Origin of the sequence: Paenibacillus xylanexedens, from assembly GCF_007676705.1 — a bacterium.
Lineage (GTDB): Bacteria > Bacillota > Bacilli > Paenibacillales > Paenibacillaceae > Paenibacillus > Paenibacillus xylanexedens_C.
The window spans coordinates 1-56,523 of sequence record NZ_VEBF01000013.1; the positions used below are offsets into that span (position 1 = coordinate 1).

General features: G+C 45.8%; 72 protein-coding genes and 1 other annotated feature (1 of these 73 only partly in view). Of the genes, 3 read left to right on the plus strand and 69 right to left on the minus strand.

Annotation, left to right across the window (positions count from 1 at the left end; translation table 11 throughout):
- Positions 1–476: 476 nt before the first annotated feature.
- Together FS628_RS29300 and FS628_RS29305 are read right to left on the minus strand one after the other, a co-directional pair.
- A complete protein-coding gene (locus FS628_RS29300) occupies positions 477–707 on the minus strand; it encodes a hypothetical protein (RefSeq protein ID WP_017692114.1) in 231 nt (76 codons plus the stop codon).
- Between the two features lie 155 nt (positions 708–862).
- Complete coding sequence (locus tag FS628_RS29305; protein WP_145326558.1) at positions 863–1,480, minus strand: stage II sporulation protein M; 618 nt, start codon at positions 1,478–1,480, stop codon at positions 863–865.
- A gap of 122 nt (positions 1,481–1,602) precedes the next feature.
- On the opposite strand from FS628_RS29305, the gene pdaB reads away from it, so the two are divergent.
- A complete protein-coding gene (gene pdaB / locus FS628_RS29310) occupies positions 1,603–2,379 on the plus strand; it encodes a polysaccharide deacetylase family sporulation protein PdaB (protein WP_145326559.1) in 777 nt (258 codons plus the stop codon).
- Positions 2,380–2,477: 98 nt separating this feature from the next.
- Here pdaB and FS628_RS29315 read toward each other — a convergent pair whose 3' ends face one another.
- Entirely contained in the window at positions 2,478–3,116 is a 639-nt protein-coding gene (locus FS628_RS29315) for a KinB-signaling pathway activation protein (protein ID WP_145326560.1), read from the minus strand.
- Positions 3,117–3,241: 125 nt separating this feature from the next.
- Between FS628_RS29315 and gerD the strand changes: the two genes are divergently transcribed.
- Complete coding sequence (gerD, locus tag FS628_RS29320; protein WP_145326561.1) at positions 3,242–3,997, plus strand: spore germination lipoprotein GerD; 756 nt, start codon at positions 3,242–3,244, stop codon at positions 3,995–3,997.
- An 86-nt stretch (positions 3,998–4,083) separates the two neighbouring features.
- Here gerD and FS628_RS29325 read toward each other — a convergent pair whose 3' ends face one another.
- From FS628_RS29325 to FS628_RS29635, 63 genes are all read right to left on the minus strand, one after another.
- Complete coding sequence (locus tag FS628_RS29325; protein ID WP_145326562.1) at positions 4,084–5,184, minus strand: Mrp/NBP35 family ATP-binding protein; 1,101 nt, start codon at positions 5,182–5,184, stop codon at positions 4,084–4,086.
- Between the two features lie 80 nt (positions 5,185–5,264).
- Complete coding sequence (gene cwlD / locus FS628_RS29330; protein WP_145326563.1) at positions 5,265–6,020, minus strand: N-acetylmuramoyl-L-alanine amidase CwlD; 756 nt, start codon at positions 6,018–6,020, stop codon at positions 5,265–5,267.
- Positions 6,021–6,088: 68 nt separating this feature from the next.
- Positions 6,089–7,258, minus strand: coding sequence for a sulfate adenylyltransferase (gene sat / locus FS628_RS29335; protein ID WP_145326564.1), 1,170 nt, complete (start codon positions 7,256–7,258; stop codon positions 6,089–6,091).
- Positions 7,259–7,281: 23 nt separating this feature from the next.
- Entirely contained in the window at positions 7,282–7,974 is a 693-nt protein-coding gene (locus FS628_RS29340; RefSeq protein WP_145326565.1) for a phosphoadenylyl-sulfate reductase, read from the minus strand.
- Positions 7,975–8,760: 786 nt separating this feature from the next.
- Complete coding sequence (gene rpsI, locus FS628_RS29345) at positions 8,761–9,153, minus strand: 30S ribosomal protein S9 (RefSeq protein ID WP_017692105.1); 393 nt, start codon at positions 9,151–9,153, stop codon at positions 8,761–8,763.
- 19 nt (positions 9,154–9,172) lie between these two features.
- Complete coding sequence (rplM, locus tag FS628_RS29350) at positions 9,173–9,610, minus strand: 50S ribosomal protein L13 (protein WP_024633564.1); 438 nt, start codon at positions 9,608–9,610, stop codon at positions 9,173–9,175.
- A 205-nt stretch (positions 9,611–9,815) separates the two neighbouring features.
- Positions 9,816–10,589 (minus strand): tRNA pseudouridine(38-40) synthase TruA, encoded by a 774-nt coding sequence (gene truA, locus FS628_RS29355; RefSeq protein WP_145326566.1) that lies wholly within the window; start codon positions 10,587–10,589, stop codon positions 9,816–9,818.
- Positions 10,590–10,749: 160 nt separating this feature from the next.
- Complete coding sequence (gene rplQ / locus FS628_RS29360) at positions 10,750–11,115, minus strand: 50S ribosomal protein L17 (RefSeq protein WP_017692102.1); 366 nt, start codon at positions 11,113–11,115, stop codon at positions 10,750–10,752.
- A 34-nt stretch (positions 11,116–11,149) separates the two neighbouring features.
- A complete protein-coding gene (locus tag FS628_RS29365; RefSeq protein ID WP_017692101.1) occupies positions 11,150–12,094 on the minus strand; it encodes a DNA-directed RNA polymerase subunit alpha in 945 nt (314 codons plus the stop codon).
- A 136-nt stretch (positions 12,095–12,230) separates the two neighbouring features.
- Positions 12,231–12,626, minus strand: a complete 396-nt coding sequence (rpsK, locus tag FS628_RS29370) for a 30S ribosomal protein S11 (RefSeq protein WP_017692100.1) — start codon at positions 12,624–12,626, stop codon at positions 12,231–12,233.
- Between the two features lie 19 nt (positions 12,627–12,645).
- The gene (gene rpsM / locus FS628_RS29375; RefSeq protein WP_062329455.1) at positions 12,646–13,014 is read right to left on the minus strand and encodes a 30S ribosomal protein S13; all 369 of its coding nucleotides are present in this window, start codon (positions 13,012–13,014) and stop codon (positions 12,646–12,648) included.
- 20 nt (positions 13,015–13,034) lie between these two features.
- Positions 13,035–13,148, minus strand: a complete 114-nt coding sequence (gene rpmJ / locus FS628_RS29380) for a 50S ribosomal protein L36 (RefSeq protein ID WP_003333770.1) — start codon at positions 13,146–13,148, stop codon at positions 13,035–13,037.
- 152 nt (positions 13,149–13,300) lie between these two features.
- A complete protein-coding gene (infA, locus tag FS628_RS29385; protein WP_017692098.1) occupies positions 13,301–13,516 on the minus strand; it encodes a translation initiation factor IF-1 in 216 nt (71 codons plus the stop codon).
- A 3-nt stretch (positions 13,517–13,519) separates the two neighbouring features.
- Positions 13,520–13,828, minus strand: coding sequence for a KOW domain-containing RNA-binding protein (locus tag FS628_RS29390; RefSeq protein ID WP_145326567.1), 309 nt, complete (start codon positions 13,826–13,828; stop codon positions 13,520–13,522).
- A 10-nt stretch (positions 13,829–13,838) separates the two neighbouring features.
- On the minus strand, positions 13,839–14,591 hold the full coding sequence (gene map, locus FS628_RS29395) for a type I methionyl aminopeptidase (RefSeq protein WP_062836189.1): 753 nt from the start codon (positions 14,589–14,591) through the stop codon (positions 13,839–13,841).
- 3 nt (positions 14,592–14,594) lie between these two features.
- Positions 14,595–15,239 carry an adenylate kinase gene (locus FS628_RS29400; protein ID WP_145326568.1) on the minus strand — a complete coding sequence of 215 codons (645 nt, stop codon included), beginning with the start codon at positions 15,237–15,239 and terminating at the stop codon, positions 14,595–14,597.
- 90 nt (positions 15,240–15,329) lie between these two features.
- Positions 15,330–16,628, minus strand: a complete 1,299-nt coding sequence (secY, locus tag FS628_RS29405) for a preprotein translocase subunit SecY (protein WP_047841120.1) — start codon at positions 16,626–16,628, stop codon at positions 15,330–15,332.
- Positions 16,628–17,068 carry a 50S ribosomal protein L15 gene (rplO, locus tag FS628_RS29410; RefSeq protein WP_062836188.1) on the minus strand — a complete coding sequence of 147 codons (441 nt, stop codon included), beginning with the start codon at positions 17,066–17,068 and terminating at the stop codon, positions 16,628–16,630. Before rplO ends, secY begins: the two co-directional genes overlap by 1 nt.
- A gap of 43 nt (positions 17,069–17,111) precedes the next feature.
- Positions 17,112–17,297: a 50S ribosomal protein L30 gene (rpmD, locus tag FS628_RS29415; protein WP_017692092.1), complete on the minus strand. Its 186-nt coding sequence runs from the start codon at positions 17,295–17,297 to the stop codon at positions 17,112–17,114.
- 13 nt (positions 17,298–17,310) lie between these two features.
- Positions 17,311–17,808 (minus strand): 30S ribosomal protein S5, encoded by a 498-nt coding sequence (rpsE, locus tag FS628_RS29420; protein ID WP_017692091.1) that lies wholly within the window; start codon positions 17,806–17,808, stop codon positions 17,311–17,313.
- A gap of 27 nt (positions 17,809–17,835) precedes the next feature.
- Positions 17,836–18,204, minus strand: a complete 369-nt coding sequence (rplR, locus tag FS628_RS29425; protein WP_017692090.1) for a 50S ribosomal protein L18 — start codon at positions 18,202–18,204, stop codon at positions 17,836–17,838.
- 117 nt (positions 18,205–18,321) lie between these two features.
- Positions 18,322–18,864 carry a 50S ribosomal protein L6 gene (gene rplF, locus FS628_RS29430; protein ID WP_017692089.1) on the minus strand — a complete coding sequence of 181 codons (543 nt, stop codon included), beginning with the start codon at positions 18,862–18,864 and terminating at the stop codon, positions 18,322–18,324.
- Between the two features lie 30 nt (positions 18,865–18,894).
- Positions 18,895–19,293 carry a 30S ribosomal protein S8 gene (gene rpsH / locus FS628_RS29435; protein WP_017692088.1) on the minus strand — a complete coding sequence of 133 codons (399 nt, stop codon included), beginning with the start codon at positions 19,291–19,293 and terminating at the stop codon, positions 18,895–18,897.
- A gap of 32 nt (positions 19,294–19,325) precedes the next feature.
- The gene (locus FS628_RS29440) at positions 19,326–19,511 is read right to left on the minus strand and encodes a type Z 30S ribosomal protein S14 (protein ID WP_013312154.1); all 186 of its coding nucleotides are present in this window, start codon (positions 19,509–19,511) and stop codon (positions 19,326–19,328) included.
- Positions 19,512–19,584: 73 nt separating this feature from the next.
- On the minus strand, positions 19,585–20,127 hold the full coding sequence (rplE, locus tag FS628_RS29445; protein WP_062836185.1) for a 50S ribosomal protein L5: 543 nt from the start codon (positions 20,125–20,127) through the stop codon (positions 19,585–19,587).
- Positions 20,128–20,159: 32 nt separating this feature from the next.
- Positions 20,160–20,513, minus strand: a complete 354-nt coding sequence (gene rplX, locus FS628_RS29450) for a 50S ribosomal protein L24 (protein ID WP_017692086.1) — start codon at positions 20,511–20,513, stop codon at positions 20,160–20,162.
- 39 nt (positions 20,514–20,552) lie between these two features.
- Entirely contained in the window at positions 20,553–20,921 is a 369-nt protein-coding gene (gene rplN / locus FS628_RS29455; RefSeq protein WP_017692085.1) for a 50S ribosomal protein L14, read from the minus strand.
- A 34-nt stretch (positions 20,922–20,955) separates the two neighbouring features.
- Positions 20,956–21,222: a 30S ribosomal protein S17 gene (gene rpsQ / locus FS628_RS29460; RefSeq protein WP_017692084.1), complete on the minus strand. Its 267-nt coding sequence runs from the start codon at positions 21,220–21,222 to the stop codon at positions 20,956–20,958.
- Positions 21,223–21,270: 48 nt separating this feature from the next.
- Positions 21,271–21,468, minus strand: a complete 198-nt coding sequence (gene rpmC, locus FS628_RS29465) for a 50S ribosomal protein L29 (protein WP_017692083.1) — start codon at positions 21,466–21,468, stop codon at positions 21,271–21,273.
- On the minus strand, positions 21,458–21,892 hold the full coding sequence (gene rplP / locus FS628_RS29470; protein ID WP_017692082.1) for a 50S ribosomal protein L16: 435 nt from the start codon (positions 21,890–21,892) through the stop codon (positions 21,458–21,460). Before rplP ends, rpmC begins: the two co-directional genes overlap by 11 nt.
- A 2-nt stretch (positions 21,893–21,894) precedes the next feature.
- Positions 21,895–22,560 carry a 30S ribosomal protein S3 gene (rpsC, locus tag FS628_RS29475; RefSeq protein ID WP_145326569.1) on the minus strand — a complete coding sequence of 222 codons (666 nt, stop codon included), beginning with the start codon at positions 22,558–22,560 and terminating at the stop codon, positions 21,895–21,897.
- 15 nt (positions 22,561–22,575) lie between these two features.
- Positions 22,576–22,908: a 50S ribosomal protein L22 gene (rplV, locus tag FS628_RS29480; protein WP_024633583.1), complete on the minus strand. Its 333-nt coding sequence runs from the start codon at positions 22,906–22,908 to the stop codon at positions 22,576–22,578.
- A 36-nt stretch (positions 22,909–22,944) separates the two neighbouring features.
- The gene (gene rpsS, locus FS628_RS29485) at positions 22,945–23,223 is read right to left on the minus strand and encodes a 30S ribosomal protein S19 (RefSeq protein ID WP_062836183.1); all 279 of its coding nucleotides are present in this window, start codon (positions 23,221–23,223) and stop codon (positions 22,945–22,947) included.
- Positions 23,224–23,294: 71 nt separating this feature from the next.
- On the minus strand, positions 23,295–24,125 hold the full coding sequence (gene rplB, locus FS628_RS29490) for a 50S ribosomal protein L2 (protein WP_017692078.1): 831 nt from the start codon (positions 24,123–24,125) through the stop codon (positions 23,295–23,297).
- Positions 24,126–24,155: 30 nt separating this feature from the next.
- Positions 24,156–24,446 carry a 50S ribosomal protein L23 gene (rplW, locus tag FS628_RS29495; protein ID WP_017692077.1) on the minus strand — a complete coding sequence of 97 codons (291 nt, stop codon included), beginning with the start codon at positions 24,444–24,446 and terminating at the stop codon, positions 24,156–24,158.
- Positions 24,446–25,069, minus strand: a complete 624-nt coding sequence (gene rplD / locus FS628_RS29500) for a 50S ribosomal protein L4 (RefSeq protein WP_017692076.1) — start codon at positions 25,067–25,069, stop codon at positions 24,446–24,448. The genes rplW and rplD overlap by 1 nt, the downstream gene beginning before the upstream one ends.
- Before the next feature lie 25 nt (positions 25,070–25,094).
- On the minus strand, positions 25,095–25,718 hold the full coding sequence (rplC, locus tag FS628_RS29505) for a 50S ribosomal protein L3 (RefSeq protein ID WP_024633587.1): 624 nt from the start codon (positions 25,716–25,718) through the stop codon (positions 25,095–25,097).
- A gap of 46 nt (positions 25,719–25,764) precedes the next feature.
- On the minus strand, positions 25,765–26,073 hold the full coding sequence (rpsJ, locus tag FS628_RS29510; RefSeq protein WP_017692074.1) for a 30S ribosomal protein S10: 309 nt from the start codon (positions 26,071–26,073) through the stop codon (positions 25,765–25,767).
- Between the two features lie 437 nt (positions 26,074–26,510).
- Positions 26,511–27,701 carry an elongation factor Tu gene (gene tuf / locus FS628_RS29515; protein WP_062836181.1) on the minus strand — a complete coding sequence of 397 codons (1,191 nt, stop codon included), beginning with the start codon at positions 27,699–27,701 and terminating at the stop codon, positions 26,511–26,513.
- A 95-nt stretch (positions 27,702–27,796) separates the two neighbouring features.
- Entirely contained in the window at positions 27,797–29,875 is a 2,079-nt protein-coding gene (gene fusA / locus FS628_RS29520; RefSeq protein ID WP_145326570.1) for an elongation factor G, read from the minus strand.
- Between the two features lie 48 nt (positions 29,876–29,923).
- Entirely contained in the window at positions 29,924–30,394 is a 471-nt protein-coding gene (gene rpsG, locus FS628_RS29525) for a 30S ribosomal protein S7 (protein ID WP_018753997.1), read from the minus strand.
- An 87-nt stretch (positions 30,395–30,481) separates the two neighbouring features.
- Positions 30,482–30,904: a 30S ribosomal protein S12 gene (rpsL, locus tag FS628_RS29530; protein ID WP_017692070.1), complete on the minus strand. Its 423-nt coding sequence runs from the start codon at positions 30,902–30,904 to the stop codon at positions 30,482–30,484.
- 153 nt (positions 30,905–31,057) lie between these two features.
- Complete coding sequence (locus FS628_RS29535; RefSeq protein ID WP_047841123.1) at positions 31,058–31,306, minus strand: ribosomal L7Ae/L30e/S12e/Gadd45 family protein; 249 nt, start codon at positions 31,304–31,306, stop codon at positions 31,058–31,060.
- Between the two features lie 207 nt (positions 31,307–31,513).
- Positions 31,514–35,128, minus strand: coding sequence for a DNA-directed RNA polymerase subunit beta' (gene rpoC, locus FS628_RS29540; RefSeq protein ID WP_145326571.1), 3,615 nt, complete (start codon positions 35,126–35,128; stop codon positions 31,514–31,516).
- A 112-nt stretch (positions 35,129–35,240) separates the two neighbouring features.
- Positions 35,241–38,786 (minus strand): DNA-directed RNA polymerase subunit beta, encoded by a 3,546-nt coding sequence (gene rpoB, locus FS628_RS29545; RefSeq protein WP_145326572.1) that lies wholly within the window; start codon positions 38,784–38,786, stop codon positions 35,241–35,243.
- 394 nt (positions 38,787–39,180) lie between these two features.
- The gene (locus tag FS628_RS29550; protein ID WP_145326573.1) at positions 39,181–39,801 is read right to left on the minus strand and encodes a class I SAM-dependent methyltransferase; all 621 of its coding nucleotides are present in this window, start codon (positions 39,799–39,801) and stop codon (positions 39,181–39,183) included.
- Between the two features lie 96 nt (positions 39,802–39,897).
- Complete coding sequence (gene rplL, locus FS628_RS29555; RefSeq protein ID WP_145326574.1) at positions 39,898–40,257, minus strand: 50S ribosomal protein L7/L12; 360 nt, start codon at positions 40,255–40,257, stop codon at positions 39,898–39,900.
- A 73-nt stretch (positions 40,258–40,330) separates the two neighbouring features.
- The gene (gene rplJ / locus FS628_RS29560; RefSeq protein WP_017692064.1) at positions 40,331–40,834 is read right to left on the minus strand and encodes a 50S ribosomal protein L10; all 504 of its coding nucleotides are present in this window, start codon (positions 40,832–40,834) and stop codon (positions 40,331–40,333) included.
- Positions 40,835–40,857: 23 nt separating this feature from the next.
- Positions 40,858–41,005, minus strand: a sequence feature (ribosomal protein L10 leader region).
- Between the two features lie 67 nt (positions 41,006–41,072).
- Positions 41,073–41,765 carry a 50S ribosomal protein L1 gene (gene rplA / locus FS628_RS29565; RefSeq protein ID WP_017692063.1) on the minus strand — a complete coding sequence of 231 codons (693 nt, stop codon included), beginning with the start codon at positions 41,763–41,765 and terminating at the stop codon, positions 41,073–41,075.
- Between the two features lie 94 nt (positions 41,766–41,859).
- Positions 41,860–42,285, minus strand: a complete 426-nt coding sequence (rplK, locus tag FS628_RS29570) for a 50S ribosomal protein L11 (protein WP_056697655.1) — start codon at positions 42,283–42,285, stop codon at positions 41,860–41,862.
- A gap of 68 nt (positions 42,286–42,353) precedes the next feature.
- Positions 42,354–42,887 carry a transcription termination/antitermination protein NusG gene (gene nusG, locus FS628_RS29575; protein WP_024633599.1) on the minus strand — a complete coding sequence of 178 codons (534 nt, stop codon included), beginning with the start codon at positions 42,885–42,887 and terminating at the stop codon, positions 42,354–42,356.
- Positions 42,888–42,908: 21 nt separating this feature from the next.
- Positions 42,909–43,100 carry a preprotein translocase subunit SecE gene (gene secE, locus FS628_RS29580; protein ID WP_105406954.1) on the minus strand — a complete coding sequence of 64 codons (192 nt, stop codon included), beginning with the start codon at positions 43,098–43,100 and terminating at the stop codon, positions 42,909–42,911.
- A 17-nt stretch (positions 43,101–43,117) separates the two neighbouring features.
- The gene (gene rpmG / locus FS628_RS29585; protein ID WP_072735843.1) at positions 43,118–43,267 is read right to left on the minus strand and encodes a 50S ribosomal protein L33; all 150 of its coding nucleotides are present in this window, start codon (positions 43,265–43,267) and stop codon (positions 43,118–43,120) included.
- A 304-nt stretch (positions 43,268–43,571) separates the two neighbouring features.
- A complete protein-coding gene (sigH, locus tag FS628_RS29590; protein ID WP_017692059.1) occupies positions 43,572–44,216 on the minus strand; it encodes an RNA polymerase sporulation sigma factor SigH in 645 nt (214 codons plus the stop codon).
- 172 nt (positions 44,217–44,388) lie between these two features.
- Positions 44,389–44,910, minus strand: coding sequence for an NYN domain-containing protein (locus FS628_RS29595; protein ID WP_062836174.1), 522 nt, complete (start codon positions 44,908–44,910; stop codon positions 44,389–44,391).
- Between the two features lie 5 nt (positions 44,911–44,915).
- Positions 44,916–45,662 carry a 23S rRNA (guanosine(2251)-2'-O)-methyltransferase RlmB gene (gene rlmB / locus FS628_RS29600; protein ID WP_017692057.1) on the minus strand — a complete coding sequence of 249 codons (747 nt, stop codon included), beginning with the start codon at positions 45,660–45,662 and terminating at the stop codon, positions 44,916–44,918.
- Between the two features lie 43 nt (positions 45,663–45,705).
- Entirely contained in the window at positions 45,706–46,185 is a 480-nt protein-coding gene (locus tag FS628_RS29605; RefSeq protein ID WP_145326585.1) for a Mini-ribonuclease 3, read from the minus strand.
- Entirely contained in the window at positions 46,182–47,582 is a 1,401-nt protein-coding gene (gene cysS / locus FS628_RS29610) for a cysteine--tRNA ligase (protein WP_145326575.1), read from the minus strand. The genes FS628_RS29605 and cysS overlap by 4 nt, the downstream gene beginning before the upstream one ends.
- A 14-nt stretch (positions 47,583–47,596) precedes the next feature.
- A complete protein-coding gene (gene cysE / locus FS628_RS29615; protein ID WP_145326576.1) occupies positions 47,597–48,277 on the minus strand; it encodes a serine O-acetyltransferase in 681 nt (226 codons plus the stop codon).
- 538 nt (positions 48,278–48,815) lie between these two features.
- Positions 48,816–50,270, minus strand: coding sequence for a glutamate--tRNA ligase (gltX, locus tag FS628_RS29620; RefSeq protein ID WP_145326577.1), 1,455 nt, complete (start codon positions 50,268–50,270; stop codon positions 48,816–48,818).
- A gap of 33 nt (positions 50,271–50,303) precedes the next feature.
- Positions 50,304–50,780 carry a 2-C-methyl-D-erythritol 2,4-cyclodiphosphate synthase gene (gene ispF / locus FS628_RS29625; protein WP_076254730.1) on the minus strand — a complete coding sequence of 159 codons (477 nt, stop codon included), beginning with the start codon at positions 50,778–50,780 and terminating at the stop codon, positions 50,304–50,306.
- Complete coding sequence (gene ispD / locus FS628_RS29630; protein WP_145326578.1) at positions 50,777–51,469, minus strand: 2-C-methyl-D-erythritol 4-phosphate cytidylyltransferase; 693 nt, start codon at positions 51,467–51,469, stop codon at positions 50,777–50,779. Before ispD ends, ispF begins: the two co-directional genes overlap by 4 nt.
- Positions 51,470–51,551: 82 nt before the next feature.
- Positions 51,552–52,637 carry a PIN/TRAM domain-containing protein gene (locus FS628_RS29635; RefSeq protein ID WP_145326579.1) on the minus strand — a complete coding sequence of 362 codons (1,086 nt, stop codon included), beginning with the start codon at positions 52,635–52,637 and terminating at the stop codon, positions 51,552–51,554.
- 173 nt (positions 52,638–52,810) lie between these two features.
- On the opposite strand from FS628_RS29635, the gene FS628_RS29640 reads away from it, so the two are divergent.
- Positions 52,811–53,206: a hypothetical protein gene (locus tag FS628_RS29640; RefSeq protein WP_017692049.1), complete on the plus strand. Its 396-nt coding sequence runs from the start codon at positions 52,811–52,813 to the stop codon at positions 53,204–53,206.
- Positions 53,207–53,329: 123 nt separating this feature from the next.
- On the opposite strand, the gene pssA is transcribed toward FS628_RS29640, so the two are convergent.
- The 3 genes in view from pssA to radA are tightly spaced (at most 44 nt apart) and all read right to left on the minus strand, a layout consistent with a single transcriptional unit that may run on beyond the window.
- Positions 53,330–54,061, minus strand: coding sequence for a CDP-diacylglycerol--serine O-phosphatidyltransferase (pssA, locus tag FS628_RS29645; protein WP_145326580.1), 732 nt, complete (start codon positions 54,059–54,061; stop codon positions 53,330–53,332).
- 44 nt (positions 54,062–54,105) lie between these two features.
- Positions 54,106–55,182, minus strand: coding sequence for a DNA integrity scanning diadenylate cyclase DisA (gene disA / locus FS628_RS29650; protein ID WP_062836168.1), 1,077 nt, complete (start codon positions 55,180–55,182; stop codon positions 54,106–54,108).
- 13 nt (positions 55,183–55,195) lie between these two features.
- On the minus strand, positions 55,196–56,523 hold the 3' portion of the coding sequence (gene radA, locus FS628_RS29655; protein ID WP_036671578.1) for a DNA repair protein RadA. Its footprint extends 40 nt past the window's final position; the window shows 1,328 of its 1,368 coding nt (coding positions 41–1,368); its start codon lies beyond the right edge, outside the window — the gene reads right to left on this strand; its stop codon occupies positions 55,196–55,198.

Below are 56,523 nucleotides of genomic sequence, written 5' to 3' on the forward strand. Positions count from 1 at the left end.
TTGAAAAGAGCGATAAGCTCATTTTGAATCTGACGAGATTAAAAATCTCATTTGTGCTCCAGTTGATCCAAGCCAAGGCTTGTTTCCAACTTTCGCGTTCATCCTGCAAGCAGAATGTTTACTCACTCGTTGTTCAGTTTTCAAAGATCAAACATTCAATTTGTTACTGTTTTGCATGTTGTCGTCGTTTCAGCGGCGACTTTTATAATATATCATGTTGAAGTTCTCTTTGCAAGCATTATTTTTTCAATTGTTTCAAATTGCTTTATTTTCATGCTTGTTTCGGTGAACCGCTCCTAAAAAAGGAACGAAAATTAATTTACCATATGAATTTAGAAAGGTCAACCCTTTTTCGACAAAAAGTATAACCCTTATAATAAATTCGCTATGATCATGGTTCAGAGGTACAGCACCCATCTTTAAGAGCCGCACCTCACTTCCACTACTATACAGCGAATATATGACCAGCTTCAGCATTACGGCTTCGACTTTTTCAGCTTCCCACCTCTTGCATACTTGGACAACTCTTTTGGCGGAGCAAAGCGTGCATACATGCGGAACACAGTCTTATATCGGCTCGCGATAGCATATTTGATCTCTTGGTCAAGACGATTATCACTTAGATCGAACAGCATCTCATCTAACTCTTTACGCAGCACATAGTCTAGTTCCTTGCATTCCTTCTCGTTAAACAACATACCCAGCATTAGAGTTCTCCTTTTTGTGCATAGCCTCTTTATCACACTTACACAAGTTTCATGCAACACCCCTTGCATTCGCTTTTTTGTGGGTGTTGCTGGAACCCGTTTTATTGTTATGGTCAACTTTCTGAAAATTTATGAATGCCAACCATCACAAAATTTTATCCTCTCACCAGAGCATATGTAAGTGTGCTTTCAATGATTGCTGCAACAAGAAGCAAGATGACAACCCAGAAGGATGCGGTTAACGTTCTGTTCGTGAATACTCTCCACCGTGTACCAATGGTATTTCGTTTGTCACTTCCAAGTTGAACAAGACTTTTGATAACCAGCCCACCAAACTTCAGTCCGAATGCGCAAGCAATGATAATCACCGGAATCTCAATAATGCCATGTGGAAGTAAGCCCTTAACGACAATATCATAAAAGCTTGCCCCATAATTCATCGTGGTGTGCACGACAAATCCAAGGACCATACCATTGATTAACAGAAAGATAACAGGCAGGATTCCGAAGAATATACCGGCATAGATGACAAGTACACTTTTGATGGCATTATTGAAAAAGATGAACAGGAAGAAGTTCCATTGCACATTGCCCCCCTGTTCCAACCTTTCACTTACCTCTCGTAATCCTCCAATTTGGTTTAACAACAATTCCTCTAGTGGACCTGTACTCACCCATCCTGCCCCTATTCCTGCGGCAAATAAAACTACGGACCAAATCAATGCACTGCGGATGGAACCAAGATCTTTAAGAAATGTACTGAATTTTAACATAATAACCTCCTGTAGAATCTAAAATGATGGACAAACAAGGATCAGTGACGAATAACTGGGCAGTACGAGCATACATTGGAGAGTAAACAAGCATTTCTTATGGGAGAGGGGCGCTTATTGAAATGAACTCGTTCTATGTATTTAGCGGCAAAAAGATTAAACGTTACCTGATTGTCCTGGTTGCTGCCGTCTTTGCGATCGGTATTATCTATCTGGAGAGCGGTAATGTCTCCGTATTCTCGGAGGAAGCACCATCAGCCGTCTACAGCGTTCCAACCGAGAAGAAGGTGATTGCACTAACCTTTGACATTAGCTGGGGTGATAAACGGACAGAACCGATTCTGAAAGTTCTTCAGGAGAATAAAGTGCAGAAGGCCACCTTTTTCCTTTCATCCCCCTGGAGCAAGACACACCCCGAGATTGTTACAGCTATCAAAGATGCGGGATATGAGATTGGCAGCCATGGACATAGACATGAGAACTACAGCAGCCTGACCGAGGAAGAAATTCGCAAAGAAATTTCGACAGCTCATAGCATTTTAACCGATTTAACGGGAAAAGAACCGAAGTTACTGCGTCTGCCTAACGGGGACTTTGACAAGCGTGTGCTTCAGGTAGCCAATAGTCTGAACTATCAGGTGGTGCAATGGGATACTGACTCCCTGGATTGGAAAAACCCTGGTGTACAGACGATTGTTGATCGAGTAGTTAGCAAAGCGCATCCAGGTGACATTGTGCTCCTGCATGCCAGCGATTCGTCCAAACAAACTCATGAAGCACTCCCTGTCATTATCGACAAATTAAAAAATCAGGGATATGAATTCGTCACTGTGTCAGAGTTACTGAATCATTCCAGTGTAGAAGGTAAAGAAGTTCGTGACCAGGCCAGCGGTCAATAATTGCTAGATTATTGGAGCGACAGCTCAAATAGGGTGTAAAAGTTGAAAAGAGCTAACCAGGTTAGCTCTTTTTGGTATGTTTTTATTTTCAAAAAAAGCTATGCTCGACTTTCCATCAGCGGCTCTGCCTTTCCACTTCCATTTATGCTCTGATTCGTTGATACATCCACCAGCCTATGCAATATCAGCATTTGGTATGCATTACATAAGAGCAAGGGAACCACAATAAAGATAGTTGCGGCATTCACATCAATGCGCAATACGCCGATCGTCTCCACTACGGTGACAGCAATCATGAAAAAGAGTGTCGGTACGAGCGCGGAAATATGAGTCAATCTCACCTTGACGTAAGCGGTAACAATTGCAGCTGCTAAAATAATGATTCCCAGCACAATATCCGATATGCGTTCCCGATCCCCCCCTACGAACAGACGCAAAAACATCACGTCAAGCAGGGCTAACACCGTCAAGATAATTTGCACGATCTGCCAACCGCGCTTGGGAAATACACCTTTACCCATATAATTCAGTATTAGATATGCAAAGAAACCCATTTGTGAATACACGCTGATCATAACCCCGGATCCAAACAGGATTAGAAGATACAGAAGAAAATCATTTAATCCATTTGTCTTCTCCCCATTTACCAGCATCATAATTAATCCCGTACCCAATGATCCCGCGGCCCCAATAAGCAAGGCTGTCCAAAACAGGAAAAACCATTTACGTAAATTCAAATGTTTTCCACCCCCGAGTGTTTATTTTACCAACCTTCTCAGCAAAAAACCATCATTGCTCAACATATTTCCCCCTTTCCCATCACATACTACATCCAGTATCTAATCAAGGAGGGATTGTACACATGAAACGGCCTTTGTGGCAGCTATGCTGTGTCGTACTGGGGCTATCCGTCATGCTTGCCGGCTGCGGTTCAGATCAGAGTTCTTCGCCTCCTCAGGGCAGTTATAAAGAGATGAAAACGATGGTTGTAGATATTTTAAAAAGTGATGAAGGCAAGAAAGCGGTGGAGGAGGCTCTTACGGGTCAAAGCTCATCCAGCGGTGAAGGTGGAGGTTCAGAAGAAGGTGGTGGCGGATCGGGTGGTGGTTCGGGAACCATTGGTATGAAAATGTTAATGCCTGTGCAATCTTCGGAACAAATACGTATTGCAGTAAAAGACACCATCACAGCTCCTGAATACCAAAAGGAATTCGAGAAAATCATGACCGATCCAAAGTTTGCTGGAGAATTTGCCAAAGCAATCAACGCTCAAAGCAAACAACTTCATATGCAGCTGATTAAAGATCCCACGTACCAAAAATCTGTTGGGGACATCATGAAGTCACCTGAGGTCTCCAAGATGTTCATGGATATGACCAAGACTCCAGATTATCGTAAACAGACGATGACTGTTATGCAGGAAGTAATGCAAAACCCGTTATTCCGTATGGAAGTCCTCACTTTGCTCAAGAAGGTTGTGCAGGAAGAATTGCAACCAAAAGTAGAAAGTGGCGGACAACAAGGGCAAGAGCAAGGTGGACAAGAAGGGCAAGGGCAAGAGGGTAGTGATGGCGGAGATGGTGGAAGTGGAGATTCTAGCAGCGGTGGAGGTTCATAAACAGTAGATGTTGGTATATTCCAGAAACTGAAAAGCCTGCATCCGAATGGACGCAGGCTTTATTTGTATTTATAACGAACATCCCGTTAGAATTTGGATTCAATGGACCGAGCCACTTCATCGTAGATGGCCCCGATACGGGAGTCTGCTTTGTATACAGACGGTGAGAAGTCAGGCTCGGAAGGATGATTATCCGGAGTACCCAAAGGAATCTGGGCCAGCAAGCTCGTATGCAGACTTTCTGCAAGCCTCCCCCCGCCTCCACGACCAAAGACATAATCCTTCTCTCCGCAACTGCCACACTCGTAATAAGCCATGTTTTCAACCACACCAAGTAACTCATGATCAGTCTGGATGGCCATTGCACCTGCACGTGCTGCAACAAAAGCTGCTGTTGCATGTGGTGTAGTAACGATAATCTCCTTGCTCTGGGGCAACATCTGATGCACATCCAAAGCGACATCCCCCGTACCCGGTGGCAAGTCCAGTAACATATAATCCAACTCGCCCCACTGGACATCAGTAAAGAATTGACGCAGCATCCGACCGAGCATAGGTCCACGCCAGATTACCGGGTTGTTCTCACGAATAAAGAAACCCATCGACATAACTTTGACACCGAAACGTTCAACTGGTTGAATAACGCCATCTTCCACAACCGGATACTCTTCGATCCCCATCATGTCCGGTACACTGAAACCATAGATGTCAGCGTCAATTAATCCCACCTTCTTACCTTGACGTGCCAAGGCCGCAGCGAGATTAACCGTCACTGTTGATTTACCAACGCCGCCTTTACCACTGGCCACAGCAATAAAACGAACGCCTGATTCAGGACTTAACAGTTCATGTCCATCCAGACCCGCAGCGTGACCTTTTACGAGCACTTCGTCCCGATCTTGCTCTTCATCGGGTTGTCCCATATTCAGGCTCTCACGATCATGCTCAGAAGCTGCACGCACGCGAATATGTACATCCTTCAATCCATGCTGGGATAACAGATTACGCGCAGCATCACTCAAGGCCGTTGTATCCTCAGGTCGATTCTCCAGTGTCACCATGGTCAGAGCCACATGATTTTCTTTCACCATAACATCACGAATCCATTCCAATTCGGTCAGACTTACTCCCAATTGCGGTTCTTGTAATGGCTGTAATAGTTCAAGTATCTGTTCTTTTGATAACATCAGACAGCACCTCAGCTTTATCTATTGGCATGTAATTTAGGTATGCTGTCCCAATTATATCATTACCTTTCTTGTTCTGACTAACTTTTAGGCCGTTCTCCTGAGGAATATCTTAGAACCCCATTGTAGATCGAAGCAGCTACTTTACGTTGGTAGGCTTCATCAGCAAGCAGACGTGCCTCTTCCGGATGAGAAAGAAAACCTACTTCTACAAGTGCTGACGGGATCTTCAAAGCCTGTAATAGATAAACTGTGTTAACCGTTTTGGCGATTCGATCTGTATTCTCCAGATTACGAACCATCTCTTGTTGAAGCAGATTGGCCAGTCCTTCGTTATCCGGATGGTTAGGTGTGTAGAAAACCTGCGCTCCACTCCATCGGTTAGAAGGAACACTGTTCATGTGAATGCTGATGAAAAGGTCTGCTTGCTTATCCTCTATTCGCCGCACTCTTTGCTTCAGATCTTCCGTCTTGCGTTTGGAGTATCCCTTAGTGTCTGATTCAGCCAGATCAGTATCAATTTCTCGTGTCATAACCACTAAGGCACCTGCCTGTTGCAAATAATCTCTCACATACAGGGCGATAGACAAGTTGATATCTTTTTCAATAACCCCCTGTTTACTCACAGCTCCTCCATCCGGACCTCCGTGTCCTGCATCAATAGCAATGACTTTACCTGCCATTGGCAAACTCCAGTAGCCTGATGTCTTTGCGGAAGGTAACTCGTAGGACATTACTGCCACTAACATGGCCAACAGACAGAGGCTCAGCATAACCCTTTTAATTGTTTTTAACCTGATCCAGACTACAAAATGCTTCCCCATATTTTTACGCATAAAAAAACCACCTCGTCCCTATAAATGACTCTAATCATCTATATGGGACAAGATGGACAAATATACCGTTAGGATCGGACTTGCTCCGCCATTCCTTCAATCAACACCTCAGCTACCTCAGGGCGTGTAAATTCAGGTGGAGGACACTGGCCGTCACGCAGCAAGCCGCGCACTTTGGTACCGGAAAGCGTCATGTGGTGCTCCTTATCATGTGGGCAAGTTTTGCTGGAAGCCATGTTTCCACATTTCGTACAGAAGAAGCTATGTTCGAAGAACAACGGGGTAATCCCCAGTTCCTCCGCTGTAAAATTAGTGAAGATCTCCTGTGCCTCATATGTTCCGTAATAATCACCTACACCCGCATGATCACGACCGACGATAAAGTGGGTACAACCGTAATTTTTACGGACCATCGCATGAAAAATAGCTTCTCGTGGTCCAGCATATCGCATAGCTGCAGGGAACACACCAAGAAACGCACGATCAGCTGGGTAATAGTTCTCCAGCAATACCAGATAACTCTTCATACGAACATCTGCGGGAACATCATCCGACTTCGTCTCTCCAACAAGTGGGTTCAGGAAAAGTGCGTCTACAATCTCCATAGCGCTCTTCTGAATGTACTCATGAGCACGATGGACCGGGTTACGTGTCTGGAAACCGACTACGGTCTTCCAACCCTTCTCCTGGAAAATCTTCCGGGTATCTGCAGGATCATAATAGAACTCTTCAAACTTCGCGGGTTTCGGACGATTCAGAACTTGGATTGGACCTCCTACATATGTTGCAGGGCGCTCCAACAGTTTTTTAACACCCGGGTGCTCTGGATCATCTGTTTTGAATACACGCCGCGCTTCTTCACCCTGATCGACCTGGTATATACTTTGGACTTCGAGCAATCCATAGGTTACCCCATCTTGATCTCCAACAAGTTTCACAAGTTCACCAAGCTGAAGGGATGCCGCTTGTTTATCGTCAACAGCAAGTGTAATCGGTATACTCCAGACTGTCCCATCCGCGAGGCGCATGCGTGAAACAACTGAAAGATAATCTTCCTCATTCATGAAACCTTGAAGTGGTGAGAACGCACCCACCCCAATCAGATCCAAATCTGATATCGTCCAGGTATTAATTCGCAAAGAGGATAAATCCTTACTCTCTCGCAGCAGTTGCTCCCGTTCTTCTCCTTGTACGATACGCTGAACCAGCGTACCTCCATGAGGCAGAATCGATGTCATCTTGTCAGCTCCTTGTTTATCTATTATTTATGAAGGCCACATTCCGTTTTATCATTACCAGACCAGCGTCCAGCACGTGGGTCCTCGCCAGGCATAACTTGACGTGTACAATGCTCACAACCGATACTCGGGTAGTTTTGATCGTGAAGCGGGTTATATACTACGTTATTGTCACGAATATACTGCCAAACATCCTCCGTCGTCCAATGCGCAATTGGATTAAACTTCATCAGGCCGAACTTTGAATCATACTCAACCTTCTTCGAATTGGCACGAGTTGGTGCCTGATCTCTACGGATACCTGTAATCCACGCATCATACTGGGAAAGAATACGTGTCAGCGGCTCAACTTTGCGGATATTGCAACATCCGTTGGGGTCAGACTTCCACAACTCAACACCATGTTGTGCTGCCTGCTCTTCAGGAGTGATTTTAGGTGAAACACGTACAAAATCAAGATTGTAGTTCTGCTGCATCTTATCACGTGTCTCGTACGTTTCCTTAAAATGAAAATCCGTATCCAGATAAAAAATATCTGTGGATGGGCTGATCTTCTGAAGCATATCTACAAGTACAACATCTTCTGCACCAAAGCTACATGCAAAAGTGATATTTGGAAATGTTTCAATGGCATAACGAATAATATCCTCTGGACTGGCATGTTCCAGTTCCTCTGCCTTTGTACGTGCCAGTTCTTCTTTCTCCAACAAGTTCATCTCTGAATTTCCCCCATTCTGCATTTCAATACTTCTTAATCTTAAAGCCGACTAATCTAATATGAATTATGTTTAGTATAAATCTTTCGTTGGGGATGTCAATGCCTACCATCTGGTAATAATAATGAGTTCCTATCCAGTTTTAACTGGCTTTTCAGAGAATATTTTAGCTTAATTTGTGCAATTATCTGTTATCCAGATAAAATCAATCAGATTGGCCCAAATCTCCCGGAAGGTAACAATCTGCCCTTTAACGTTGGAAACCTTTGCTGCCACTGGGTTTGGAAAGTCTGTGTTACTAAGAACAAAACCAAAATTTCACTGGTCGATTGGAATTGAGGTATGAAAAGAACAAGTTTTAAGCTGAGCAAGATTGCAACATGTCTCAATTGATATGTAAGAGACATTTATCGTATCCATAAGAAAAACTGATGAGACTAACACTAAAAGATCATTGATAACAACATACTGAACACATTCAGGAAAAAGGTATGAGCCCGGCTAGATGGACTTAAAAAGGAACTGTTATGGAGAGAGTAGAAAAGATGCACACGAGTACATCGAGAGAACCGTTTAAGGGGTATAGGGGATATTAAAGGCACATGGGTGTACATATTAAAGAAAGCATACGGAGGAACATTAGGGTGTTTAAAAGGGCTATGCTTGAAAATAATATATACATCGGAGAGATATGAGATCCATTGAAAAAGGTGAACAATTGTATGACCACATAGCCATACATCAATAAAAAAAGCCTTCGGCCGAGGCCAAAGGCTTTTAAACATATTAACGTTTGGAGAACTGAGGTGCGCGACGAGCCGCTTTAAGACCGTATTTTTTACGCTCTTTCATACGTGGGTCACGAGTCAGGAATCCTGCTTTTTTCAGGGATGCACGGTATTCCGGATCTGCTTTCAACAAAGCGCGGGAGATACCATGACGGATTGCGCCGGCTTGACCGGAGATTCCGCCACCATGAGCAATAACAAGAACGTCATAGTTGTTGAGCGTTTCTGTCAAGTTCAGTGGTTGTTTTACGATCAGTTTGAGTGTTTCCAAACCGAAGTATTCATTAATATCACGTTTATTGATGACAATGCGTCCTTCACCCGGTACAAGGCGAACACGTGCTACCGAATGTTTACGACGACCTGTCCCATAGTATTGTACTTGTGCCATGAAACTGTCCTCCTTTTAATTAACCGCGAAGTTCGTAAACTTCTGGTTTTTGTGCTGCATGTGGATGCTCAGTGCCTCTGTACGCTTTAAGTCTCAACTTCATTTTCTCGCCCATGCGAGTTTTAGGAAGCATACCGCGAACAGCCAATTCCAACATACGCTCAGGTTTGTTTTTAACCATCTCTTCAGCTGTAGTTACTTTCAAACCACCTGGGTGCATTGAGTGACGGTAGTATTTTTTACCTTGCATTTTCTTACCAGTCAATACGATTTTCTCAGCATTGATGATAACAACGAAATCGCCAGTGTCCACATGTGGAGTGAATTGTGGCTTGTGTTTGCCGCGAATCAAAGCAGCTGCTTCGCTCGCCAAACGTCCGAGGGTTTTGCCTTCAGCATCAATGATGTGCCATTGGCGCTCAACTTCGTTAGGCTTCGCCATGTACGTAGTACGCATGAAAAGTTCCTCCTTAAAATGTTCAAAATCATCATTTTCATTTATCTTCGTTCGTTAAGTTATAACTTTAGGTGTTGATGGATTGTAAATTCAATGTGAACCTCTTAATTGGGGCTGTGGGAAAGCCATTAAGAAAACACAACTTTTATATTACATGATAGGCGCTTAAATCGCAAGTGTTAATTAAGCTTTTCACTCACCAAATTTAATCTTTTTTGTATTCAAGATCCCAGAGCATTAAACCGCAGCTAACTGCAGTAGGTCCTGCAGCAGATCGATTACATGCAGCAATCATTTTCGGTACATCAGAGGCTTTCCGTTTGCCCTCTCCGATCTCCAGCAGTGTCCCTACAATGATGCGAACCATATGCTGCAAAAAGCCGTTACCACTCACATAAATGTGAATGACACCCTGATCGCGCGGATGGTCTCTGCACATTGATCGGTCCACTTCAATCCATGCTTCGTATACCGAACGTACATGATTCTCTTTCTGAGACTTGCGTGAAGCAAAAGAGGTGAAATCATACGTCCCTATGAAATGATGCAAGCCCTCCTGCATTGCCATAATGTCCAGCTTCGCATGATGATGATACTGCAATCTTCTGTTGAAAACATCCGGAAATTGGTTCGCATTGACTGTATAACGATACGTTTTCTTTTTCGCTGCATAGCGAGAATGAAAATCAGTCGAAACTTCAATCGCATCAATAACAACAATATCCGATGGTAATCTGGAGTTGAGTGCAATACACCAACGTTCAATCGGGATCTGGGACTCCGTAGGAAAATTGAAGATCTGTCTGCGAGCGTGAACGCCTGCATCCGTTCGGCCTGATCCTGTAATTTTAACAGTCTCACCGGTTAACGCACGAATGGCATCTTCAAGATGGTCCTGAATGGTATTCCCTCCCGGCTGAACTTGAAAGCCGTAATAGGCAGTGCCATCATAAGTTAACGTCATACATAAGTTCCGCATTATTACCACACCTTTGTTCCATACTATACATATCCCTATCCCGAACAGCAAAAGAAGCCCCTTACGGAGCTTCTATTACAGCACGAATTCCGAAATGAAGAGAAAAAAAGGGTTAATCCAGAATCATTTGATTCTGTCCCCTTTCCTCATCTCATCTGTTTTACGCGCGGTCTACCAGTTCCAAGTAAACCATTGGCGCTGCGTCACCACGACGAGGTCCCAGTTTCAGGATACGAGTGTATCCACCTGGACGCTCAGCGTAACGACCGGACAATTCGCTAAACAATTTTTGGATTGCATCTTGCTCACCATCGATAGTTTCGCGGCGAACATATGCTGCCACTTGGCGACGGGCATGAAGATCTCCCTTTTTCGCTTTAGTGATCAGTTTTTCAGCAATAGAGCGAACCTCTTTTGCTTTCGCTTCAGTTGTCTGAATGCGTTCGTATAAGAACAGGTCGGTTACCAGGTCACGGAACAAAGCTTTACGTGCGCTGGAATTACGGCCCAACTTTTGGTATGCCATTGTTTTCCCTCCTTCACTTCAAGCACTCGGCTGTCTATTCTTCTGTACGGAGTCCCAAACCAAGTTCCTCAAGCTTCTCTTGAACTTCTTCCAAAGACTTGCGTCCGAGGTTACGGACTTTCATCATGTCTTCTTCTGTTTTCGTAGTCAGCTCTTGCACAGTATTAATACCGGCACGTTTGAGGCAGTTGTAGGAACGAACAGAGAGATCCAGCTCTTCGATCGTCATTTCGAGTACTTTTTCTTTTTTGTCTTCTTCTTTTTCGACCATGATCTCTGCATCTTTCGCTTCGTCTGTAAGACCCACGAAGAGCATCAAATGCTCAGTCAAAATTTTAGCGCCAAGGCTTACAGCCTCTTCAGGACGAATACTTCCATCAGTCCAAACTTCCAACGTGAGCTTGTCATAGTTGGTCACTTGACCGACACGCGTATTTTCCACAGCGTAGTTAACGCGACTGATCGGGGTGAAGATGGAATCGACTGGGATGACGCCGATCGGCTGGTCATCGCGTTTATTCCGATCTGCCTGGACGTAGCCGCGACCGCGATTGGCAAAAATACGCATGTGAAGTCTCGAACCTGGTCCGAGCGTAGCAATGTGCAAATCCGGGTTAAGGATTTCCACATCGGAGTCAGCACGGATATCTCCAGCCGTAATTGCTCCTTCGCCTTCAGCATCAATCTCGAGAACTTTCTCCTCATCCGAATGAATCTTAAGCGACAAAGCTTTCAGGTTAAGAATAACCTCCGTAACATCTTCCATTACGCCAGGAACTGTAGCAAATTCATGCAGAACGCCATCGATTTGAACCGAAGACACTGCCGCACCCGGCAGTGACGAGAGCAAGATTCGGCGAAGCGAGTTTCCAAGCGTCGTACCGTATCCGCGCTCAAGCGGTTCTACTACGAATTTCCCATAGGTGCCATCATCGTTGACGTCTACCGTCTCAATTTTCGGCTTTTCGATTTCAATCACTGCAATACCCCTCCTTCAAAACGTCGGTCCTCTATGAAACATTTACCTTCTCTTGCGAAAACATGTAGTAGTATGCCTAAACAACCATTATTAGCAGATTGTGCCGGAAATATACCACACGCAGGGGCAAATCTCATTAGACACGACGACGTTTTGGAGGACGGCATCCGTTATGCGGGACTGGAGTTACGTCTTTGATCAGGTTAACTTCAAGACCAGCAGCTTGCAAAGAGCGGATCGCTGCTTCACGGCCTGCGCCTGGTCCTTTAACCATAACCTCAACGGCTTTCATCCCATGTTCCATTGCAGCTTTGGCAGCAGTCTCAGCAGCCATTTGTGCAGCAAACGGAGTCGATTTACGGGAACCTCTGAATCCGAGGCCGCCGGAGCTTGCCCACGAAATTGCATTTCCGTGAGGATCCGTAATAGTAACGATAGTGTTATTGAAAGTGGAACGGATATGCGCCACGCCAGATTCAATATTCTTACGGTCACGACGTTTAGTACGTACGACTTTTTTCGGTTTAGCCATTTTCTCTTATCCCCCCTTATTATTTCTTCTTGTTCGCTACTGTACGACGAGGACCTTTACGAGTACGAGCATTCGTTTTCGTACGTTGTCCACGAACAGGCAGACCACGACGATGACGAACTCCACGGTAACAACCGATCTCCGTCAAACGTTTAATATTCAAAGAGATTTCTCGACGCAGGTCACCTTCTACTTTGACCTCTTTATCGATACTTTCACGCAATTTGCTGACTTCATCTTCCGTCAAATCACGAACACGAGTGTCCGGATTGATGCCTGTTGTGCTCAGAATTTTCTGGGAAGTCGTTTTACCGATTCCGAAAATATAAGTCAAGGCGATCTCAACGCGCTTATCACGTGGCAAATCCACACCAGCTATACGTGCCATTTTACGCTACACCCCCTTCTTTAACCTTGTTTTTGTTTGTGTTTCGGATTTTCACAGATAACCATAACATTCCCTTTGCGGCGAATGACTTTGCACTTTTCGCAAATCGGCTTGACCGAAGGTCTTACCTTCATGTGAATTACCTCCTCAAAGTTTTGCTAAGCAAAACCCTCTTCGTAAGCATTGACCTTGTTCTACTATTGTAAAACCGGCTTCGAAGCTTTCGCAAGTTTTGCCGGGCAAAACCCGCTACATAAGCTTCACAGTTCATTGCAACTGTCTACTACTATTTACGGTAAGTTATACGACCTTTTGTTAAATCATAAGGTGACAACTGAACAACTACTTTGTCTCCAGTCAGGATACGGATAAAGTGCATCCGTAGTTTTCCGGAAACGTGAGCGAGAATTTGATGACCGTTCTCAAGCTCAACCTTGAATGTTGCGTTCGGTAGCGGTTCGAGAACCGTACCTTCCACTTCAATGACATCTTCCTTGGCCATTAGTCAGTCTCCTTTCTCATCAGCTTGAATGTTGGTGGATTCCAGAAATGAATGAACCGCATAGCGGAGCTTTCCATTTGTCACCCGACCACACTCGTTTAAACTGTTTACAACCTCGCTGCTAATCATGGGCTGGAGTTCAAGATGAAGAATATTCTTCTTCTTGGGTTGATCAAACTTACGTTTGTCTCCATCCGCAATATACACGAACTTACTGTCCGCTATAGCAACAATTACTGCGGCTTGGTCCGCATTGCGGCCTTTACGGATCTTCACAAGTTGACCGAGCTGCGGATTAGACTGATTATTCATGCCTCATCACCTACGCATTCAGTTTCGTGAAAATTTCCATACCATCAGGTGTAACTGCTACGGTGTGTTCAAAGTGGGCACATAACGTTCCATCAACCGTGACGACAGTCCAGTTATCTTCCAACGTTTTCACATACCGTCTACCTACGTTAACCATCGGCTCTATGGCCAGCACCATGCCCGCTTTAAGCCGTGGTCCCCGATCGGGAAGACCATAGTTCGGAATCTGTGGTTCTTCGTGCAGATCCGCGCCTATGCCGTGACCGACATATTCACGAACTACGGAGAACCCTTCATCTTCAATATATTTCTGAATCGCATGAGATATTGTAAACAAGCGAACGTCCGGTTTTACCAGCGCCAGACCTGCGTATAACGAAGCCTCGGTAACGTCCAGAAGACGACGGGCTTCTTCGGAAATACGGCCGACCGGATAAGTCCAGGCGGAATCTCCATGATACCCCTGGTACTGCGCGCCAATGTCAAACGTAACGATATCGCCCTCGTTCAACTTGCGTTTGCCGGGAAATCCATGTACCAACTCTTCATTTACTGAAGCGCACACACTGGCAGGGAAACCGTTATAACCTTTGAAAGACGGCACAGCTCCTTGACTGCGAATGTATTGATCAGCCATATGGTCAAGTTCTCCAGTCGTAATACCGGGAGCGATATGCTCTGCCAAGAGACGATGCGTTTCCGCAACAATTCTCCCTGCTTCCCTCATCAAGCCCAGTTCCGTTTCGGACTTACCAATGATCATCAATTAACCTCTCAGTAAGGACACGATTTCTTTAGAAACTTGATCGATATCCTGTTCTCCGTTCATTTGACGAAGAAGACCTTTAGTCTCATAGAACGTGAGGAGTGGTGCTGTTTTGTTGATATACTCGTCCAGTCGGGTACCTACACTCTCTTCATTATCATCAGAGCGTTGATACAACTCACCAGCGCATTTATCACAAATACCTTCCTGCTTAGGCGGATTGAACACCACATGATAAGTGGAACCACAGTTCTTACAAATTCGACGACCCGTCAGACGAGCGAGCAATTTGTTGCGATCCACTTTCAGGTTGATTACATGATCGAGACCTGAGTTCAATCGATCCAGAATGCCATCGAGCGCTTCTGCTTGCGACAGGGTTCTTGGAAATCCATCCAAGAGGAAACCTTCTCTGCAGTCAGGCTGCTGCAAACGTTCTTCAACGATGCCAATGGTCACATCATCTGGTACAAGCAATCCTTGATCCATATATTCCTTGGCTTTCAGGCCAATGGGAGTTCCCTGTTTGATCGCGAGACGAAATGCATCGCCTGTTGAAATATGGGGAATACCGAACTCTTTCACGATGACGTCTGCTTGTGTTCCTTTTCCTGCCCCCGGAGGGCCCATGAATAGGATGTTCACGTTATGTCACTCCCTCCAAGACTACCCTACATCAACAAACAGCACAATAGGTGCCGGCAAGTAAATCTTAGCTTGACCGGTACCTATTGCCTATTTATTGATAAAACCTTTGTAGTGGCGTTTGATCAATTGGCTTTCGATTTGCTTCATCGTATCCAGCGCAACACCGATAACGATCAGGAGGGATGTTCCTCCAATTTGCGCAGATTGAGGCAAACCAGAAAGTGCCCCTAAGAATACAGGCAGAACGGAAATGACTGCCAAGAAGATGGCTCCGGCCATTGTCAAACGAGTCATGACACGGGTCAGATATTTCTCGGTTGCTTTACCCGGGCGAATGCCTGGGATGTAACCGCCGTTCTTTTTCATATTATCAGCCATCTGCTGTGGATTCATCTGTACGAAAGTATAGAAGAATGTGAAACCGAAGATCATCACGACATACAGCAACATACCCAGAGGTTTGTGTGTAGTCAGGTTTTGTCCGATCCACTGTGCCCAAAGGCGATCTGCCCAGAAGTTGGCGATGATCGTTGGGAACATCAACAGCGATGAAGCGAAGATGACAGGGATAACACCTGCTGCATTAATTTTCAGCGGGATATGTGTATTCTGTCCACCGTACATTTTGTTACCTACGACACGTTTAGCGTACTGTACCGGAATTTTCCGAATCGCCTGCTGAATGTAAATGACTCCTATGATGATCAACACAATAACAATTGCGATGATTACACCTTTAAGAATATTCATAAACAGTTGGTCAGGTTGAATGAAGTCAGATTCGATCGTTTGTTTGATAATATTAGGCACCGTTGATAGGATACCCGCAAAGATCAAGATCGAAATCCCGTTTCCTATGCCCTTCTCGGTGATCTGCTCACCAAGCCACATCAGGAATGAAGTACCGGCCGTAAGTACAATCGCAATCAAGATATAATCTGCAAATGTAGCGTTAGGCACCATCTCTGTATTGTACAAGCGGTTGAATCCGATCGACGTACCAAACGCTTGAATCAATGCCAGCCCGATGGTTAAGTAACGGGTCAACTGTGCAGATTTCTTCTTACCTTGTTCACCTTGCTTTGCCCACTCCGCTAATTTAGGAATAACGTCCATGGAAAGCAACTGTACTATGATAGACGCAGTGATGTAAGGCACGATCCCGAGCGCAAATATCGAGAACTGGAAGAGCGCTCCACCCGAGAACGTATTGAGAAGTCCAAAAACTTCTTTACCCGCAGAATTTGTCGCTTCGAACACATCTTTGTTAACTCCCGGTACGGGAACAAAGGAGCCGATGCGGTAAATGATCAGTACAAAAAGGGTAAATAATACCCTTTTGCGCAGATCTTCAACCCGCCAGATATTCTTTAGGGTCTTGAACATTAAATCACCTCAGTTGTACCGCCGGCAGCTTCAATTTTCTCAATAGCAGATTGAGAAAACTTGTTAGCTTTAACAGTCAGCTTCACAGTGACATCACCGTTACCCAGGATTTTGATTCCGGATTTAGCGTTTTTAACTACGCCGTTCGTCATCAAGAATTCTGGAGTTACTTCAGTACCCGCAGCAAAACTGTTCAGGTCTTCAGTATTCACAACTGCATATTCTTTGCGAGTTGGGTTTACAAAACCACGTTTTGGCAAGCGACGATACAATGGATTTTGTCCACCTTCGAAGCCTGGACGTACTCCACCGCCAGAACGAGCGTTTTGTCCTTTGTGACCGCGACCTGATGTTTTACCTGTACCACTACTTGGACCGCGACCAAGACGTTTACGTTCTTTGCGGGATCCAGGAGATGGTGAAAGCTCATGTAACTTCATCGTTCGTTGCACCTCCTTAAAGATTTGTGGGATTAACCCGTTATTAAGCTTCTACTTCTTTAACAGCAACCAAGTGGCTTACTTTGTTAATCATACCACGAATGGCAGGATTATCGTTTTGAACCACTTTGCTATTGATTTTGCGCAAACCCAATGTTTTCACAGTTGTTCTTTGCGTCTCCGGACGTCCGATCAAGCTGCGGACGAGGGTAATTTCTAATTTCGCCATGAGAATTCCCTCCTTAACCCAGAAGCTCTTCGACGGATTTTCCGCGCAGTTTAGCCACGTCTTCAGCACGCTTCAAACGGGACAAACCTTCCAAAGTCGCATTGACCATGTTCATGGAATTCGAAGAACCCAGAGATTTTGTCAAAATGTCACCTACACCAGCAAGTTCGAGAACCGCACGTACAGGACCACCAGCGATAACACCAGTACCTTCAGATGCTGGTTTCAACAGCACGCGTCCTGCGCCGAACTTACCTGTTACCAAGTGAGGAATCGATGTTCCTACGAGTGGAACGTGTACAAGGTTTTTCTTAGCGTCTTCAATACCTTTGCGAATTGCATCAGGTACTTCGCCCGCTTTACCGATACCAGCTCCAACCCAGCCGTTGCCGTCGCCGACTACAACCAGTGCGCTAAAGCTGAAACGGCGTCCGCCTTTTACTACTTTAGCTACGCGATTAATATTTACAACTCTTTCAGTCAGTTCCAAAGTATTCGGATCTACACGCAAGTCGTTAACCTCCTTTTGAAAAATATCTTAAAACTCAAGTCCTGCTTCACGAGCCGCTTCAGCCAAAGCTGCGATACGACCATGGTACAGATATCCGCTACGGTCAAATACGATGTTGGAAACACCTTTGTCTTTCGCACGTTTAGCAACGAGTTCGCCGACTTTACGAGCTGATTCAACAGATGCGCCATTTTTGATGTCAGTGCTCAATTCTTTGTCTACGGTAGACGCGGAAGCGATTGTTACACCAGCAACATCATCGATAATTTGAGCGTACATATGTTTACCAGAACGGAATACGTTCAAACGAGGACGTGCTGCCGTTCCTTGGATTTTCTTACGAACACGAAGGTGTCTTTTCAGACGAGCCTTGTTTTTATCTGGTTTCGTAATCATCTCAAAGATTCACTCCTTTCAGGTTACCTCGCTGGCTTCAAAGCAGAAGCCACGGGGTATATTAGAAACACACGAAGCAAGCAAGCCGAAAGCCGCGCAAAGGCGGTAAGAGAAATCTTATTTCTTCTTACCGGCTTTACCTTCCTTACGGATGATACGCTCGCCTTCATATTTAATACCTTTACCTTTGTACGGCTCAGGTTCACGAACGGAACGGATTTTGGCAGCGTAAGCACCTACACGCTCTTTATCGATTCCGCGAACGATGATTTTCGTATTCGAAGGTACTTCGAATTCGATTCCCGCTTCCGGTGTAATTTCAACCGGGTGAGAGTAGCCAACGTTCAGAACGATTTTATCTCCGGATTTGCTTGCACGATATCCGACCCCAACCAATTCCAGAGATTTTGCGAATCCTTCAGTAACGCCGCTCACCATATTGTTTACAACGCTACGCGTTGTGCCGTGCAAAGAACGATGAGTTTTGTTATCGGAAGGACGCACAACTGTGATTTCGTTATTTTCAACTGTAACCTTCATGTCTTTATGAAGCTCACGAGTCAAAGTTCCTTTTGGTCCTTTTACCGTAATAACGGTGTTGTCCAGGGTGATGTCTACACCACTTGGTACTGTGATTGGTTTGCGACCAATACGAGACATATGTTGCACCTCCTATCTTGTGACGTTATATTACCAAACGTAGCAAACGACTTCTCCGCCGGATTTCGATTGACGAGCTTCTTTGTCCGTCATGATACCTTTAGATGTCGAGATAATCGCGATTCCCAGGCCACCAAGTACACGAGGTACTTCGTTGCTTTTCGTGTAAACACGAAGACCAGGTTTACTGATTCTTTTCAGACCAGTGATAACGCGCTCGTTATTTTGACCGTATTTCAGGAAAACACGGATAATCCCTTGTTTGTTATCATCGATAACTTCAGCGTCACGGATGAAACCTTCACGCTTCAGGATATCGGCGATTTGTTTTTTCATTGTCGAAGCAGGCATTTCTACCGTTTCGTGACGAACAGTGTTCGCGTTACGAATACGAGTAAGCATATCTGCAATTGGATCAGACATAGTCATTGTGAGTTAACCTCCTTCCCGTTCAGGACTTTTTACCAGCTTGCTTTTTTCACGCCAGGGATCTGGCCTTTATAAGCTAATTCACGGAAACAAATTCTGCAAATTTTGAACTTTTGCAGGACCGAATGTGGACGTCCGCAACGCTCACAGCGTGTATATGCACGTACTTTAAACTTAGGTGTACGTTGTTGTTTAACTTTCATCGAAGTTTTTGCCACTTAGCCTGACACCTCCTAAATAATTTCGGAGAAAAGGGAGTCTTTCCAGACACCCGGAAACGTTATGCCAACATTACTTAACGAAAGGCATTCCCATTTGCGTGAGCAATTCGCGGGACTCTTCGTCTGTTTTCGCCGTTGTTACGATGACAATATCCATACCGCGGACTTTATCAACTTTATCATACTCGATCTCTGGGAAGATCAATTGTTCTTTCAGACCCAGTGTGTAGTTACCACGTCCGTCGAAAGCTTTGCTCGATACACCGCGGAAGTCGCGGACACGAGGAAGCGTAACGTTGAACAGTTTATCGAGGAAGAAGTACATACGCTCGCCGCGCAATGTTACTTTAACACCGATAGGCATATTCTCACGCAGTTTGAATCCTGCGATAGATTTTTTAGCACGAGTGATTACAGGTTTTTGACCTGCGATCAGTTGCAAATCGCTTACTGCGGAATCCAACACTTTGGAGTTTTGGACAGCGTCGCCCACACCCATGTTGATAACGATTTTCTCGATTTTCGGCACTTGCATTACCGTTGTATAGTTAAACTTCTGCATCAAAGCAGGAGCGATTTCTTGCAGGTAACGTTCTTTCATTCTTGATGCCATGAATCATAGCCCTCCTTTCTCATTCGGTTCAATTAGTCGATAATTTCTCCGGAACGTTTAGCAACGCGCACTTTCTTTCCGTTATCCAAAACTTTGTAACCTACACGGGTTACTTTTCCGCTCTTCGGATCGATGTGCATTACGTTGGAAACGTGAATCGGAGCTTCCTTCTCGATAATGCCGCCTTGCGGGTTTTGCTGGTTAGGCTTCTGGTGTTTTTTCACCATGTTAACACCTTCCACAAGGACGCGGTTCTCACGAGGATAAGCAGCGATGACACGGCCTTTTTTACCTTTGTCTTTACCGCTGATCACCATAACCGTATCTTCCTTTTTAACGTGAAGTTTGTTGTTATGGGATTCCAGAACTTTTTTCACTCTTGGCATTTCGTACACCTCCTGTTTCTAACATCACGAGATTAAGCTTTAGATAACTTCTGGAGCCAAGGAAACGATTTTCATGAAGTCTTTATCGCGAAGTTCGCGAGCAACTGGTCCGAAAATACGTGTTCCACGTGGGCTTCTGTCGTCTTTTACAACAACCGCTGCATTTTCATCAAAACCGATGTAGGAACCGTCTTTACGACGTACAGAACGTTTCGTACGAACGACAACCGCTCTAACTACATCACCTTTTTTGACAACGCCGCCTGGTGTTGCTTGTTTAACAGAACAAACGATCAGATCACCGATTTGAGCTGTACGACGTCCCGTACCGCCGAGTACGCGGATACACATCAGTTCCTTCGCACCGGAGTTGTCAGCCACAGTCAAACGTGTAAATGGTTGAATCATTTAGTATTCCTCCTTTCAGCAGTGCTGCTGAGCATTAGATGATAACCGCTTTTTCTACGATTTCAGTAAGTCTCCAGCGTTTATCTTTCGAAAGCGGACGAGTCTCCATGATTTTCACCGTGTCACCGATTTTCGCAGTGTTTTCTTCGTCATGTGCTTTGAATTTTTTAGTAACCTTAATGCGTTTATGGTACAAGTTGTGTTTTTTGTAAGTTTCTACAGCAACAACAATTGTTTTGTCCATTTTATCGCTGACCACTTTACCAGTTTGCACTTTACGTGCGTTACGTTCTTCGCTCATTGTTGGCCTCCTTCCTGATTACGGACGGATTGTACATCCTATCCCTAATTAACCGATTCCCAATTCTCTCTCACGGATAATGGTTTTAGCACGAGCTATTTCTTTCCGCACATCACGGATGCGAGTCGGGTTATCCAGCTGACCGGTAGCTAATTGAAAGCGGAGGTTAAAGAGTTCTTCTTTAAATCCGGCAATCTTTTGCTCGATTTCAGCAGAGGTTAGGTTGCGAAATTCACTAGCTTTCATTTGCTTCACCACCCAATTCTTCACGTTTCACGAACTTCGTTTTGATTGGCAGTTTGTGAGCGGCAAGACGCATTGCTTCGCGTGCAATTTCCTCCGGTACACCAGCAAGTTCAAACATGATCTTACCTGGTTTCACTACTGCAACCCATTTTTCTACGTTACCTTTACCGCTACCCATCCGAACCTCGAGAGGCTTTTGAGTGATTGGTTTGTCTGGGAAGATTTTGATCCAAACTTTACCACCACGTTTGATGTAACGAGTCATCGCAATACGAGCCGCTTCGATCTGACGGTTCGTAATCCAAGCCGGTTCCGTAGCTTGCAGACCGTATTCGCCAAAGTTCAGAGTCGTTCCGCCTTTAGCTTGGCCTTTCATATGTCCACGTTGTTGCTTACGGTGTTTTACGCGTTTTGGTACCAACATGATTAGTTGCCTCCTTCCTTAGCAGCTTGTTTCTTAGCCGTAGGAAGAACCTCTCCACGATAGATCCATACTTTTACGCCGATACGTCCGTAAGTAGTATGAGCCTCTGCTGTACCATAGTCAATGTCAGCACGCAGTGTGTGCAGTGGAACAGTTCCTTCGCTGTAGCCTTCAGAACGTGCGATCTCAGCACCGCCAAGACGTCCGCCTACTTGAGTTTTGATACCTTTAGCACCAGAGCGCATAGTTCTTTGAATTGCTTGTTTCAGAGCACGACGGAAAGAAACGCGACGTTCCAATTGTTGTGCAATGCTTTCAGCTACAAGAATAGCGTCCAGGTCTTGGTTTTTAATTTCAGAAATGTTGATGTGTACTTTTTTACCGCCAGCAATTTTCGTAATTTGGTTACGAAGATTTTCAACTTCCGAACCACCCTTACCAATAACCATACCTGGTTTAGCAGTGTGAATCGTTACGTTTACGCGGTTAGCCGCTCTCTCAATTTCTACACGAGATAAAGCGGAGTCTTTCAATTTATTTTTCAGGAATTCACGAATTCTCACGTCTTCCATCAAAAGATCACCGAAGTCTTTGCCTGCATACCACTTAGATTCCCAGTCACGGATAATTCCGACACGGAGTCCGACTGGATTTACCTTTTGGCCCACACATTTCCCCTCCTTCTACTTCTCAGATACCACCAAAGTAATGTGGCTAGTACGTTTGTTAATACGACTTGCACGTCCCATTGCACGAGGGCGGAAACGTTTCATTGTCGGTCCTTGGTTCACGTAAGCTTGCGAGATAACCAAGTTATTAACATCCAAAGAATAGTTATGTTCCGCATTCGCAATAGCGGAGTTAAGCAACTTCTCAACGATAGGAGAAGCGGATTTCGGAGTGTGACGGAGAATGGCAACCGCCTCACCTACTTGCTTGCCGCGAATCAAGTCAACAACGAGTTGAACTTTACGAGGAGCAATCCGGATAAACTTAGCATGTGCTTTTGCTTCCATTGTGTAACCTCCTCTCAAACATTAAAAGATGTTCATTTATCTTCTTGTTTTCTTATCATCATCAGTATGGCCTTTGTACGTACGGGTTGGAGCAAACTCACCCAGTTTGTGTCCGACCATGTCCTCAGTTACATACACTGGCACGTGTTTACGACCATCGTAAACGCCAAATGTGTGTCCGATGAATTGCGGGAAAATTGTAGAACGACGGGACCAGGTTTTGATTACGTTCTTCTTACCTGAAGCTTCCATCTCTTCTACCTTTTTGAGCATGTAGCCATCAATGAATGGCCCTTTTTTCAAACTGCGACCCATGTGGAGATCCTCCCTTCAAACGTAGCTATTATGCATCCGCAGATGCCTCACGAAGTTATGCACAGTGTGTATTACTTCGTGCGGCGGCGAATGATGTATTTATCAGAAGCTTTATTTTTCTTACGCGTTTTGTAACCAAGAGTAGGTTTACCCCATGGTGACATTGGCGATTTACGTCCGATTGGAGCACGACCTTCACCACCACCGTGTGGGTGATCGTTAGGGTTCATTACTACACCACGAACCTCTGGACGTTTACCCAACCAACGGCTACGACCGGCTTTACCGATTTTGATGAGCTCGTGGTCTTGGTTACCAACAGATCCGATTGTCGCGCGGCAAACTTTCAAAATACGACGAACTTCTCCGGAAGAGAGACGAACGGAAACGTATTTTTCTTCTTTACCAAGCAATTGAGCTTCTGTACCAGCAGCACGAACCAATTGTCCGCCTTTACCTGGTTTCAACTCGATGTTGTGGATAACGGTACCTACTGGAATGTTTTCGAGTGGCAGTGCGTTACCGATTTTGATGTCTGATTCAGGTCCGGAGAATACTTGATCTCCAACTTTCAAACCTTTAGGAGCGATGATATAACGTTTCTCACCATCAGCATAGTGAATCAGAGCGATGTTAGATGTACGGTTCGGGTCATACTCAATCGTAGCAACGCGGCCCGGTATTCCATCTTTAGTACGTTTGAAGTCGATGATACGGTATTTACGTTTGTGTCCACCACCATGGTGACGAACTGTAATTTTACCTTGGTTGTTGCGGCCTGCTTGTTTGCTCAGTGGGGCCAACAACGATTTCTCCGGCTGATTTGTGGTGATTTCCTCAAATGTAGAAACGGACATGTTCCGTCTTGCCGGGGATGTTGGTTTATACTTTTTGATTGGCACTGGGTTTCCCTCCTTACTTCAAAAATTCAATTATACAGTTTCAAAGAACTCAAGCGTTTTGCTGTCTTTTGTCAGCGTTACAAACGCTTTTTTCCATTCGCTAGTATATCCGGAATAACGTCCGTACCGTTTTGGCTTAGCTGGAACACGAAGCGTGTTCACGTTTTTCACTTTTACATTGAAAATAGCTTCTACTGCCTTTTTGATCTCGGTTTTGTTTGCACGGATATCGACTTCAAATACATATTTCAAGTCGTTCATCATGTCAGCAGTACGTTCCGTAATAATCGGACGTTTTACAATATCACGAGGATCCTTCATTACGCGAGCACCTCCTCTACCTTCTGAACTGCTTCTTTCGTAATGATCAATTTGTCGTGCGAAAGCACGTCAAGAACATTAATGCCGTCAGCAGCTACGAATTTCACGCCTGGAATATTCCGTGCGGAAAGAGCTACATTATCATCATAGCTAGGAGCTACGATCAAAGCTTTACGTCCCACTTTGAGGTTACTCAAGATGGCTGCGAATTCTTTAGTTTTAGGTGTGCTCAACGTGAGAGCGTCCAAAACGATAATGTCATTGTCAAGCACTTTGGATGAAAGGGCTGATTTGATCGCCAAGCGGCGAACTTTCTTAGGCAGTTTATACGCATAGCTCCGTGGTGTTGGACCAAATACGATACCGCCGCCTTTCCATTGTGGTGAACGAATTGAACCTTGACGAGCGCGACCTGTACCTTTTTGTTTCCAAGGCTTACGTCCACCGCCACGTACTTCAGAACGTCCTTTTACTTTGTGGGTACCTTGACGAAGGGAAGCGCGTTGCATAAGAACTGCATCGTACAGAACGTGTTGGTTCGGTTCAATTCCGAAAACCGCATCGTTCAATTCAACTTCGCCTACTTGGCTACCATCTACATTGTAAACTGATACTTTTGGCATTTTGTGTTCCTCCTTTCTTCAGTGGTTATTTTTTCACCGTTTCTTTAACTTTAATGAGACTGTTTTTCGGTCCAGGAATGGATCCTTTCACGAGCAACACGTTACGCTCAGCGTCTACTTTAACTACTTCAAGACGTTGGATTGTAACAGTATCATGTCCCATGTGTCCTGGCAGGCGTTTGCCTTTAGGAACGCGGTTAGCTTGGATCGAACCCATTGAACCTGGGCCACGGTGGTAACGCGAACCGTGTGACATAGGTCCAGTGCTTTGTCCCCAACGTTTGATAACGCCGGCAAAACCTTTACCTTTAGAAATACCCGTTACGTCAACGAATTCGCCTTCAGCGAAAATGTCAGCTTTCAGTTCTTGGCCAACTTCATATTCTGCGATGTTGATACCGCGAACTTCACGAACGTAGCGCTTAGGGGCAGTGTTCGCTTTTTTAGCGTGACCTGCTTCTGGCTTGTTAGCGTTTTTCTCTTTCTTATCGGAGTAACCGATTTGAATTGCTTCGTAGCCATCATTCTCAATATCTTTCTTTTGCAAAACAACACAAGGGCCTGCTTCGATAACCGTTACTGGTACAACGTTACCCTCAGGTGTAAATACTTGAGTCATTCCGAGTTTTTTTCCTAAGATTGCTTTCATGTTGACACCTCTTTTCCTTTATACATGGTCTTTGTTGTAGCTTATATTACAATTTAATTTCGATATCTACACCGGACGGTAGATCCAAGCGCATCAAGGCATCCACAGTTTGTGGAGTCGGGTTAACGATGTCGATCAAACGCTTATGTGTGCGTTGTTCGAATTGCTCCCGAGAATCCTTGTACTTGTGCACCGCACGAAGAATAGTAATGATTTGTTTTTCAGTAGGAAGCGGAATCGGACCGGATACACCTGCACCCGAACGTTTTGCTGTTTCAACAATTTTCTCCGCGGATTGATCAAGAATTCTGTGGTCGTAAGCTTTCAAACGAATACGAATTTTTTGCTTTGCCATTTTAGTCCCTCCTTCTATCGCCCAATTTTTTATCGGACATACTCCGTGAAAATTTTCTAGCCACTGTCCCATGGCAAAGGGGCCGGGTGTGCCAGTAACCTCTCACATCATCGCAACGTCACAGAACAACATTCATTATTATATAGAAAAGATGGGCGTATTGCAAGCATATTTAAGAAAAACATTTAAACTTATCTTTTCTGATGAAATGACTTCGTTTACTGCAGTGTTTTTCTTCAATATCCAGGCTGCCTTGCCAATCCTTCTAAACTCGTAAATGATGTTCCTTTCGCATGACGCAGGTTCCGAAACTTTACACATAATAAAAGAGTTCTTTATCCGATGTCGGATAAAGAACTCTTCCGAAGCTTCGTTACAATACACTGTTACTCGTTCCAGTACACTGTTGCATATGCTTTATTCAGCGTTAAGCCAAATTATTTTTGGATAGATGCTACGGAACCGGCACCTACTGTACGTCCGCCTTCACGAATGGAGAACTTAGTTCCTTCTTCAATCGCGATTGGGGAGATCAGGGAAACAGTAACAGTGATGTTATCACCAGGCATTACCATTTCAGTACCTTCAGGCAAGTTGATGATGCCTGTTACGTCAGTTGTACGGAAGTAGAACTGTGGACGGTAACCAGTGAAGAATGGTTTGTGACGTCCGCCCTCTTCTTTAGTCAGAACGTAGATTTGAGCTGTGAATTCTGTGTGTGGCTTAACAGAACCCGGTTTAGCCAATACTTGGCCACGCTCGATGTTGTTACGGTCAACACCACGAAGAAGTGCTCCGATGTTGTCACCAGCTTGAGCGGAATCCAGCAATTTGCGGAACATCTCAACGCCTGTTACAACAGATTTTTTAGTTTCTTCAGTGATACCAACGATTTCGATCTCTTCGCCGACTTTAACAGTACCACGCTCTACACGGCCAGTAGCAACAGTACCACGACCAGTGATGGAGAATACGTCCTCGACAGGCATCAAGAAAGGCTTGTCAGTTTGACGCTCAGGCAGTGGGATGTAAGTGTCGATCTCTTTGAACATCTCAACGATTTTTTGAGCCCACTCACCATCAGGGTTAGCCAATGCTTCACGAGCGGATCCACGAGTGATTGGAGTATCGTCACCTGGGAACTCATATTCGTTAAGAAGGTCGCGAACTTCCATCTCAACCAATTCCAACAACTCTTCGTCTTCAACCATGTCACATTTGTTCAAGAATACAACAATGTAAGGTACGCCTACTTGACGGGAGAGCAAGATGTGCTCACGAGTTTGTGGCATTGGGCCGTCAGCTGCGGATACTACCAAGATAGCTCCGTCCATTTGTGCCGCGCCAGTGATCATGTTTTTAACATAGTCGGCGTGACCTGGGCAGTCTACGTGAGCGTAGTGACGAGTGTCAGTTTCGTACTCAACGTGTGCTGTGGAGATAGTGATACCGCGCTCGCGCTCTTCTGGAGCTTTGTCGATTTGGTCGAATGCTACAGCAGCACCACCGTAAGTTTTGGACAATACAGTTGTGATTGCAGCAGTCAGAGTTGTTTTACCGTGATCGACGTGACCGATAGTACCGATGTTAACGTGGGGTTTATTACGTTCGTATTTAGCCTTTGCCATTTGAACGTGGCCTCCTTAAAATTATAATTTTATGTTTTCACTGAATGAAGTGCTCCGAATTAAATTCTTATGCACTTGCATCCAGTGTGAGAAAACTACTCGGTGCCTTTTGTTTTAGCAACGATTTCTTCAGCGATGCTCTTAGGAACTTCTTCATAGTGAGAGAGTTCCATGGAGAATACGCCGCGTCCTTGAGTACCGGAACGAAGAGTTGTAGAGTAACCAAACATTTCAGACAAAGGTACCTTAGCACGGATGATTTGAGCTCCACTACGGGAATCCATACCTTCGATGCGGCCACGACGGGAATTCAACATACCCATTACGTCACCCATGTACTCTTCTGGAACTGTTACTTCTACTTTCATGATTGGCTCAAGCAGAACTGGTTTACACTTGTCTTTTGCTGCTTTCAGCGCCATAGATCCGGCAATTTTAAATGCCATCTCATTGGAATCGACATCATGGTAAGATCCGTCTACGATTGTAGCCTTAACGTCTACAAGCGGGAATCCTGCAATAACGCCGTTTTTCATTTGCTCTTCAATCCCTGACAGTGCAGGTTGAATGTATTCTCTTGGAACGGAACCACCGACAACCTTACTTTCGAACTGGCTGCCTGTACCCGGCTCGAGAGGTTCGAACTCAACCCATACGTGACCGTATTGACCACGACCACCGGATTGACGTACGAACTTACCTTCAACGCGCGCTGGAGCACGGAATGTTTCACGGTAAGCTACTTGTGGTTTACCCACAGTAGTTTCAACCTTGAACTCACGACGCATACGGTCGATGATGATATCAAGGTGAAGCTCACCCATACCTGCCAAGATTGTTTGACCTGTTTCTTCGTCAGTATGAGCTCGAAGAGTTGGATCCTCTTCAGTCAACTTACCGAGAGCAACACCCATTTTATCTTGGTCAGCTTTGGTTTTAGGTTCAACGGCGATTTCGATAACCGGATCAGGGAAGTTCATTGACTCCAGGATAACCGGATTTTTCTCATCACATAGTGTATCACCTGTACCCGTATCTTTCAAACCTACGGCAGCTGCAATATCACCGGAGTAAACTTCAGTGATCTCTTGACGGCTGTTCGCATGCATTTGAAGGATACGACCGATACGCTCACGTTTGTTTTTAGTAGCATTCAATACATATGAACCGGATTGAAGAACACCGGAGTATACGCGGAAGAATGTCAATTTACCAACGTAAGGGTCAGTCATGATTTTGAATGCCAATGCGGAGAATGGCTCTTCATCAGAGGACTTACGAATTGCTTCAGTTCCATCTTCAAGATGACCAGTGATTGATGGTACATCTGTTGGAGCTGGCAAGTAGTCGATAACAGCGTCCAACATCAGTTGAACACCTTTGTTACGGTATGAGGATCCACAGATAACTGGGAAGATCTTAACATCTACAACACCTTTACGGAGTACGGATTTGATCTCATCAATTGTGATCTCTTCGCCTTCCAGGTATTTCATTGTCAAATCTTCGTCCAGTTCAGCAACGCGCTCAATCAACTCGTTGCGAAGTTCTTCAACTTGATCTGCAAATTCTGCAGGAATGTCGGTTTCTTCGATATCTTGTCCAAGATCATCTTTGTACATATGAGCTCTTTGTGCAACGATATCGATGATACCTTTGAAATCATTTTCAGCGCCGATTGGAAGCTGAATCGCAACAGCGTTCGCTTGAAGGCGATCACGCATGTCAGATACAACGTTCAGGAAGTCAGCACCGATGATATCCATTTTGTTTACATATGCGATACGAGGTACGCCGTACTTGTCAGCCTGTCTCCATACGGTTTCGGACTGAGGCTCAACGCCTTCTTTCGCACTGAATACACCAACTGCTCCGTCCAATACACGAAGGGAACGTTCAACTTCAACAGTGAAGTCAACGTGTCCCGGGGTATCAATAATATTAACGCGGTGGCCTTTCCAAGCAGCGGTAGTTGCAGCGGAAGTAATCGTAATTCCGCGCTCCTGTTCCTGTTCCATCCAGTCCATTGTCGCAGCGCCTTCGTGTACTTCACCGATTTTGTGCGTACGTCCTGTGTAGAACAAGATCCGCTCAGTTGTCGTGGTTTTACCCGCATCAATATGAGCCATGATCCCGATATTACGTGTATTTTTCAAGGAGAACTCTCTAGCCATGAAATGGGTCTCCCTTCAAAATTGAAGTTTTTTATTGTGAACTGAATCCTACCAACGGTAGTGAGCAAACGCTTTGTTCGCTTCAGCCATTTTGTGCGTATCTTCACGTTTTTTAACGGAAGCGCCTGTGTTGTTGGAAGCGTCGATGATCTCAGCCGCCAAACGCTCTTCCATTGTTTTCTCACCGCGGTTGCGGGAGTAGTTCACGAGCCAACGTAGTCCCAGAGCAGTACGTCTCTCTGGTTTTACCTCGATTGGTACTTGGTAGTTGGCACCGCCGACACGGCGAGCTTTAACTTCCAGGACTGGCATGATATTCTTGATAGCTGCTTCAAATACTTCCATCGGGTCATTACCCGTACGTTCTTGAATCAACTTGAACGCATTATACAGAATGCTTTGAGCAACACCGCGTTTTCCGTCGAGCATGATGCGATTGATCAAACGAGTAACCAACTTGCTGTTGTATACCGGATCAGGCAACACGTCTCTTTTCGTAACTGGACCTTTGCGTGGCATGGATATCCCCCTTTCTTTCTTGTTCAGCAGATCCTGTACCTTCCAGACTTAGGCCAGAAGGCTTTCAGGCTTACTGCTTATAATGGTTTAGGCTTTTTTAGCTTTTGGACGCTTCGCACCGTATTTCGAACGAGCTTGCATACGGTTGTTCACGCCTGCAGTATCGAGAGCTCCACGAACGATGTGATAACGAACTCCTGCAAGGTCTTTAACTTTACCTCCGCGGATCAATACCACACTGTGCTCTTGAAGGTTATGTCCGATTCCCGGGATATAAGCAGTTACCTCGAGACGGTTCGTCAAACGAACACGGGCATACTTACGAAGTGCAGAGTTTGGTTTACGTGGAGTCATTGTACCTACACGAGTGCAGACACCACGTTTTTGTGGGGCACTGATGTTAGTAGATTCACGTTTCAAAGCGTTGAATCCTTTTTGCAAAGCTGGAGATTTTGACTTCTCAACTTTTGCTTGACGTCCTTTACGAACCAGTTGGTTAATAGTTGGCATGTGATTGCCACCCCCTTCCTCAAATATTCATGTTTCTTTATAAACCTCTTTTCGCTAAGTCCACAGACCCAGGCGGTTCATAAAAAGACAAATGAAAAGTTTTTGCCTTGGAGAATCCCTAAAAGTTCTCGGACAAAAACGTTCCTTACACTATCATTTTACGACAGCAGCCATAGCTGCTCCCACTCCAATCCCGCAAGCCTTGCCGAGATTTTTCATTGTATCCACTTTCGTGTATTTCACATTGTGTTGTTCACACAGTGCAATGATTTTGGAAGTGAGCTGCGGATCACTATCTTCTGCGACATAGACTTCGGAAGCCATACCTGTCTGCACCATCCGCATGGTCTGTTTGGTACCAATTTTGACATGAGCATCTTGCAAGGCTTTTTCATTAGACATTGTGCATTCCTCCGAATATAAACCATGTACAATCAGCTGCCCACGCACCTTTGATATATTAGCATCTAGCGCAAGCAATGTCAATGCTAATCCTAAAACATTTTTTCAAAAGTTTTCGTACATCAGGAATCGTCCGCCTGTATTATACAAGCGTCCGCCTCCTGACGTACAAAACTTCCATTCTACTCATGTAGAGAAGAAATCTATTTAATCAACCGAAACTGGCTCGAGTTCTTCTACTGAAGATTGGCCATCTTCTGGCTCAGCAAATTTGATGCTGCGGTAACGGTGCATACCTGTACCAGCAGGAATCAATTTACCGATGATTACATTTTCCTTCAGACCGAGCAACTGATCGACTTTACCTTTGATCGCTGCATCTGTCAGTACACGTGTAGTTTCTTGGAACGAAGCCGCCGAGAGGAAGGAGTCTGTTTCCAGGGATGCTTTTGTAATACCGAGCAAGATTGGTTTTGCAACCGCTGGCTCTTTATCACTAAGAATCGCAATTTTGTTAGCTCTTTCGTACTCATGCGTATCTACGAACGATCCTGGCAACAACGTTGTATCCCCTGCATCTACGATGCGGATTTTACGCAGCATTTGACGGATCATAACTTCTACGTGCTTATCATTGATTTCTACGCCTTGGTTACGGTATACGCGCTGTACTTCCTGCAAAATGTAGTTTTGTACGCCACGTACGCCTTTAATGCGCAGCATTTCTTTTGGATCGATGGAACCGTCTGTCAACTCGTCACCCGCTTCAATTTCCATGCCTTCGCTTACGCGCACACGGGAACCGTAGGTAACGGAGTATACTTTAGATTCCGCTTCACCTTGAATTTCAATTTCACGACGATCTTTCGCTTCGCGAATCTCTTTAACTACACCATCAATCTCACTGATTGTTGCTTGACCCTTAGGATTACGAGCTTCAAACAACTCTTGGATACGCGGCAAACCTTGCGTAATATCGTCTCCGGCTACACCGCCGGTATGGAACGTACGCATTGTAAGCTGTGTTCCTGGCTCACCAATGGATTGTGCTGCAATAATCCCAACTGCTTCACCGATCTCCACGTGTTTACCTGTCGCAAGGTTGCGACCGTAACACTTCTTGCAGACACCATGACTTGCACGGCAGCTGAGTACGGAGCGAATTTGCAATTTGGTGATTCCCGCTTTGATGATCGCCTCTGCTTTATCGGAGTCAATCAATTCATTGCGACCTGCAATGATTTCTTTCGTTTCCGGATGACGAACTGTCTCGAAGCAATATCTGCCTTCAATACGGTCGTAGAGATCTTCAATAACCTCTTTACCATCCTGGATACGACTTACCGTAAAGCCTTTATCTGTACCACAATCATCATCACGCACAATTACGTCTTGGGCTACGTCTACGAGACGACGAGTCAGGTAACCTGAATCGGCTGTACGCAGGGCTGTATCCGCCAAACCTTTACGCGCTCCGTGAGTGGAGATAAAGTACTCGAGTACCGTCAGACCTTCACGGAAGTTCGATTTGATTGGGAGTTCGATAATACGACCGGATGGGTTGGCCATCAGACCACGCATACCGCCCAATTGGGTAATTTGCGATTTGTTACCCCGTGCTTTGGAGTCTACCATCATCATGATCGAGTTGTATCGATCCATGGATTTCATCAGAATCTCCGTGATGTCATCTTTGGATTTTGACCAGATATCAATGATACGGTCATAGCGCTCTTCATTCGTAATCAGACCACGACGGTACTGGTTCGTAACGATTTGTGCCTTTTCCTCAGACTGTCTAAGAATTTCAAACTTCTCAGGCGGAACGATAACATCAGATACCGCAACCGTAATACCGGCACGAGTAGAGTATGTGAATCCGAGTTGTTTGATTTTATCCAAAATAACGGCTGTTTCCGTTGTGTGATAAATTTCAAAACAACGTGCAATGATGGAGCCCAGATATTCTTTGCCGACACCGCCAGCCAGAGGAGCATTCATAATAGCTTCTCTGAGATCAGCACCTTTTTCATATACAAATGAGTGATCTGCAGTACCTTGGTACAGGTTCGCACGAGTCGCGTCATTGATATACGGGAAGCTTGCCGGGAAAATTTCGTTAAAGATAATTTTACCAATCGTTGTCAGCAACATTCCTTCTTGCTGTTCATCCGTGAAGCTTGTTTTACCAAGCGCCTTAACCGGAATAGCCACACGCGCATGCAGACCAGCAGTACCACGTTGGTATGCCGATACAGCTTCGTTAACTGTACGCAAGATCATACCTGTGCCCTTTTCTTCCTTGTTGTCCATAGTGAGGTAATAAGAACCAAGCACCATATCCTGGGAAGGAGTAACAACCGGTTTACCGTCTTTAGGGTTCAAAATGTTACCTGATGCGAGCATCAGGATACGTGCTTCCGCTTGAGCTTCAGCGGACAACGGAACGTGCACGGCCATTTGGTCACCGTCAAAGTCGGCATTGTATGCTGTACATACGAGTGGGTGAAGACGAATTGCTTTACCTTCAACGAGAATCGGTTCAAATGCTTGAATACCGAGTCTGTGAAGCGTAGGGGCACGGTTCAACAGAACCGGATGCTCCTTGATTACTTCTTCAAGAACATCCCATACTTCAGGACTTACACGCTCAACTTTACGTTTTGCGCTCTTGATGTTGTGGGCAAGGCCTTTATTAACGAGCTCTTTCATAACGAAAGGCTTGAACAGTTCCAGTGCCATATCTTTTGGCAGACCACACTGATACATTTTCAGGTAAGGTCCGACAACGATAACGGAACGACCAGAATAGTCAACCCGTTTACCGAGCAAGTTCTGACGGAAACGTCCTTGTTTACCTTTCAGCATGTGGCTGAGGGATTTCAAAGGACGGTTACCAGGACCCGTTACCGGGCGTCCGCGACGACCATTATCGATCAATGCGTCAACAGCTTCCTGCAACATCCGTTTTTCATTTTGTACGATAATATCTGGCGCGCCCAGATCAAGCAGACGTTTCAGACGGTTGTTCCGGTTAATTACACGGCGATACAAGTCATTCAGGTCAGACGTTGCAAAACGTCCACCATCCAGCTGTACCATTGGACGAAGTTCCGGCGGGATAACAGGAAGTACATCCATAATCATCCACTCTGGCTTGTTGCCGGAGTTGCGGAATGCTTCGATAACTTCCAGACGTTTGATTGCACGATTACGACGTTGCCCTTGCGCAGTCCGGAGCTCTTCTTTCAGGAACTCGAGCTCTTTGTCTATGTCAAGGTCTTGAAGCAATTTTTTAACCGCTTCTGCGCCCATGCCAGCCTGGAAACCATAGCCGTATTTTTCACGGTAGCTGCGGTATTCTTTCTCCGACAACAGCTGTTTTTTCTCCAGTGGAGTTTCTCCTGGATCAGTTACAACATATGATGCAAAATAAATAATCTCTTCGAGTGATCTTGGAGACATATCCAGCGCAAGACCCATACGGCTCGGAATACCTTTGAAGTACCAGATATGCGATACCGGAGCAGCGAGCTCAATATGGCCCATCCGTTCGCGGCGTACTTTCGCACGTGTTACTTCAACGCCACAACGATCACAGACAACGCCTTTATAACGGACGCGTTTGTATTTACCGCAATGACATTCCCAGTCTTTTGTAGGGCCAAAAATCTTTTCGCAGAACAGCCCTTCTTTTTCCGGTTTCAACGTACGATAGTTGATCGTTTCCGGTTTTTTCACTTCTCCGCGGGACCAAGAACGAATTTTCTCTGGGGAAGCAAGCCCGATCTTCATGTATTCGAAATTGTTGACGTCCAACAAGGAGCAACCCTCCTTAACCAATTCCTGTATTCTAGGTTACGCCCTCTCCGGCCGAAGCCGGAGCAAGACGCGAGCCTGATGAAAAACGCCGGTCATCATGCGCTCGAAGCGGTTATTCCGCTCCGACCTCTGTACCCTCAAGGTTGAGGCTGAGCTTATCGCTCGCAGCGTCATCTTCATCGTCCATTTCTCTCATTTCAATCTCTTGCTCATCTTCACTCAAAATCTTAACGTCCATACCCAAGCTTTGCAGCTCTTTGATCAATACTTTGAATGACTCAGGAACGCCCGGTTCCGGAACATTCTCGCCTTTGACGATGGATTCATACGTTTTAACCCGACCAACAACATCATCGGACTTAACAGTCAAGATTTCTTGCAGTGTATAAGCAGCACCGTATGCCTCAAGCGCCCATACTTCCATCTCCCCGAAACGCTGTCCACCGAATTGGGCTTTACCACCCAATGGCTGTTGCGTAACAAGTGAGTAAGGACCCGTGGAACGGGCATGGATTTTATCATCAACCATGTGTGCCAATTTGATCATGTGCATGACACCCACAGTAACTTCACGTTCGAACTCTTCACCTGTACGACCATCATACAGGACGGTTTTACCATTACGTTGCATACCTGCTTCTTCCATCGTATCGAAGACATCATACTCCTTCGCTCCGTCGAATACAGGTGTTGCTACGTGAATACCCAGTTGCATCGCGGCCATACCCAAGTGAACCTCGAGTACTTGACCGATGTTCATCCGGGAAGGTACGCCCAGTGGGTTAAGAACGATCTGAACCGGTGTACCGTCTGGCAGGAAAGGCATATCTTCTTCCGGCAAGATGCGGGCCACGACCCCTTTGTTACCGTGACGTCCGGCCATTTTATCACCCTCGGAAATTTTCCGTTTTTGAGCGATATATACACGAACGAGCTGGTTAACACCTGGAGGCAGCTCATCACCGTTTTCACGGGTAAATACTTTCACGTCTACTACGATACCATCAGTACCATGTGGTACACGCAAGGAAGTATCACGTACTTCACGTGCTTTCTCACCAAAGATCGCATGCAAGAGACGTTCTTCTGCAGTCAGCTCTGTTACACCCTTAGGTGTTACTTTACCAACCAGAATGTCGCCAGCGCTTATCTCAGCACCGATGCGGATAATACCGCGCTCATCCAAGTTACGCAACGCTTCTTCCCCAACGTTAGGGATGTCACGTGTGATCTCTTCAGGTCCGAGTTTGGTATCACGTGCTTCTGACTCATACTCTTCGATATGGATGGATGTATATACATCTTCCTTAACGAGTTTCTCACTGAGCAAGATCGCATCCTCGTAGTTGTAACCTTCCCAAGTCATGAAGGCAACAACGACGTTACGTCCCAGAGCCAATTCACCCATTTCCGTTGAAGGACCATCAGCGAGGATATCGCCAGCTTTGACAGCGGCTCCTCTTTTGACAATCGGACGCTGGTTAATGCATGTTCCTTGGTTCGAACGCATAAATTTGTGTAATTTATATTTAACGATATCGCCTTTGACTTCCTGACCATCCACTTCTTCAACACGACGGAGCCAAATTTCGTTCGCAGAAGAACGTTCAATAATTCCGTCATAATCGGAGACAATACATACACCAGAATCTTTTGCAGCTTTGTGCTCCATACCTGTTCCTACAAGTGGTGCTTTAGGAATCAAGAGTGGAACCGCCTGCCGCTGCATGTTGGATCCCATGAGTGCACGGTTGGAGTCATCGTTCTCAAGGAACGGGATAAGCGCTGTAGCGACGGATACAACCTGTTTAGGAGATACGTCCATGTAGTCAACTCGCTCACTCGGCATCGTAAGGATGTTATCCGACTGTTTGTTGTAACGTACAATGATCGCTTCTTCTTCAAAAGTACCGTCTTCGTTCAACTTCGCATTCGCTTGCGCGATGACATAGTTGTCCTCTTCGTCCGCTGTCAGGTAATCAATTTGCTCGGTTACAATACCTGTCTTCGGATCAACCCAACGATATGGAGCTTCAATGAAGCCATATTCATTCACACGGGCGAACGTAGACAAGGAGTTGATCAAACCGATGTTTGGTCCCTCTGGAGTCTCGATTGGACACATCCGACCATAGTGGGATGGATGGACGTCACGCACTTCCATACCTGCGCGTTCACGCGTCAAACCACCGGGTCCGAGTGCGGACAAACGACGTTTATGTGTCAACTCACCCAGTGGGTTCGTTTGATCCATAAACTGTGACAACTGGGAACTACCAAAGAACTCTTTAATCGAAGCAATAACAGGACGTATGTTGATCAATGCCTGTGGTGTAATTACGTTAGCATCCTGAATGGACATTCTCTCACGAACCACACGCTCCATACGGGACAAACCGATACGGAACTGGTTCTGCAGGAGTTCACCCACCGAACGCAAACGACGGTTACCCAGATGGTCAATATCATCCGTGCTACCAATTCCCTGCAGAAGGTTAAGGAAATAACTGATGGACGAAATAATATCCGCCGGCGTCACGTTTTTAACGGACTTGTCAATGATTCCATTGGCAATCAGTTTGACTACTTTACCATCTTCTGTTGGTGAGAACACATCAATCGTTTGCATAGGGATATCATTGGCATCCAAAACGCCGTTACCCACGTGATACGTGCGGAACCCAACGCTTTTCTCAAGATACGGCATGATCTCATCCAACAAGCGACGATCAACCATTTGACCTGCTTCAGCGATAATTTCACCTGTTTCAGCATCCACAAGTGACTCAGCCAAACGCTGGTTAAACAAACGGTTTTTGATGTGAAGCTTTTTGTTCATTTTGTAACGACCTACATTAGCCAGGTCATAACGTTTTGGATCAAAGAAACGAGCTACGAGCAAGCTTTTCGCATTATCAAGCGTTGGCGGCTCGCCCGGACGAAGACGCTCATAGATCTCAATGAGTGCTTTCTCCGTGGAATCCGTGTTGTCTTTGTCCAGTGTGTTGCGGATATATTCGTCATTACCGAGCAGATCCAGAATCTCAGCATCTGTGCCAAAACCAAGTGAACGCAGGAGAACCGTAACTGGTATTTTACGTGTACGGTCGATCCGGACGTAAACAACATCCTTCGCGTCCATCTCCAGTTCCAGCCAAGCGCCGCGGTTAGGAATAACTGTAGCGGTATACGTTTTTTTGGCGTTTTTATCTACTTTGGTACTGAAGTAAACGCTAGGAGAGCGAACCAACTGGCTGACAATAACCCGTTCCGCACCATTAATAATAAATGTGCCCGTGTTGGTCATCAGCGGGAAATCTCCCATGAATACTTCCTGCTCTTTGACTTCGCCGGTTTCCTTATTAATGAGCCGGACTTTGACCCGAAGCGGTGCTGCATAAGTAACGTCACGCTCTTTCGCGTCGTCTACTGTATACTTCGGTTCACCGAGACTGTAATCGATAAATTCCAAAATCAAGTTACCTGTAAAATCCTGGATCGGCGAGATATCCTGGAACATTTCGCGCAACCCTTCCTCCAAAAACCAATCATAGGATTTTTGTTGGATCTCGATCAGGTTCGGAACTTCGAGTATCTCGTTAATTCGTGCATAACTGCGCCGAGTGCGTCGACCATATTGAACAAGATGTCCTGCCAACTTAAACTCACCCCTCAATGTCTACTCACTTTAAAAATTTCGTTGCGAACCTCTGTTTGTAACCTTATAATGGTACACATACAGAGCAAAGCAATGCATCCACAAATAAAGAAAAGCCCTTACTCGAAATGTCGTTCGAAAAAAGAGCAACTTTGATCGGCGGATGTCTTTCCAAATCATTCTTATCCCCAGTTTGCCCAAAATGTACATATTATACGCCAAACTTAGGCATAATAAGCCCGTTCGGCGTAAAAAAAGGTTGACATTTTTAGTTAGCTAAAGCCAAGTAGGGCATCTTAATACTGACATTTTACAATAATACCACGACCTGAATTTCAAGTCAATAGTCCTATTGCAAAAAAAATGATCGCCTGCTTACTTTACAAACTCGGATTTAGCTTCTAGTAGATGCTTCTTCCGCTTTCACCGCTTTAAAAATCCGATAGCCTTTATCCTTCGTCACTTCTTCCACTCGTCCAAACAAAGATTCCAATTTCTCTTTCGCTGATGGGGCACCTTGCTTCTTCTGAATGACAATCCATAACGAACCGCCTACCTTCAAATGACGATGTGCCTGTTCGAAAATAGCATGAACCGTTTCTTTCCCAGCCCGTATTGGTGGATTGGTCAGTACAACGTCAAAATCTTGCTTTTTTACTTCAGTCAGTAGATTACTTTGCAATACCGTAACATTGCTGATTCCGTTCGCTTTTGCATTTTCCTTGGAAAGTTCAACGGCTCTCTCGTTGATGTCGATCATGGTGACATGCCCATCCGGTACAAGCTTGGCTGCTGTAAGACCCATCGGGCCATACCCGCAACCCACATCGAGAACATGAGCTCCTGGTGGTAACTCTATCGCATCAATCAATACTCTGCTACCATAATCGATTCCGTTTTTGGAAAATACACCGGCGTCAGTCACGAGTCGCAGACTGAATCCGCGAAGAACCGCTTCAGTTGCTTTGCGATCATGCGCTACTTGCGGTTTGTCCGAATAATAGTGATTGGACATGTCCTCACTCACTTTCCATTTACAATTACAGCAACAAACCCCTTGATATAAGTCAAGGGGTTTGTTGTTTTGTTCATCTAGCTTGTAAAAGCTAAATTATTTAACTTCGATTGTAGCGCCAGCTTCTTCAAGCTTAGCTTTAACCGCTTCTGCTTCTTCTTTAGCAACTTTTTCTTTCAGTGCTTTTGGAGCGTTGTCAACCAGTTCTTTTGCTTCTTTCAGGCCAAGACCTGTGATTTCGCGAACTGCTTTGATAACGTTGATTTTGGAAGCACCAGCGCTAGTCAAGATTACGTCGAACTCGGATTGCTCAGCTTCAGCAGAAGCTACTGCACCTGCAGCAGCTACTGGAGCTGCAGCAGTTACGCCGAATTCTTCTTCGATTGCTTTAACAAGATCGTTCAATTCCAGTACAGTCATGCCTTTGATTGCTTCCAAGATTTGCTCTTTACTCATGAGTGAACCTCCATATATAATATTATTTTTTTTAAATTCATTTGCCACCTAAGCGGCGTTCAGATCAAGTTGCTTACGCGCCTTGTTCTTCTTTCTCTGCAACTGCTTTAACCGCAAGCGCGAAGTTGCGCACTGGTGCTTGAAGCACACTGAGGAGCATGGAGAGGAGTCCATCACGGGATGGCAATTCTGCCAACGCTTTAACTTCTTCTACTCCGATTACGCGACCTTCTACGACTGCACCTTTCAATTCCAGTGCATCGTTCTTTTTCGCGAAGTCGTTCAGAATTTTAGCTGGAGCCACAACGTCATCTACGCTGAATGCAATTGCAGTAGGACCTGTAAGAACACTATCGAGTTCTGTCAGTTCTGCTGCTGCAGCTGCACGGCGAAGCAACGAGTTTTTCAGCACTTGGAATTCGATCCCTGCTTCACGAAGTTGCTTACGCAACTCAGTTACTTGGGCAACGTTCAATCCACGATAGTCAACAACAACAGTTGTAACGCTCTCGCGCAATTTTGCTGTTACTGCATCAACGGACTCTTGTTTTGCTTGAATCACTTTTGCGTTTGCCAATCTGTACACCTCCTGATCAAATTTATCCCATTAAGAAAAGCCTCCGTAGATTCACGAAGGCTTGATATATACTCACAACCGATTTGCATCGTTCTAAGTTCTATAATCACACCTCGGCAGGAAATTAAGCCAAATGGCACCTACTGTCTACGGTAAGCATATTCAAATGTCAACGGTCAGTCACTCGGACTCACAACTTTTATATCTTATCAAAACAGGCCAAGCCTGTCAAGAACTATTATCTAAAAGCTGCTGCGTTCACGCGTGCGCCAGGGCCCATCGTGGAAGAAAGACTAACATTCTTCAGATAAACACCTTTTGCTGCCGCCGGTTTAGCACGATTCAGAGCTTCCATGAGAGCTTTAAAGTTCTCATTCAGTTGCTCAGAAGAGAAAGAAGCTTTACCGATCGGTGCATGAATTTGACCTGCACGATCCAGACGATATTCGATTTTACCGGCTTTAATTTCTTGAACAGCCTTAGTTACATCGAAAGTTACCGTTCCGGCTTTAGGGTTAGGCATCAGACCTTTACCGCCGAGCAGTCGGCCCAATTTACCTACTTCACTCATCATATCTGGTGTCGCTACGCAGACATCGAATTCGAACCAGCCTTGTTGGATTTTGTTGATCATGTCTGCATCACCAACATAGTCCGCGCCAGCCGCTTCCGCTTCTTTCGCTTTGTCACCTTTTGCAAATACCAATACGCGTTGTGTTTTACCTGTGCCGTGTGGCAAGACAACAACACCACGTACAGCCTGGTCTTGCTTACGAGGGTCTACACCCAAACGAACTGCTGCTTCGATTGTTTCATCGAATTTTGCAGTAGCTGCCTTTTTCACAAGCTCTACAGCTTCTGAAGGCTCGTAAGTTGCTTCGCTGTCAATCAGCTTAGCAGCTTCCAGGTATTTTTTACCGTGTTTAGCCATGTTTTATTCCTCCTTTGTGGTGTTAGCGGATATACCTCCCACATCAACCGGTCGCGAATCGACCGGTTTTACGAAGCCATGTTTCTTATGAAAATTAGTCTTCGATGGTGATACCCATGCTGCGGGCAGTACCTTCGACCATACGCATAGCAGACTCAACGTCAGCTGCATTCAGGTCAGGCATTTTTTGTTCTGCGATTTGACGAACCGCATCACGTTTAACAGTAGCAACTTTTTTCTTGTTCGGTTCGCCGGATCCTTTTTCAACTTTAGCTGCCACTTTCAACAGAACTGCTGCTGGTGGAGTTTTAGTGATGAAAGTAAAGGAACGGTCCTCGAATACAGAAATTTCAACTGGAATAATCAATCCCGCTTGATCAGCTGTACGAGCGTTGAATTCTTTACAGAATGCCATGATGTTGACACCTGCTTGACCCAAAGCTGGACCTACTGGTGGTGCTGGGTTTGCTTTACCTGCTGGAATCTGCAGTTTTACCATTTTAATAACTTTTTTCGCCATGATTGACACCTCCTTGCAAAATAGTGGTTAACGGGTTTTTCAACCCTCCCACAAGAAACTTGAAGAGACTATATCTTCTCCACTTGCGTGTATTCCAACTCAAGCGGCGTTTCCCGTCCAAACATGTTCACGTGCACTTTCAACTTGCTTTTGTCTACCAAAATTTCTTCCACGGAGCCTACAAAATTCGCAAAAGGACCGACTTTAATACGTACGGATTCCTTAATATCGAACTCAATTTTCGGCTTAGGTTCAACCATACCCATGTGCTTCAGAATTTGTTCCACTTCTTCAGGCAACAAGGCAGTTGGTTTGGACCCAGAACCTGTCGAACCGACAAATCCTGTAACACCTGGTGTGTTGCGAACAACATACCAAGAATCATCCGTCTGTACCATTTCCACCAAGACATAACCGGGGTAAACTTTACGCATAACGGTTTTTTTCTTACCGTCCTTGTTTACCACTTCTTCTTCCATAGGAACAAGAACGCGGAATATCTTGTCTTCCATGCCCATAGACTCTACGCGTTTTTCCAAATTGGCTTTGACCTTATTCTCATACCCTGAATAGGTATGAACGACGTACCATCTTTTTTCCATATCAAGCCACCGGAACCCTTCTTAAATAATCGCTTCGATCACAAAGGAGATGCCAATGTCAATGACCCAAAAAAACAGCGTCATAACCACAACAGTACCAAGTACGATCAATGTGTAGTTGGTCAGCTCTTTACGATTAGGCCAGCGAACTTTTTTAAGTTCAGCCCAGCTTTCTGTGAAAAAGGAAATCAGAGATTTGAAACTTCGTTTCACGCCGACACCTCCAAAAACTATCTGGTTTCGCGATGAGAAGTCTGCTCGTTACAAAACTTGCAAAATTTCTTCATCTCCATGCGGTCGGGGTGATTACGCTTGTTTTTTGTCGTAGTGTAATTTCTTTGTTTGCAGTTAGTACAAGCCAAAGTAATAATTACCCGCATGATGTACACCTCCCGAAGACTTCCACATTCAAGCAGAGTCTCTAAATTGATCCTGAAAAAAAGCCATAAATTTAGGCCTACCTAAAACACTTTATCACAAGGGTATAACCATGTCAATGAAAGAATAGCCTTTCATTTATTGGGTATTACTTCCGCACACCTTACTCTTGTTTCAAATCTCTGTTTTCCTCTTCTCCTGCATGGACCGAGCGATTACTAGTATAAACATTCTTTGATTTTATAAACTTGAGACACTAAAAAAAGACTCAAACACCGAGCCTTTTCCGTCAACGACAACATGTGTTTAATTATCTCGAACTTCCAGGTACTTTTCAAGTTTTCGCTTAACGCGCTGAAGTGCATTATCAATGGACTTCACATGTCTGTCCAAATCTACTGCAATCTCTTGATAAGATCTCCCGTCCAGATACAACATCAATACTTTACGTTCCAGATCACTCAAAATCTCGGACATTTTATCTTCCAGGCCCACAAACTCTTCCTGATTAATGATAAGTTCTTCCGGATCACTGACCTGGGTTCCACAAATCACATCGAGTAACGTACGATCAGACTCTTCGTCATAAATAGGCTTGTCCAGAGATACATAAGAATTAAGCGGAATATGTTTCTGACGTGTTGCTGTCTTAATGGCCGTGATGATCTGTCTTGTAATACACAGTTCGGCAAAAGCCTTGAACGAAGCCAGCTTGTCCCCTTTGAAATCTCGAATGGATTTGTAGAGGCCAATCATTCCTTCTTGAATAATATCTTCCCGGTCTGCCCCAATCAGAAAATAAGATCTTGCCTTGGCGCGTACAAAGTTACGATATTTGTTAATCAAAAACTCTAACGCTTCGCTTTCGCCTTCACGGAAAGCTTCGACAATGTCTTCGTCACTTTGGTAATCATACTTGGATAACATGATATCTTTGAGGTCGACACTCACAGACAATCCCTCCGGCTGCAACGCAAGGTACCCCGTTACTCTACTCTATGAAATATACGATCAGTATATATGATGGTACCTCACACCGTCAACCACGCTCTGCCTAAAAAAGAACATCAATAACATAAATGTCAAGACTTTCAATATTCTAAATATTGTAAAAAGCGCGCTGTTATTCCCGTCTCCAGCGTTCAAACTCTTTCAATACATCCGGACTTAACTTGCCTCCGAGTGTATTCCGTGTTGTCTTCGCCTGATCTTCTTCCAGTCGTTTCTTTAACTCTTTTTCGTTCTGCTCCACTTCAATCAGCAACTCCCTTGCAGATACGCGCAGTGCACCCTGTCCGAATATGACATGTTGCTCTACCATATCGCTCGTAGCCACATAGATTTGGCGTCTTCGCATGCTTAGTTCCCGAACGAGTCTCTCAATGCATTCGTCTGCCGTCTCTTTTTCCTTTGTAAAATAGATCTGCACTTTGCTCTGTGTAAAGGATTTACCGAGTCCAGGCACGAGGTAGGCGTCAAACACAACAATGACTCGACGGCCGGAGAAAGCCTGGTAGTCAGCGAGACGAAAGAGAAGCCTGTTGCGCGCCTCTTCCAGCCCACTTTCCGCCAGTCTGGTTAATTCCGGCCAGTCGCCAATCATGTTGTACCCGTCTACAAGAAGCACATCACGGGAATCAGCCATACCTTCTATTCCTGCGCTTGACGCGAGCGGAGCACTTCATACATGACAACCCCCGCTGCCACGGAAGCATTCAGGGAATTAATCTGACCTTGCATCGGTAATTTGATCAGCACATCGCATTTCTCGCGAATGAGTCGTCCCATTCCCTTGTTCTCATTGCCGATTACCAGTGCAACAGGACCGGTAAAGACACCGTTACCAAAGACACCTTCATGAGCAGTGACATCTGTCCCCACAACCCATACACCTTCCTCTTTGAGGCGATCAATGGTCTGTCCAAGATTACTTACACGAGCCACAGGTACATACTCCACGGCGCCTGCTGACGTTTTGGATACTGTCACCGTTACCGCTGCCGAGCGACGTTTGGGTACAATGACGCCATGCGCACCTGTGCAGTCTGCTGTCCGCAAAATCGAACCCAGATTATGAGGGTCTTCAATCTCATCCAAGAGGATTAGGAAAGGATGTTCATTCTTCGCTTTCGCTGCGGCAAGAATGTCCTCTACCTCTACATAAGCGTAAGGTGCCGCTTGTGCGACTACCCCCTGATGCTGAATGCCTGGTACGGTTTGATCCAATTTACGCTTGTCCACATGCTGAATGACAATACCGAGTTTTTTAGCTTCCGAGATAATAGGTTGAGTCAGATGTTTCTGTGCTGTATCCGCAATCCATATTTTATTAATGGTCCGGCCTGAACGCAGCGCCTCCGTCACGGAGTGTTTACCGGCGATCCATTCTTCTTCCATCGTTGTTCGATCCTCTCTGTAATGCGTTGTTTTGTTGAAATTTCTATTTTTTTGTCGGTGATGGCGATTGTTGTTCCGCTTGCTCAATGCCAAGCCCGATCAGTTCAATCATGCGATCATGACGACCACTGCTGTAGAGGTAACCAATGAGACACTCAAATGCCGTAGCATGTCTGTATTCTAAAACATCTGCATTTTTGGGGATACTACCGGACTTGGCATTCCGCCCTTGTCGGACGATATCCCGTTCTTCTTCCGTCAGTTCAGCCTCAATACTTGTAAGTATGCGGCTCTGTGCCTTCGCTGATACCAACCCAGTCGCACTACGGTGCAGATGATTGGGACGCATGTTAGCCTTTGACAACAAATACTGACGAACTGCCACCTCATATACCGCATCACCAATATAGGCCAGGGCAATAGGAGGAATCAACCTCGCAGGTCTGGAAGGGGGATATGGGAACCATCCTCCTTCTAAACCCTGCTCCTGTTGTTTTGGTGTATTCGAATAGTCCTCGCTCATTTGCGCCGCCATCTCATCCCCTGCGCTGTATCCTCAAGCAGGATGCCACGTGCAGACAATTCATCGCGAATTTCATCCGCTCTTGCCCAGTTTTTGGACTTACGCGCTTCGACACGCTCTTCAATCAGACGCTCTACTTCTTCATCCAAAAGTTCTGTTTCTGCGTCAGTATAAATGCGCAGTACAGCATTCAGTTCATTGAACAATTCGAGGAGTGCACGAATGTCTGCCGCATTAACTACTTCTTTCTGCAACAGTTGGTTGGCTTCCCCAGTCCACTCAAACATAGCTGTGATTGCATCAGGTGTATTGAAATCGTCCTGCATCTTCTCGTGATACTGTTGACGAATCTGGTCGAGTCTTGCCGCAAAATCTGCTGAGATATCCTGATCTACGGATACCGCATTCAGACGATGGTTCAGGTTACCCACGGCATTGGCAATCCGATCCACACTGTTCTGTGCCTGCTCCATCGTATCATCCGTGAAGTTCAATGGGTTGCGATAGTGGGTGGACAACATGAAATAACGAATAGCTTCTCGTTTATATTGATTCCGCAAGTCTTTAACAAGAACACCATTGCCGAGTGATTTCGACATTTTCTCGTTATCGATACGGATAAAGCCATTATGCATCCAATAGTTAGCTAGTGGCTTACCCGTCAATACTTCAGACTGTGCGCATTCGCACTCATGGTGTGGGAACTGCAAATCCTGTCCACCCCCATGAATATCCAGCGTATCCCCAAGGTACTCCCTAGCCATAGCGGAGCATTCGATATGCCAGCCTGGTCGACCATCGCCCCAAGGGCTAGACCAATAGATCTCGCCTGGTTTAGCTGCTTTCCAGAGCACGAAATCTTCGGGATGCTCTTTGCGCTCGTCCACACCCACACGGATTCCGAATTGCAGCTCCTGCAGGTTTTGTTTCGAGAGTTTGCCGTATTCGCTGAATTTGCCTGTACGATAATAGACGTCACCGCCATTTTCATATGCAAATCCTTTTTCAACCAGCTCACGGATAAAATCAATAATGAGCGGCATGTTTTCCGTTACTCTCGGGTTGCTGCTTGCCTTGGGAATACCCAATCCCTCAAGGTCTTCATAATAGGCAGCAATAAACTTCTCCGCCACGTGAGGGACATCTGTTCCAAGTTGTTCAGCTTTGCGGATCAGTTTGTCATCCACATCGGTGAAGTTCACCACATAGTTCACTTCATGTCCTGTTTGTTCCAGGTATCCGCGAACTGTGTCGAAAAAGATAACGGGGCGTGCATTCCCGATATGAATGTAGTCATATACCGTGGGTCCGCACACATACATTTTTACTTTCCCTGGCTCTTGGGGAACAAAATCCTCTTTTGTACGACTCATCGTATTATAAATCTGAAGCGTCATGGTCACTTATCCTTTCATCCTATACTGCCTTTATTTATTGTATCACGCACAGTCTCATTTTCACGGGCATTCTGCAGTGTACGTATTTCTTGCTGCAATCGTTCGAGTTCTTGTTGCATGCTCCGCAAGGAGTCAACGACCGGATCGGGCAACTGTTGACTGAGGCGATCTACCCGTCGACCGTCCTGTTTAACAATTCTGCCGGGTATGCCCACCACGGTACTGTTGGAAGGGACTTCCTTAAGCACAACGGAGTTGGCACCAATGTTACATTGATCCCCCACGCTAAATGAACCCAGCACTTTCGCTCCGGACGAGATAACCACATTATTACCAATGGTCGGATGTCTCTTTCCTTTTTCTTTCCCTGTTCCGCCAAGGGTAACCCCCTGATAGATAACGACATCATCGCCAATCTCACATGTTTCTCCAATAACGACGCCCATTCCATGGTCAATAAACAACCGATTTCCGATCGTAGCTCCAGGGTGTATCTCTATTCCTGTCATAAAACGACTAACCTGCGAAATGAACCGGGCAAACGAGAACCATCTTCGCTTGTATAAAAAATGAGCGATCCGGTGTGCCCATATCGCATGCAACCCTGAGTAGGTAAATACCACTTCAAACCATCCCCGAGCTGCCGGATCGTTTTCGAACACCGCCTGGATATCTGATCTGATCTTCTTGAACATGCTCGTTCCCCTCTTGTTCAGGTTCCCGTCCTCCGGCTTACCGGACGGCGCGTTCCTTGGTAGTGTACTGCACACTCGCCTAAACAAAAAACGCCTCTGCAGCTATTTCAGCTGCAGAGGCGTTTATCGCGGTCCCACTCTGCTCGGTCCATTCTTAATAGAATGAGCCCTCAAGCGGTTTGGTAACGGAAACCAATCGTCACAACCTATCCTAACGTTTTCCCTTGTCATGATCGACAAAGGCGGGGCTGGATTCGGCTATGCAGCTCACGGGCGCATTTCGACTGCTGGACAGTGGATGGCTCACAGCCACCGCAAACAAAGAAATCTCTCTTTGCTGCGGGACCATCCTCTCTGAATCTGTCCGGGGCAGTCTACTCCTCCCGATCTTTGCTGTTCTATTAGATAAATCATATCATTTAATCGTTGTGTTGTTATTATAGCGAAAAGGCCTCAGACTGACAATAACCTTCCCTCGTATCCATGGAAAATAAACCCCGGTTCAGATCCAAATAACCGGGCGTATTGATTAAGCACCCTATACTTGTGCAAGCAAACGTTCGATCACCGTATCACGGCCTAGCAGGACGATCGTTTGATTCAGATCCCGTCCATGCGTCTGTCCCGTCAAAGCAACACGGATTGGCATAAAGAGCTGTTTCCCCTTAAAGCCGGTCTCTTTCTGCACTTCCTTGATCAATGCAGCCATTTTGCTTGGCGTGAACTCTTCGCTAGCCTGCACTTTATCCGCAAATGCCTTCAGCACCGTTGGCACTTGCTCCTCAGCAAGTACAGCTTCTCCTTCACTTTCCAGCTCCAGATTGGAACGGAAGAACACTTCTGACAAATCCACGATATCAGAGGCAGAATTCATCTGCTCCTGGTAGAGGTGTACCAAAGTATATGCCCATTCTTTTTGTTCAGCAGACAGCTCGGAAGGAATCCGTCCAGCCTTTTGCAGATGCGGAATGGCCATTTCGGCAATACGTTCCGGGTCAGCATGTTTGATATAGTGGTTGTTCAAGTGAGCCAGCTTGTGCGTGTCAAATACCGCTGGGCTCTTGGACAGACGTTTCGTATCAAAAATGGAGATCAGTTGCTCTTGTGAGAAGATCTCTTCTTCTCCTTCCGGCGACCAGCCGAGCAGGGAAATGAAGTTAAACATCGCTTCAGGCAAATAGCCGAGTTGATCATACTGCTCAATAAACTGAATAACGGACTCATCCCGTTTACTCAGCTTCTTGTGGTTTTCATTCACGATCAGCGTCATATGACCGAATTGCGGCGGCTCCCAGCCGAGCGCTTCATAGATCATCAGTTGACGCGGCGTGTTCGAGATGTGATCTTCCCCACGCAGAACGTGGGAGATCTTCATCAAGTGATCATCCACAGCAACGGCATAGTTGTATGTGGGAATGCCATCCTTTTTCACAATGACGAAGTCACCGGATTCCTTGCTGTTGAACGAGATTGTGCCTTTAACCATGTCATCAAACGTATATGTGCGCTCTTCCGGCACACGGAAACGAATACTCGCTACGCGGCCTTCCGCTTCAAACGCACTGATTTGCTCTGGAGTCAGGTCACGGTGTTTGCCAGAATAACGCGGCGTTTCTCCACGTGCTGACTGTTCCTCGCGCTCTTGCTCCAATTCCTCTTCCGTGCAGAAGCAACGGTAAGCCAGACCTTTATCCAGCAATTCCTGCGTATATTTACGATAGAGATCCAGACGTTCCGTTTGACGGTATGGTCCGTATTCCCCGCCCACATCAATACTTTCATCCCACTCAATTCCTAGCCATTTCAGGTATTTCAGCTGGCTTTCTTCACCACCGGCAATATTCCGTTTCACGTCTGTATCTTCAATACGAATAATGAATTTACCGTTATTATGTTTGGCATATAGATAGTTAAACAGCGCCGTACGGGCATTCCCGATATGCAGATGTCCCGTTGGGCTTGGCGCGTAACGCACACGAATTTCCGTGCTCATATGATCCCCTCCGTCACTAATTGATTGATGATATCACACTCGAACAAGGCAAACAACGGATTGAGCAGCAATTCCCTCTCCCCGTCCCGGGAATCCCAGTTGTTCTGTTGTTGTTGCTTTCACGTTCACCTGCGTTACATCTGCTTCCAGTGCTTTGGCGATAACCTCAGCCATCTGTGGGATGTAAGGAGCCATCTTTGGCTTCTGGGCAATAATCGTTGAATCGATATTCCCTAACCGGTATCCGCGATCCTTCACAAGCTGCCATACATGCTCCAGCAATTTCAGACTGTCGGCATCCTTGAATTCCGGATCGGTATCCGGGAAGTGCTTGCCGATATCCCCGAGTGCCAGCGCACCCAAAATCGCATCACTAATCGCGTGCAACAGCACGTCAGCGTCTGAGTGACCCAGCAGTCCTTTTTCATAAGGAATCGTTACTCCGCCAATAATGCACGGGCGTCCCTCCACCAGCTGATGTACATCAAATCCCTGTCCTACACGTATCATCGCTTCTTCTCTCCCCCCAGCAAAAACGCGGCGTATTCCAAATCTTCCGGCGTCGTTAATTTGATATTGGTATAATTGCCTTCCACAACCTTGACCGACATTCCCTGACGTTCAGCCAGCATGGCATCATCTGTCCCCAGAAATCCGTCCTGCTCGGCTGATGCGTAGGCGGAGAGCAGGGAAGAAAGACGAAAAGCCTGCGGGGTTTGAATGCTCCACAGACTGCTGCGGTCTGGCGTCGCCGTAACGACTCCTTCCGCATTCACTTGTTTGATCGTATCCTTTACTGGGACGGCCAGTACAGCTGCTCCACCGGATATGGCGGCCTCCATGCATCCCTTGATCTGCTCATGGTTCACAAAAGGACGTACCCCGTCGTGAACGAGAACCCAATCCGTCCCAAGTGCCTCAAGGCCTTTATGGACAGAATGTTGTCTCTCTTTCCCTCCGGGGATAACACGGACACGTGAATCCAATTGGTATTCTTTTACCCAATCCTGGCAGCGTTCAACATCAGCAGCTCCTGTGACCAGCACCATCTCACGGATCTCGTCCAGCGCAGCAAATACCTCAAGCGTATGTATGAAAACGGGCTTGTCCTGCAGCAACAGAAACTGCTTGCTCTCGGTCGTCCCCATCCGGGTTCCGCGACCTGCTGCCACAATGACAACGCCCCACCCTTTATTCATGCCGCAATCCCTGCCTTGTCTGTCAGTTTATCGTCCAAAGATATACAATATCATTCAACGATACACTACCCATCATACCGCTTTATTGGGCTTTTTCCAACAGTTTCGGCTTGGCAAAAATCATTCGTCCCGCTGAAGTCTGCAGCACACTGGTCACCAGCACTTCCATCATCATGCCTATATACTCGCGTCCGCCTTCCACAACGATCATTGTTCCATCATCCAGATAGGCTACACCTTGCCCGTGCTCCTTGCCATCCTTGATAATCTGCACCATGATTTCCTCACCCGGCAGGACTACTGGCTTGACCGCATTCGCCAGATCATTGATGTTCAACACAGATACACCCTGGAGTTCACATACTTTGTTCAGGTTAAAGTCATTGGTGACCACTTTGCCCTGAAGCACTTTAGCCAGCTTAACCAGTTTGCTGTCCACCTCGGAGATTTCCTCGAAATCCCCCTCGTAGATCAGGACCTTTACATCGAGTTCCTTCTGGATTTTGTTCAAAATGTCCAGTCCACGCCGTCCTCTGTTCCGCTTGAGCAGATCCGATGAATCGGCAATATGCTGCAGCTCCTCCAGAACGAATTCCGGAATTACGATCGTGCCTTCAATGAATCCGGTTTTGCATATATCAGCAATACGCCCATCGATAATGACGCTGGTATCCAAAATTTTATGTTCTTCTATCCGTCTATCCTCGTCTACCTCCGGATGACCCCATCGCCCAGACATCCAGAAGGCCCCCAGATCGTCTTTCTTCGCCATGGCAAGGGCATAGCCGGAATAAGCACTAATCACCGTCAGCGCCACTTGCAGCACTTCTCCTGCCGTCCCCATCCATCCCACAACAGGGTAGAGCAACAAGGCCACCAGCAATCCTGCAACGGTACCTGTGGCACCTGCAGCCAGTTCGTTCATAGGTACTTTTGCCAATGAATCAATTCCACTATGCAGCCTGTCTGCCATCAATGTACCACCAATATTACATACAGCCATAAACATTACAGCTCCCAGCAGCGTCGATATGCCAGCTCCCAGTAATCCTGCTGACTGAATCCACTCAGCCATCCATGGGACCGATTTTCCTGCCAGATGATATGCCGTGTAGCCGAACCATGCACCGCACAATCCTGTAAAAGTTAAAATGCCTTTTTTCCACATTAGTCCCTGCACCTCCTTCAATGTATCTTGATCTTTATATCCAGTATGATCCAATTCCTGAATTGCTAATCCCATCCGAAAGAACTTTTTGGAAATGTTGCAATCGTCAGTTGAAAGTAGGTAAATTATTGGCATATAATGAATTCAATTCATATCCCGAGGTGAGTGGCAAAATGAGTACGCTAAGTTTACAGGCTTTCCAGGATCAAGTTTCTGAACTGTTGCTGCGTCATCGCAGTCTGATTGATGTACTGTCCAAAACAGGACAAGCCGGAGCGTCTGTTAACCGTGCGGTGTCCAAGGCCATTACCGAATGCGGCTGCATCGAGCTGCACGCCACCAAGCAGAAATATGCCCCGGAGAGCGATATCGCTCAAACGAAAGGCCTGCTAGAAACGCATGTGGAAGGTGAATTGTGTGAGAACTGCAGAGAGGTAATCAGCTCTGAACTGGGGCGAAACCTGTTCTACATGTCGGCTCTCTGCAATCTGCTGGACATCAACATGGAAGAGGTCGTGAATCACGAATCACAGAAGTGTTCGACGTTAGGGATGTTTAATCTGTCGTAAAAAGATATGTATGTCATTCGTAAGGGTTTCTTTTACCGTAAATAGATCTGAATAAGCAAAAAGCACGCATTCTCCTGTTCGGGAGAGTACGTGCTTTCTTTGTATAATGTCTGTGCTCCATACTTAACGATCGGAAGGACGGGAAGATTTCTCATCCTTGCGCTTCTTGGCTCGACTACGCGAGGCCGCTGTCCGCACATTGTGCTTCATACCATACAAAGCGTATAACACCAGCGGAATAAAGATCAATTTGGATAACTGCTCCGGGAAAATAACAGCTACGGCTATCGCAAATAACACAACCCATGGTGCGATCCAGATTGCCTTACGTGGCAAACCCACCTTTTTGAAATTAGGATATTTAAGCGAACTCACCATCAGGTACGATAACAGCAACGTAGCAATCATCATGCTGACCGGACCGATATCCTTGTTGAACAAGGACAGTGTGGCCAGTACCCCGCCGGCTGCCGGAATCGGCAGACCTGTGAAGTATCCGGGAATTCCCGGACGAACGTTAAACCGTGCAAGACGAATGGCTCCACAGATCGGAAAAGCAGCTGTCGCAACCCAGGCGAGGATCGGCATGGAATCTTGAAACGACACCATAAATATGATCAGTGCCGGTGCTGCACCAAAGGAAACCATGTCAGACAAGGAATCCAGTTCCTTGCCGAATTCACTTTGGGCATTGAGCGCACGTGCCACTCGGCCATCCAAACCATCCAGCAGCATCGCTACAATGACCATAATAGCAGCCAAACTGTAGTTTCCATCAATCGCAAGCAAAATTGCCATCATTCCAAGAAACAGATTACCCAGGGTAAAGAGATTCGGAATGAATCTGGTTAGCATCGTTGTTTCACCTCATCCATTTCAAGCCTTTATACAGGCAAACCTTACATCTGTCTATCGATAAACATCTGCTCCTGCAAACGTTTAAGGCCTTCCTTAATGGTCCGGGCACGAACTTCACCGATACCGTCCACTTCGTCCAGTTCTTCTATTGTAGCCATAATCACATGAGGCAATTGCTCGAATTGATCCACCAGGTTATGGATAATGACATTGGGCAGGCGGGGGATCTTATTTAATACCCGGAATCCGCGAGGTGCAACCGAATCCTCAGAAGTAGCCGCTGAAGAAGGATAGCCGAGCAGACGGACAATATGATGTGCATCCAGCAATTCATCGTCCGACAATCTTTTCAGTCCCACGATAATTTCACGGATTTTGTCATCACTGTCGTCACGGGCATAGTCTTTATACAGCAACCAAGCTTCTTCTTCCGTTGTACCCACGAGTTCTTCCATTTGCATGGAGATGAGTCGTCCCTCATTCCCCAACTCATGAATGTATCGTTTGATTTCGGTTTTGATCCGCATCACCATTTCGGTACGCTGAATCACATTGACCACTTCAGGAATCGTTACCAATTCCTCAAATTCCGAAGCACTCAGATTCGTAAGGGACTGTGTTAATACCGCTTTGTATTTCTCCAGTGTTTGAATCGCTTGATTCGCTTTGGTCAAAATAACCCCGATTTCCTTGAGGGAATACCGAAGTGTTCCCTGATACAAGGTAATGATATTCCGGCGCTGTGATATGGATACGACCAATTTACCCGTTTGCTTCGCTACACGCTCTGCTGTCCGGTGACGAATCCCCGTCTCTGAAGAAGAGATCGAGGAGTCCGGGATTAACTGGGTATTGGCATAAAGAATACGCTTCAAATCCTCGCTAAGAATAATTGCACCATCCATCTTGGCGAGTTCGTACAGATAGTTCGGGGAGAAATCACAGTTAATCGAGAATCCCCCATCCACCACTTCCATTACTTCAGGGCTGTATCCTACAACAAGCAGTGCGCCCGTTTTGGCGCGCAGCACATTTTCCAGACCTTCGCGGAAAGGTGTACCTGGTGCGATCAGCCTTAACAATTCATTCATATTATCCAGTTGGCTCGAATCTTTCATCTTGTTATGCCCCCTAATCTAAAGCAACCGCTAGTGCATCTGCCACGGTATTCACACCGATCAGTTGTATCCCGCGAGGATGTTTCCAGCCCTTTAAGCTTTTTTCCGGTAAAATGACTCGCTTGAAGCCCAGCTTTGCGGCTTCCTTTACTCGTTGTTCGGCCCGTGATACGGCTCGAACTTCACCTGTCAGACCGATCTCGCCAAAGATGACGTCGTCCGGCTTGGTCGGTACATCTCTCAAACTGGATGCAATGCTGACGGCAACCGCCAAGTCTACAGCGGGCTCATCCAGCCTCACTCCTCCAGCTACATTCAGATATGCATCCTGGGTCTGTAAAAACATGCCCATTCGTTTCTCTAGCACTGCAATGATCAGATTTAATCGATGCAGATCTACCCCTGTTGCCATGCGGCGGGGAGAAGGGAAATGAGTGGTTGAGATCAATGCCTGCAATTCCACAAGCAAAGGACGTGTACCCTCCATACTGGCAACTACCGTAGAACCCGCTACACCCAGTGGGCGTTCCGACAAGAAGAGTTCAGACGGATTGCCCACTTCACGAAGTCCATCCTCGCCCATTTCAAAAATACCAATCTCATTGGTGGAACCAAAACGGTTCTTCACCGCACGCAGTAGGCGATACGTATGGTGACGCTCTCCTTCAAAATAAAGCACGCAATCCACCATATGCTCTAACATACGTGGACCGGCAATGGCTCCTTCTTTGGTAACATGCCCCACAAGAACCGTTGCAATGCCCCTGCCTTTCGCAATCCGCATGAACCTTGACGTACATTCCCTTACCTGTGCTACACTACCAGGCGCACTGGTAACTTCGGGAAGATATACCGTCTGAATGGAGTCGATGACAAGAAAATGCGGCTGGATCTGATCCACCGCTTCCTCTACACGTTCCATATTGGTTTCACACAGCACATACAACTCGGCAGATAGTGCCCCGAGACGGTCCGCCCGCAGTTTGGTTTGCTTTACTGATTCCTCACCGGAAACATATAACACACGCAAACCCGAGTGCGTTAAAGCATGGGACGTCTGCAACATCAACGTTGATTTACCGATACCCGGATCTCCGCCCACCAGAACGAGTGAGCCTGGAACGATTCCGCCACCCAATACCCGGTTCAACTCTCCGATTCCAGTCTGTACACGCGGTTCCTGACCACTATCTATATCTATGATAGGAAGCGGTTTATCTTTACTGTCAAACAGGGGAGAATTTCTTCCTTGTGTTTTGACTACCGTCTCTGTTTCTTCCACCATTGAATTCCATGACTGACAACCTGGACACTTACCGTACCATTTGGGGGCTTCATAGC

Coding starts and splice junctions, on each gene's coding strand:
- FS628_RS29300 (WP_017692114.1), bottom strand. CDS start 707: ATGCTGGGTATGTTGTTTAACGAGAAGGAATGCAAGGAACTAGACTAT.
- FS628_RS29305 (WP_145326558.1), bottom strand. CDS start 1,480: ATGTTAAAATTCAGTACATTTCTTAAAGATCTTGGTTCCATCCGCAGT.
- pdaB (WP_145326559.1), top strand. CDS start 1,603: ATGAACTCGTTCTATGTATTTAGCGGCAAAAAGATTAAACGTTACCTG.
- gerD (WP_145326561.1), top strand. CDS start 3,242: ATGAAACGGCCTTTGTGGCAGCTATGCTGTGTCGTACTGGGGCTATCC.
- FS628_RS29325 (WP_145326562.1), bottom strand. CDS start 5,184: ATGTTATCAAAAGAACAGATACTTGAACTATTACAGCCATTACAAGAA.
- cwlD (WP_145326563.1), bottom strand. CDS start 6,020: ATGCGTAAAAATATGGGGAAGCATTTTGTAGTCTGGATCAGGTTAAAA.
- sat (WP_145326564.1), bottom strand. CDS start 7,258: ATGACATCGATTCTGCCTCATGGAGGTACGCTGGTTCAGCGTATCGTA.
- FS628_RS29340 (WP_145326565.1), bottom strand. CDS start 7,974: ATGAACTTGTTGGAGAAAGAAGAACTGGCACGTACAAAGGCAGAGGAA.
- rpsI (WP_017692105.1), bottom strand. CDS start 9,153: ATGGCACAAGTACAATACTATGGGACAGGTCGTCGTAAACATTCGGTA.
- rplM (WP_024633564.1), bottom strand. CDS start 9,610: ATGCGTACTACGTACATGGCGAAGCCTAACGAAGTTGAGCGCCAATGG.
- truA (WP_145326566.1), bottom strand. CDS start 10,589: ATGCGGAACTTATGTATGACGTTAACTTATGATGGCACTGCCTATTAC.
- rplQ (WP_017692102.1), bottom strand. CDS start 11,115: ATGGCATACCAAAAGTTGGGCCGTAATTCCAGCGCACGTAAAGCTTTG.
- rpsK (WP_017692100.1), bottom strand. CDS start 12,626: ATGGCTAAACCGAAAAAAGTCGTACGTACTAAACGTCGTGACCGTAAG.
- rpsM (WP_062329455.1), bottom strand. CDS start 13,014: ATGGCACGTATAGCTGGTGTGGATTTGCCACGTGATAAGCGCGTTGAG.
- rpmJ (WP_003333770.1), bottom strand. CDS start 13,148: ATGAAGGTAAGACCTTCGGTCAAGCCGATTTGCGAAAAGTGCAAAGTC.
- infA (WP_017692098.1), bottom strand. CDS start 13,516: ATGGCCAAGGAAGATGTCATTGAAGTGGAAGGTACGGTTCTCGAACCG.
- FS628_RS29390 (WP_145326567.1), bottom strand. CDS start 13,828: ATGAATAATCAGTCTAATCCGCAGCTCGGTCAACTTGTGAAGATCCGT.
- map (WP_062836189.1), bottom strand. CDS start 14,591: ATGATCATTGGTAAGTCCGAAACGGAACTGGGCTTGATGAGGGAAGCA.
- secY (WP_047841120.1), bottom strand. CDS start 16,628: ATGTTCAAGACCCTAAAGAATATCTGGCGGGTTGAAGATCTGCGCAAA.
- rplO (WP_062836188.1), bottom strand. CDS start 17,068: ATGAAGTTACATGAGCTTTCACCATCTCCTGGATCCCGCAAAGAACGT.
- rpmD (WP_017692092.1), bottom strand. CDS start 17,297: ATGGCGAAATTAGAAATTACCCTCGTCCGCAGCTTGATCGGACGTCCG.
- rplR (WP_017692090.1), bottom strand. CDS start 18,204: ATGATTACGAAACCAGATAAAAACAAGGCTCGTCTGAAAAGACACCTT.
- rplF (WP_017692089.1), bottom strand. CDS start 18,864: ATGTCTCGTATTGGTCGCAAACCAATCACAGTACCAAGTGGTGTAGAC.
- rpsH (WP_017692088.1), bottom strand. CDS start 19,293: ATGACTATGTCTGATCCAATTGCAGATATGCTTACTCGTATTCGTAAC.
- rplE (WP_062836185.1), bottom strand. CDS start 20,127: ATGGCATCAAGAATGAAAGAACGTTACCTGCAAGAAATCGCTCCTGCT.
- rplX (WP_017692086.1), bottom strand. CDS start 20,513: ATGCCAAGAGTGAAAAAAGTTCTGGAATCCCATAACAACAAACTTCAC.
- rplN (WP_017692085.1), bottom strand. CDS start 20,921: ATGATTCAACCATTTACACGTTTGACTGTGGCTGACAACTCCGGTGCG.
- rpsQ (WP_017692084.1), bottom strand. CDS start 21,222: ATGAGCGAAGAACGTAACGCACGTAAAGTGCAAACTGGTAAAGTGGTC.
- rpmC (WP_017692083.1), bottom strand. CDS start 21,468: ATGAAAGCTAGTGAATTTCGCAACCTAACCTCTGCTGAAATCGAGCAA.
- rplP (WP_017692082.1), bottom strand. CDS start 21,892: ATGTTGGTACCAAAACGCGTAAAACACCGTAAGCAACAACGTGGACAT.
- rplV (WP_024633583.1), bottom strand. CDS start 22,908: ATGGAAGCAAAAGCACATGCTAAGTTTATCCGGATTGCTCCTCGTAAA.
- rpsS (WP_062836183.1), bottom strand. CDS start 23,223: ATGGGTCGCAGTTTGAAAAAAGGGCCATTCATTGATGGCTACATGCTC.
- rplW (WP_017692077.1), bottom strand. CDS start 24,446: ATGAAGGATCCTCGTGATATTGTAAAACGTCCGATTATTACGGAACGT.
- rplD (WP_017692076.1), bottom strand. CDS start 25,069: ATGCCAAAAGTATCAGTTTACAATGTAGATGGTAGCCAAGTAGGCGAA.
- rplC (WP_024633587.1), bottom strand. CDS start 25,718: ATGAAAGCAATCTTAGGAAAAAAACTCGGAATGACTCAAGTATTTACA.
- rpsJ (WP_017692074.1), bottom strand. CDS start 26,073: ATGGCAAAGCAAAAAATTCGTATTCGTTTGAAAGCTTACGACCACAGA.
- tuf (WP_062836181.1), bottom strand. CDS start 27,701: ATGGCAAAGGCTAAATACGAACGTAATAAACCCCACGTTAACATCGGT.
- fusA (WP_145326570.1), bottom strand. CDS start 29,875: ATGGCTAGAGAGTTCTCCTTGAAAAATACACGTAATATCGGGATCATG.
- rpsG (WP_018753997.1), bottom strand. CDS start 30,394: ATGCCACGCAAAGGTCCAGTTACGAAAAGAGACGTGTTGCCTGATCCG.
- rpsL (WP_017692070.1), bottom strand. CDS start 30,904: ATGCCAACTATTAACCAACTGGTTCGTAAAGGACGTCAAGCAAAAGTT.
- FS628_RS29535 (WP_047841123.1), bottom strand. CDS start 31,306: ATGTCTAATGAAAAAGCCTTGCAAGATGCTCATGTCAAAATTGGTACC.
- FS628_RS29550 (WP_145326573.1), bottom strand. CDS start 39,801: ATGTCCAATCACTATTATTCGGACAAACCGCAAGTAGCGCATGATCGC.
- rplL (WP_145326574.1), bottom strand. CDS start 40,257: ATGAGTAAAGAGCAAATCTTGGAAGCAATCAAAGGCATGACTGTACTG.
- rplA (WP_017692063.1), bottom strand. CDS start 41,765: ATGGCTAAACACGGTAAAAAATACCTGGAAGCTGCTAAGCTGATTGAC.
- rplK (WP_056697655.1), bottom strand. CDS start 42,285: ATGGCGAAAAAAGTTATTAAAATGGTAAAACTGCAGATTCCAGCAGGT.
- nusG (WP_024633599.1), bottom strand. CDS start 42,887: ATGGAAAAAAGATGGTACGTCGTTCATACCTATTCAGGGTATGAGAAT.
- rpmG (WP_072735843.1), bottom strand. CDS start 43,267: ATGCGGGTAATTATTACTTTGGCTTGTACTAACTGCAAACAAAGAAAT.
- FS628_RS29595 (WP_062836174.1), bottom strand. CDS start 44,910: ATGGCTGATTCCCGTGATGTGCTTCTTGTAGACGGGTACAACATGATT.
- rlmB (WP_017692057.1), bottom strand. CDS start 45,662: ATGGAAGAAGAATGGATCGCCGGTAAACACTCCGTGACGGAGGCGCTG.
- FS628_RS29605 (WP_145326585.1), bottom strand. CDS start 46,185: ATGAGCGAGGACTATTCGAATACACCAAAACAACAGGAGCAGGGTTTA.
- cysS (WP_145326575.1), bottom strand. CDS start 47,582: ATGACGCTTCAGATTTATAATACGATGAGTCGTACAAAAGAGGATTTT.
- cysE (WP_145326576.1), bottom strand. CDS start 48,277: ATGTTCAAGAAGATCAGATCAGATATCCAGGCGGTGTTCGAAAACGAT.
- gltX (WP_145326577.1), bottom strand. CDS start 50,270: ATGAGCACGGAAATTCGTGTGCGTTACGCGCCAAGCCCAACGGGACAT.
- ispF (WP_076254730.1), bottom strand. CDS start 50,780: ATGATACGTGTAGGACAGGGATTTGATGTACATCAGCTGGTGGAGGGA.
- ispD (WP_145326578.1), bottom strand. CDS start 51,469: ATGAATAAAGGGTGGGGCGTTGTCATTGTGGCAGCAGGTCGCGGAACC.
- FS628_RS29635 (WP_145326579.1), bottom strand. CDS start 52,637: ATGTGGAAAAAAGGCATTTTAACTTTTACAGGATTGTGCGGTGCATGG.
- FS628_RS29640 (WP_017692049.1), top strand. CDS start 52,811: ATGAGTACGCTAAGTTTACAGGCTTTCCAGGATCAAGTTTCTGAACTG.
- pssA (WP_145326580.1), bottom strand. CDS start 54,061: ATGCTAACCAGATTCATTCCGAATCTCTTTACCCTGGGTAATCTGTTT.
- disA (WP_062836168.1), bottom strand. CDS start 55,182: ATGAAAGATTCGAGCCAACTGGATAATATGAATGAATTGTTAAGGCTG.